General features: G+C 73.5%; 47 protein-coding genes (1 of these 47 only partly in view). 25 read left to right on the top strand and 22 right to left on the bottom strand.

Annotated elements, in window-relative coordinates:
- Window positions 1-662 carry the 5' portion of a 23S rRNA (guanosine(2251)-2'-O)-methyltransferase RlmB gene (gene rlmB, locus ACE3UN_RS17045; RefSeq protein WP_374676180.1) on the bottom strand. The gene continues 94 nt to the left of window position 1, outside the view, so the window shows 662 of its 756 coding nt (coding positions 1-662); it begins with the start codon at window positions 660-662; its stop codon lies off the left edge, out of view.
- 120 nt (window positions 663-782) lie between these two features.
- Between rlmB and ACE3UN_RS17040 the strand changes: the two genes are divergently transcribed.
- Window positions 783-1637 carry an HD-GYP domain-containing protein gene (locus ACE3UN_RS17040; protein ID WP_374676179.1) on the top strand — a complete coding sequence of 285 codons (855 nt, stop codon included), beginning with the start codon at window positions 783-785 and terminating at the stop codon, window positions 1635-1637.
- A gap of 36 nt (window positions 1638-1673) precedes the next feature.
- On the opposite strand, the gene ACE3UN_RS17035 is transcribed toward ACE3UN_RS17040, so the two are convergent.
- Window positions 1674-2441 (bottom strand): heparan-alpha-glucosaminide N-acetyltransferase, encoded by a 768-nt coding sequence (locus tag ACE3UN_RS17035; protein WP_374676178.1) that lies wholly within the window; start codon window positions 2439-2441, stop codon window positions 1674-1676.
- Between the two features lie 36 nt (window positions 2442-2477).
- Here ACE3UN_RS17035 and ACE3UN_RS17030 point away from each other — a divergent pair, with 36 nt between their 5' ends.
- Entirely contained in the window at window positions 2478-3245 is a 768-nt protein-coding gene (locus ACE3UN_RS17030) for a site-2 protease family protein (protein WP_374676177.1), read from the top strand.
- Here ACE3UN_RS17030 and ACE3UN_RS17025 read toward each other — a convergent pair.
- From ACE3UN_RS17025 to ACE3UN_RS17010, 4 genes are read right to left on the bottom strand one after another with little or no spacing between them, the layout of a single operon-like run.
- The gene (locus tag ACE3UN_RS17025) at window positions 3229-4440 is read right to left on the bottom strand and encodes an acetyl-CoA C-acetyltransferase (protein WP_374676176.1); all 1212 of its coding nucleotides are present in this window, start codon (window positions 4438-4440) and stop codon (window positions 3229-3231) included. The two genes, ACE3UN_RS17030 and ACE3UN_RS17025, sit on opposite strands and share 17 nt — an antisense overlap.
- A gap of 24 nt (window positions 4441-4464) precedes the next feature.
- The gene (locus tag ACE3UN_RS17020) at window positions 4465-5904 is read right to left on the bottom strand and encodes a coniferyl aldehyde dehydrogenase (RefSeq protein ID WP_374676175.1); all 1440 of its coding nucleotides are present in this window, start codon (window positions 5902-5904) and stop codon (window positions 4465-4467) included.
- A gap of 19 nt (window positions 5905-5923) precedes the next feature.
- A complete protein-coding gene (locus ACE3UN_RS17015; RefSeq protein ID WP_374676174.1) occupies window positions 5924-6355 on the bottom strand; it encodes a MerR family DNA-binding transcriptional regulator in 432 nt (143 codons plus the stop codon).
- On the bottom strand, window positions 6352-6648 hold the full coding sequence (locus tag ACE3UN_RS17010) for an SCP2 sterol-binding domain-containing protein (RefSeq protein WP_374676173.1): 297 nt from the start codon (window positions 6646-6648) through the stop codon (window positions 6352-6354). The genes ACE3UN_RS17015 and ACE3UN_RS17010 overlap by 4 nt, the downstream gene beginning before the upstream one ends.
- A 165-nt stretch (window positions 6649-6813) precedes the next feature.
- Between ACE3UN_RS17010 and ACE3UN_RS17005 the strand changes: the two genes are divergently transcribed.
- The 8 genes from ACE3UN_RS17005 to ACE3UN_RS16970 all read left to right on the top strand — a co-directional run bounded on the left by ACE3UN_RS17005 (window position 6814) and on the right by ACE3UN_RS16970 (window position 16089).
- Window positions 6814-7737, top strand: a complete 924-nt coding sequence (locus ACE3UN_RS17005) for an SDR family oxidoreductase (RefSeq protein ID WP_374676172.1) — start codon at window positions 6814-6816, stop codon at window positions 7735-7737.
- A complete protein-coding gene (locus ACE3UN_RS17000; RefSeq protein WP_374676171.1) occupies window positions 7725-9335 on the top strand; it encodes an acyl-CoA carboxylase subunit beta in 1611 nt (536 codons plus the stop codon). The genes ACE3UN_RS17005 and ACE3UN_RS17000 overlap by 13 nt, the downstream gene beginning before the upstream one ends.
- A 22-nt stretch (window positions 9336-9357) precedes the next feature.
- Window positions 9358-10515: an acyl-CoA dehydrogenase family protein gene (locus ACE3UN_RS16995; protein WP_374676170.1), complete on the top strand. Its 1158-nt coding sequence runs from the start codon at window positions 9358-9360 to the stop codon at window positions 10513-10515.
- 472 nt (window positions 10516-10987) lie between these two features.
- Window positions 10988-11800: an enoyl-CoA hydratase/isomerase family protein gene (locus ACE3UN_RS16990; RefSeq protein WP_374676169.1), complete on the top strand. Its 813-nt coding sequence runs from the start codon at window positions 10988-10990 to the stop codon at window positions 11798-11800.
- Between the two features lie 10 nt (window positions 11801-11810).
- Window positions 11811-13841: a biotin carboxylase N-terminal domain-containing protein gene (locus ACE3UN_RS16985; RefSeq protein WP_374676168.1), complete on the top strand. Its 2031-nt coding sequence runs from the start codon at window positions 11811-11813 to the stop codon at window positions 13839-13841.
- Window positions 13838-14740: a 3-keto-5-aminohexanoate cleavage protein gene (locus tag ACE3UN_RS16980; RefSeq protein ID WP_374676167.1), complete on the top strand. Its 903-nt coding sequence runs from the start codon at window positions 13838-13840 to the stop codon at window positions 14738-14740. The genes ACE3UN_RS16985 and ACE3UN_RS16980 overlap by 4 nt, the downstream gene beginning before the upstream one ends.
- Window positions 14741-14751: 11 nt before the next feature.
- Window positions 14752-15591, top strand: a complete 840-nt coding sequence (locus tag ACE3UN_RS16975; protein WP_374676166.1) for an SDR family oxidoreductase — start codon at window positions 14752-14754, stop codon at window positions 15589-15591.
- A gap of 9 nt (window positions 15592-15600) precedes the next feature.
- Window positions 15601-16089, top strand: coding sequence for a thioesterase family protein (locus ACE3UN_RS16970; RefSeq protein WP_374676165.1), 489 nt, complete (start codon window positions 15601-15603; stop codon window positions 16087-16089).
- Here the strand turns inward: ACE3UN_RS16970 and ACE3UN_RS16965 are convergent.
- Window positions 16082-16519 carry a hypothetical protein gene (locus ACE3UN_RS16965; protein WP_374676164.1) on the bottom strand — a complete coding sequence of 146 codons (438 nt, stop codon included), beginning with the start codon at window positions 16517-16519 and terminating at the stop codon, window positions 16082-16084. The two genes, ACE3UN_RS16970 and ACE3UN_RS16965, sit on opposite strands and share 8 nt — an antisense overlap.
- Window positions 16520-16656: 137 nt before the next feature.
- On the opposite strand from ACE3UN_RS16965, the gene ACE3UN_RS16960 reads away from it, so the two are divergent.
- The 5 genes from ACE3UN_RS16960 (at window position 16657) to ACE3UN_RS16940 (ending at window position 25704) form a co-directional block, all read left to right on the top strand.
- Window positions 16657-17526 (top strand): helix-turn-helix domain-containing protein, encoded by an 870-nt coding sequence (locus ACE3UN_RS16960; RefSeq protein WP_374676163.1) that lies wholly within the window; start codon window positions 16657-16659, stop codon window positions 17524-17526.
- A gap of 84 nt (window positions 17527-17610) precedes the next feature.
- The gene (locus ACE3UN_RS16955) at window positions 17611-19893 is read left to right on the top strand and encodes a molybdopterin-dependent oxidoreductase (protein WP_374676162.1); all 2283 of its coding nucleotides are present in this window, start codon (window positions 17611-17613) and stop codon (window positions 19891-19893) included.
- Window positions 19894-19999: 106 nt separating this feature from the next.
- Window positions 20000-20587 (top strand): NAD(P)H-dependent oxidoreductase, encoded by a 588-nt coding sequence (locus tag ACE3UN_RS16950; RefSeq protein WP_374676161.1) that lies wholly within the window; start codon window positions 20000-20002, stop codon window positions 20585-20587.
- A gap of 72 nt (window positions 20588-20659) precedes the next feature.
- Window positions 20660-23755: an ATP-binding protein gene (locus ACE3UN_RS16945; RefSeq protein ID WP_374676160.1), complete on the top strand. Its 3096-nt coding sequence runs from the start codon at window positions 20660-20662 to the stop codon at window positions 23753-23755.
- A 104-nt stretch (window positions 23756-23859) separates the two neighbouring features.
- Window positions 23860-25704, top strand: coding sequence for a putative bifunctional diguanylate cyclase/phosphodiesterase (locus ACE3UN_RS16940; protein ID WP_374676159.1), 1845 nt, complete (start codon window positions 23860-23862; stop codon window positions 25702-25704).
- A gap of 32 nt (window positions 25705-25736) precedes the next feature.
- Here ACE3UN_RS16940 and purL read toward each other — a convergent pair whose 3' ends face one another.
- Window positions 25737-29768: a phosphoribosylformylglycinamidine synthase gene (gene purL / locus ACE3UN_RS16935; RefSeq protein ID WP_374676158.1), complete on the bottom strand. Its 4032-nt coding sequence runs from the start codon at window positions 29766-29768 to the stop codon at window positions 25737-25739.
- A 103-nt stretch (window positions 29769-29871) separates the two neighbouring features.
- Between purL and map the strand changes: the two genes are divergently transcribed.
- Genes map through ACE3UN_RS16905 form a run of 6 tightly spaced genes read left to right on the top strand, consistent with a single transcriptional unit; the run spans window position 29872 to window position 36181 of the window.
- Window positions 29872-30675: a type I methionyl aminopeptidase gene (map, locus tag ACE3UN_RS16930; protein ID WP_374676157.1), complete on the top strand. Its 804-nt coding sequence runs from the start codon at window positions 29872-29874 to the stop codon at window positions 30673-30675.
- 8 nt (window positions 30676-30683) lie between these two features.
- A complete protein-coding gene (locus tag ACE3UN_RS16925) occupies window positions 30684-33407 on the top strand; it encodes a [protein-PII] uridylyltransferase (protein ID WP_374676156.1) in 2724 nt (907 codons plus the stop codon).
- A 4-nt stretch (window positions 33408-33411) separates the two neighbouring features.
- Window positions 33412-34473, top strand: a complete 1062-nt coding sequence (gene mnmH / locus ACE3UN_RS16920) for a tRNA 2-selenouridine(34) synthase MnmH (protein ID WP_374676155.1) — start codon at window positions 33412-33414, stop codon at window positions 34471-34473.
- A 24-nt stretch (window positions 34474-34497) separates the two neighbouring features.
- Window positions 34498-35346, top strand: coding sequence for a DUF2189 domain-containing protein (locus ACE3UN_RS16915; RefSeq protein WP_374676154.1), 849 nt, complete (start codon window positions 34498-34500; stop codon window positions 35344-35346).
- On the top strand, window positions 35346-35564 hold the full coding sequence (locus ACE3UN_RS16910) for a DUF2788 domain-containing protein (protein WP_374676153.1): 219 nt from the start codon (window positions 35346-35348) through the stop codon (window positions 35562-35564). Before ACE3UN_RS16915 ends, ACE3UN_RS16910 begins: the two co-directional genes overlap by 1 nt.
- Window positions 35561-36181 carry a YitT family protein gene (locus tag ACE3UN_RS16905; protein WP_374676152.1) on the top strand — a complete coding sequence of 207 codons (621 nt, stop codon included), beginning with the start codon at window positions 35561-35563 and terminating at the stop codon, window positions 36179-36181. Before ACE3UN_RS16910 ends, ACE3UN_RS16905 begins: the two co-directional genes overlap by 4 nt.
- A 26-nt stretch (window positions 36182-36207) precedes the next feature.
- Here the strand turns inward: ACE3UN_RS16905 and ACE3UN_RS16900 are convergent, their stop codons facing one another.
- The 4 genes from ACE3UN_RS16900 to ACE3UN_RS16885 form a co-directional block, all read right to left on the bottom strand.
- Window positions 36208-37560: a S8 family serine peptidase gene (locus ACE3UN_RS16900; protein WP_374676151.1), complete on the bottom strand. Its 1353-nt coding sequence runs from the start codon at window positions 37558-37560 to the stop codon at window positions 36208-36210.
- Window positions 37545-40508, bottom strand: a complete 2964-nt coding sequence (locus tag ACE3UN_RS16895) for a CHAT domain-containing protein (protein WP_374676150.1) — start codon at window positions 40506-40508, stop codon at window positions 37545-37547. The genes ACE3UN_RS16900 and ACE3UN_RS16895 overlap by 16 nt, the downstream gene beginning before the upstream one ends.
- Entirely contained in the window at window positions 40490-41050 is a 561-nt protein-coding gene (locus ACE3UN_RS16890; protein WP_374676149.1) for a hypothetical protein, read from the bottom strand. The genes ACE3UN_RS16895 and ACE3UN_RS16890 overlap by 19 nt, the downstream gene beginning before the upstream one ends.
- An 82-nt stretch (window positions 41051-41132) precedes the next feature.
- Window positions 41133-41747: an RNA polymerase sigma factor gene (locus tag ACE3UN_RS16885; protein WP_374676148.1), complete on the bottom strand. Its 615-nt coding sequence runs from the start codon at window positions 41745-41747 to the stop codon at window positions 41133-41135.
- Window positions 41748-41921: 174 nt separating this feature from the next.
- Here ACE3UN_RS16885 and ACE3UN_RS16880 point away from each other — a divergent pair, with 174 nt between their 5' ends.
- Window positions 41922-42473, top strand: a complete 552-nt coding sequence (locus ACE3UN_RS16880; RefSeq protein WP_374676147.1) for a hypothetical protein — start codon at window positions 41922-41924, stop codon at window positions 42471-42473.
- A 35-nt stretch (window positions 42474-42508) separates the two neighbouring features.
- Here ACE3UN_RS16880 and ACE3UN_RS16875 read toward each other — a convergent pair whose 3' ends face one another.
- The 6 genes from ACE3UN_RS16875 to phaC form a co-directional block, all read right to left on the bottom strand.
- Complete coding sequence (locus ACE3UN_RS16875; RefSeq protein WP_374676146.1) at window positions 42509-43636, bottom strand: response regulator; 1128 nt, start codon at window positions 43634-43636, stop codon at window positions 42509-42511.
- Window positions 43633-44064, bottom strand: a complete 432-nt coding sequence (locus ACE3UN_RS16870; RefSeq protein WP_374676145.1) for a response regulator — start codon at window positions 44062-44064, stop codon at window positions 43633-43635. The genes ACE3UN_RS16875 and ACE3UN_RS16870 overlap by 4 nt, the downstream gene beginning before the upstream one ends.
- On the bottom strand, window positions 44061-45872 hold the full coding sequence (locus ACE3UN_RS16865) for a CHASE domain-containing protein (RefSeq protein ID WP_374676144.1): 1812 nt from the start codon (window positions 45870-45872) through the stop codon (window positions 44061-44063). The genes ACE3UN_RS16870 and ACE3UN_RS16865 overlap by 4 nt, the downstream gene beginning before the upstream one ends.
- Window positions 45873-45963: 91 nt before the next feature.
- Window positions 45964-46701, bottom strand: coding sequence for an acetoacetyl-CoA reductase (gene phbB / locus ACE3UN_RS16860; RefSeq protein WP_374676143.1), 738 nt, complete (start codon window positions 46699-46701; stop codon window positions 45964-45966).
- 135 nt (window positions 46702-46836) lie between these two features.
- Entirely contained in the window at window positions 46837-48018 is a 1182-nt protein-coding gene (locus ACE3UN_RS16855) for an acetyl-CoA C-acetyltransferase (RefSeq protein WP_374676142.1), read from the bottom strand.
- Window positions 48019-48129: 111 nt separating this feature from the next.
- Window positions 48130-49866: a class I poly(R)-hydroxyalkanoic acid synthase gene (phaC, locus tag ACE3UN_RS16850; RefSeq protein ID WP_374676141.1), complete on the bottom strand. Its 1737-nt coding sequence runs from the start codon at window positions 49864-49866 to the stop codon at window positions 48130-48132.
- A gap of 124 nt (window positions 49867-49990) precedes the next feature.
- Here phaC and ACE3UN_RS16845 point away from each other — a divergent pair, with 124 nt between their 5' ends.
- Window positions 49991-50272, top strand: a complete 282-nt coding sequence (locus ACE3UN_RS16845; RefSeq protein ID WP_374676140.1) for a hypothetical protein — start codon at window positions 49991-49993, stop codon at window positions 50270-50272.
- A gap of 24 nt (window positions 50273-50296) precedes the next feature.
- Here ACE3UN_RS16845 and pgeF read toward each other — a convergent pair whose 3' ends face one another.
- From pgeF to ACE3UN_RS16830, 3 genes are read right to left on the bottom strand one after another with little or no spacing between them, the layout of a single operon-like run.
- Window positions 50297-51088 carry a peptidoglycan editing factor PgeF gene (gene pgeF / locus ACE3UN_RS16840; protein ID WP_374676201.1) on the bottom strand — a complete coding sequence of 264 codons (792 nt, stop codon included), beginning with the start codon at window positions 51086-51088 and terminating at the stop codon, window positions 50297-50299.
- A gap of 10 nt (window positions 51089-51098) precedes the next feature.
- Window positions 51099-51728 (bottom strand): maleylacetoacetate isomerase, encoded by a 630-nt coding sequence (maiA, locus tag ACE3UN_RS16835; protein WP_374676139.1) that lies wholly within the window; start codon window positions 51726-51728, stop codon window positions 51099-51101.
- A 9-nt stretch (window positions 51729-51737) separates the two neighbouring features.
- Window positions 51738-52442 carry a fumarylacetoacetate hydrolase family protein gene (locus ACE3UN_RS16830; RefSeq protein WP_374676138.1) on the bottom strand — a complete coding sequence of 235 codons (705 nt, stop codon included), beginning with the start codon at window positions 52440-52442 and terminating at the stop codon, window positions 51738-51740.
- A gap of 118 nt (window positions 52443-52560) precedes the next feature.
- Between ACE3UN_RS16830 and ACE3UN_RS16825 the strand changes: the two genes are divergently transcribed.
- Window positions 52561-53106 carry an NUDIX hydrolase gene (locus tag ACE3UN_RS16825; protein ID WP_374676137.1) on the top strand — a complete coding sequence of 182 codons (546 nt, stop codon included), beginning with the start codon at window positions 52561-52563 and terminating at the stop codon, window positions 53104-53106.
- 25 nt (window positions 53107-53131) lie between these two features.
- Here ACE3UN_RS16825 and ACE3UN_RS16820 read toward each other — a convergent pair whose 3' ends face one another.
- Window positions 53132-55039, bottom strand: a complete 1908-nt coding sequence (locus tag ACE3UN_RS16820) for an EAL domain-containing protein (protein ID WP_374676136.1) — start codon at window positions 55037-55039, stop codon at window positions 53132-53134.
- 192 nt (window positions 55040-55231) lie between these two features.
- Here ACE3UN_RS16820 and ACE3UN_RS16815 point away from each other — a divergent pair.
- A partial coding sequence (locus tag ACE3UN_RS16815) for a tetratricopeptide repeat protein (RefSeq protein ID WP_374676135.1) occupies window positions 55232-55983 on the top strand: 752 nt, incomplete at its 3' end.

Genomic DNA, 55983 nt, shown 5'->3' with positions numbered 1-55983 from the left:
GGGATGCTCACCAGCTGGTCACAGGTGGTGCGCGTGAGCTGGCGCATGCCCTTGCCTTCGGCGCCCAGCACCAGGGCCACGGGGCCGCTCAGGTCCACGTCGTAGAGCGTGGCCTCGGCGTCGTCGCTGGTGCCGATGATGCGGAGGCCGCGCTCCTTCATCTCGTTCAGGCTGCGCGCGAGATTGGTCACCATCAGGTAGGGCACCGTCTCGGCCGCCCCCGAGGCCACCTTGGCCACCGTGGCGTTCAGGCCCACCGCGTGGTCCTTCGGCGCGATCACGGCATGCGCGCCGGCGCCGTCGGCCACGCGCAGGCACGCGCCCAGGTTGTGCGGGTCGGTCACGCCGTCCAGCGCCAGCACCAGCGGCGGGTCTTCCCGGGCGGCTTCCACGCCTTCCAGCACCTCGTCCAGCGAGTGGGTGGCGGGCAGCGGGTCCACGCGGGCCACGACGCCCTGGTGGCGCGGGTTGCCGGCGAGCTTGGACAGGCGCGTGTCGTCGCTGTCGATCAGCCGCAGGCCGGCCTCCTTCACGCGCTCGACGAAGCCGCGCATGCGGGCGTCGCGGCGGGTGGTGTCGACATGGACCTCGTGGATGGAGGTGGGGGCCGTCTTCAGGCGGACGGTGACGGCATGGAAGCCGAACAGGATGCGGTGGGCCATGGGCCGAGCGTACCAGCCACCGTGCGCGACGCCGCGGACCCGTCCGCCCGAGGTTTCAGTCTTGCCGATTTAAATGATACTATTGGCCCAAGTATCATTTTGAGGTGGCCAGTGTCTCCCGTGCCCCAGTCCCCCCGCCCCGGCGACGCGACCTCCGCCGCGGCCCCCGTCCGCCCGGACGCGCCGCCGCCGCCCTGCGGGGCGTGGCCCGACCCGTTCCTGCGCACGGTGGAGCTCCTAGTCGCCCTGCTGGAATCACGTGAGTGGGCAGTGGCCGGCCACGCGCGCCGGGTGGGCCGGCTCGCCCGCCGCATGGCCGCCCAGCTGGGCCTGGGCGCCGAGGCGCAGCGGGACATCCACCTCGGGGCCCTGCTGCACGACATCGGGGCCGTGGCGCACCCAGAGCGCCCGGGGCAGCCCGGCCGCCAGGGCCACGCCCTCGCCGGAGAAACCACCCTGATGCCGCTGATGGACCTGCCACCCGTGGCGTGCATGGTGCGGCAGCACCACGAGCACTGGGACGGACAAGGCCTTCCCGACGGCCTCGCGGGCGATGCGATCTGCCTCGGCGCGCGCTTGATCGCCGTGGCCAGCGACTGGGACCGCCTGCTGCAGGGCAGCGGCGCCGAGCGCCCCATGCCGCCCGAGCTGGCGCGACGCCACCTGCGGGTGGGCTCGGGCAGCCGCTACGACCCCGCGGCGGTGCAGGCGCTGATGCGGGTGCTGGATGAGGATTCCGGGCGCCAAGTCGATGACCACCGGCTGGGTTTGCGCCAGCTGCAACCCGGCATGGTGCTGGCGCAGGACCTGCTGTCCAGCCGCGGCGTCATGCTGCTGCCGGCGGGCTACACCTTCGAGGCCGGAGTGATCCGCCAGCTCACCGAGTTCGCCCGCCGCGAGCAGCTGTCGTTGAGCCTGCATGTCCGGGCGCACCCACCGGGCGCTCCGCCGCTGTCCCTGCCCCCCGTGACTTGACCGCGCGGCAGGCGCCGGTCTGCCCGCGCCCCCCGCTCAACCGGCGGTCGCCGCCTTCCAGGCCCACAGGGCGCCGATGAGCACCGGCTGGTGCAGCATGTAGAAGCTCAGCGACCAGCGGCCCAGCGTGGCCAGTGGCTGCAACCCGGCCGGCAGGGGCCCGGCCAGCACCGCCGGTGCGCGGCGGCCGCACAGGTCCGCCAGCCACACACCCACCAGCACCACCCCGAGCCAGGGCAGCACGGGCACGAAGTCCTCGGTCACCGGCAGCCGCGTGACCAGGCCGGTCCAGTTCATCCAGCGGCTGTCCGCCCAGGGCGCCTGCACCACCTGGGGCAGCACCAGCGCCAGCCCCGCCAGCGCCAGCAGGGCTGCCCGGCCCGCCGTGCCGCGCGCCAGCAGGGGCGGCGCCACCAGGCGCACCACCACCAACATCACGGCGATGCCATGCAGCACGCCGAAGCTGATCCAGCTGCGCGGGAACATCAGCGCCGAGCCGAGCGATACCAGCACGGCACACCCCGCCACCTGCGCCCAGCGGCGCCAGAAGCGGGCCCAGCCCTGTCCCGCCTGCAGCGCCACGGCCTGGCCCATGCCCGCGCACAGCAGGAACAGCGTGACGATGGCGGTGCGCTGCGTCGTCCAGAAGGGGTCGAGCTGGAACCGTTGCCGCGGCTCGAAATAGCCGAAGTAGTTGAGGTCGTAGCAGAAGTGGAAGACCGCCATCCACACGATCGCCGCGCCGCGCAGGGCGTCGAGCCGGTCGAATCGGGCGAAGCGGTCGTGGGCAGGGGCGGCGGTCATGCGGGCGCGACAATACCGCACTGGGGGGATACAACGATGATCAAGCTGCTGATGCTGGCGCTGTCGGGCGCCAAGCTGGGCAAGGTGCTGCTGTCCGGCGGCAGCATGCTGCTGTCGCTGGGCCTGTACGCCTGGGTGTTCGGCTGGCGCTACGCGGTGGGCCTGGTGGCCTTGCTGCTGCTCCATGAGATGGGCCACTTCGTCGCCGCCCGGCACCGCGGGCTGGCCGTGGGCTGGCCCACCTTCCTGCCGTTCGTGGGCGCCTGGGTGGCCCTGAAGGACCGGCCGATGGACGCCGGCACCGACGCCTTCGTGGCCTTCGGCGGGCCGCTGCTGGGCTCGGCCGCGGCGCTGGTGGCCTACGTGGCGGCACGCGACACCGGGGCGCCCTGGCTGTTGGCCGTGGCCTACGCGGGCTTTCTCATCAACCTCATCAACCTGGCGCCCGTGCCGTGGCTGGACGGCGGGCGCATCACCGGCGTGCTCTCGCCGCGCCTGTGGGTGCTGGGCGTGCCGCTGATGCTGGCGCTGTTCGCCTGGACGCACAGCCCGCTGCTGCTGCTGCTGGCGCTGCTGGCCCTGCCCCAGGCCTGGCGCGGCTGGCGCGGCCGGGCGGCCGAGGACCAGCCGGCCGGCTTCTACGACGTCAGCCCGGCCACGCGCTGGGGCTACGCGCTGCTGTACCTGCTGCTGTGTGCCTGGCTGGGCCTGATGTCGCACGAGGTGCACGGCCTGGTCGAGGCCACGCGGGCGGCGACCCCGTCCACCGAGCTGGCACCGGCAGGGCTCACACCCGCTCGATGACCGTGGCGATGCCCATGCCGGCGCCCACGCACAGGGTGATGCCGCCGGTGGCCAGGTCGCGCCGCTCCAGCTCGTCGAGCAGGGTGCCCAGCAGGATGGCGCCGGTGGCGCCCAGCGGGTGGCCCATGGCGATGGCGCCGCCGTTCACGTTCACGCGGTCCAGGTCCAGGCCGAGGTCGCGCGCGCACTTCAGCGGCACCGAGGCGAAGGCCTCGTTGATCTCCCACAGGTCGACGTCGGCCGCCGTCATGCGCGCCTTGGCCAGCGCCTTGCGGCAGGCCGGCGCCGGGCCGGTGAGCATGATGGTGGGCTCGGAGCCGATCACCGCCATGGCCCGGATGCGCGCCCGCGGCTTCAGGCCCATGCGCTGCCCCGCGGCGGCGCTGCCCACCAGCACCAGCGCGGCCCCATCGACGATGCCCGACGAGTTGCCGGCGTGGTGCAGGTGCTCGATGCGCCGCGCCTGGGGGTAGCGCCGCAGCGCCACCGCGTCGAAGCCGGCGTCACCCATTGCCGCGAAACTGGGCTTGAGCGCGGCCAGCGTTTCCACCGTGGTGCCGGGCCGGATGGTCTCGTCCTCGGCCAGCAGCAGGCTGCCGTCCAGGTCGTGCACCGGCACCAGCGCCGGCCGGAACCGCCCGGCCTCGCGGGCCGCGGCGGCGCGCTGGTGCGAGCGCGCGGCGAAGGCATCCAGCTCCGCCCGGCCCCAGCCTTCGAGCGTGGCGATGAGGTCGGCGCCGATGCCCTGCGGCACGATGCCGAGCGACTCGGTGATGCGGGGGTCCTGGATCCAGGCGCCGCCGTCGCTGCCCATGGGCACGCGGCTCATGCTCTCCACGCCGCCGGCCACCACCAGGTCTTCCATGCCGCTCATCACCTTGGCGGCGGCCAGGTTCACGGCCTCCAGGCCGGACGCGCAGAAGCGGCTGAGCGTGACGCCCGCCACCGACTGCGCCCAGCCCGCATCCAGCACGGCGGTGCGGGCGATGTCGCCGCCCTGCTCCCCCACCGGGGTGACGCAGCCGAGCACCACGTCGTCCACCAGGGCGGTGTCCAGGCCGTGCCGCTGCGCCAGCGCCTGCAGCAGGGTGCGCAGCAGCCACACCGGCGTGGCGGGGTGCAGGCGGCCGTCCTTCTTGCCGCGCCCCCGGGGCGTGCGCAGGTGGTCGAAGACGTAGGCGGACGAGTCGGTCATGGGGCGAGCAGCACGGTGGGGGCGTCAGCGCCCGATCAGGAAGGCCAGCAGCCGGTCGGCGAAGCCGCCGTAGGGCGGGCCGATGAACTTCATGGCCGAGACGGGCGCCTGGTGGAACACCGGGCGCAGCTTGGAGAAGGTGTCGAAGCCCTCGCGGCCGTGGTAGTGGCCCATGCCCGACGGCCCCACACCGCCGAACGGCAGGTCGTGCTGGGCCACATGGAACAGCGCGTCGTTGACCGACACGCCGCCGGACATGATGCGGTCCAGCACCTGCTGCAGGAACCCGCCGTCGCGGCTGAAGGGGTAGACCGCGAGCGGGCGGTCGCCGGCGTTCACCCGCGCGATCACCTCGTCCAGCGTGCGGTAGGGGATGACGGGCAGGATGGGGCCGAAGATCTCGCGCCGCATGAGCGCCGTGTCCTCGGGCGCGTTCAGCACGAGGTGCGGCGCGATCTTGCGGGTGGCGGAGTCCCAGGCCGGGCCGTCGGGCAGCAGGTTGACGAGCGTGGCGCCGCGTTCGCGCGCCTCCTCCAGCGCGGCCACCAGGCGGTCGAACGATCGCTGGTCGATGATGGAGGTGTAGTCCGGCGAGGCCAGCCGCCCGAAGCGCGGCGGCACGATGGCCTGCGACAGCCGCACGAACTCGGCCACCTGCGCCTCGGGCACGAAGACGTGGTCCACGGTGGTGCAGATCTGGCCCGCGTTCAGGCACTTGACGAACAGGATGCGCTCGGCCGCCGTGCGCAGCGGAAAGCCCGGGCCCACGATGGCCGGCGCCTTGCCGCCCAGCTCCAGCGTGACGGGGCACAGGTTGGCCGCCGCCGCGGCCATCACGGCCCGGCCGGTCTGCCCCGAGCCGGTGAACAGCAGGTGGTCGAAGGGCAGCTTGGAGAACTCGATGCCCACGCCGCCGGTCTCGTCGAAGAACTGCAGCTTCTCGGGCGGGAAGTAGGCCGGGATCTTCTCGATCAGCAGCGCGGCCAGGTGGCGCGAGTTCTCGCTCATCTTCACCATGGCCCGGTTGCCCGCGGCGAAGATGTAGGTGAGCGGCACGAAGCTCAGGTTGACGGGGAAGTTCCAGGGCACGATCACGCCCACCACGCCCAGCGGCTGGGGAATGACGCGGTTGCGCGCCAGCGGGAAGGTGAGCCAGTCCACCCCGCGGCGCTGCGGTCGCATCCAGCGGCGCAGGTGCTTTTGCACATGGTCTATGCCGTCGATGGCAGGCACCAGCTCGGCCAGGCGGGTCTCGTGCGTGGAGCGGTGGCCGTAGTCGGCGCTGATGGCCTCGGCCAGCGCATGCTGGTGGTCGCGCAGGAAGGCCTGCAGGCGGTTCAGGTCGGCCCGGCGCTCGCCGAGCGTGGGCACCGGGTGCGCGTGGTAGGCCGCGCGCTGGGCAGCCAGGGTGGCCTGCAGGCGCTCGGGAATGGTCACGCCCGCGGGCAGGTCGGTGGGGTGCATCGGGGCTCCTTGGGGCAGCTCAGCGCCGGTCGGCCAGGCCGCGCCGCACAGTCTCGTTGATCACGCGCAGCTCGGCCAGCGTGGCGTCGATGTGCGCTCGCTTGGCCTCCAGCTCGGCGATGGCCGCATCGGTGCGCTGCAGCGCGTAGCGCATCTGTTGCACCCGGCCCTCGCCGTGCGTGCCGTACAGGTCGAGGTAGTGCTTGATCTCGGCCAGCGGCGTGCCAATGGCCTTGGCGCGCAGGATGAGCGCCAGGCGGGCACGGTCGCGCCGGGTGTAGACGCGCGTGCCGTTCACCCGCCGCGGGTGCAGCAGGCCCTTGTCCTCGTAGAAGCGGATGGCGCGCAGCGAGATGCCGAACTCGCGGCACAGCTCGGTGATGCCGAACAGCTCGCCGGCACCGCCATCGTCGCGGTGGGCAGCCACCGCGTCGTGGGCCGACCAGTTCAAAGCAGCCGCTGCAGCTTGAGGGCCACGCCCATGTCGCCACTGACCTTGAGCTTGCCCATCATGAAGGCGGTGGTGGGCTCCAGCTCGTTGAGCAGCAGGCGGCTGAGCGAATCGAGGCTGAGCGCGATGGTGCACGCGGCCTCCTTGTCCTCGTTGCTCACGGTGTTGGGGGTGGCGGCGCCGTCGACGTACACCACGCCCTCGCTGCCGCAGTCGAACTTGAGCGTGGTGCCCAGGCCGCAGTCGCTGCCGACCTTCTCGCGCATCACCTTGGTGGCGGCTTGCAGATCCATCGGTCGTCTCCCCAATTCAGACGGTTGAACACTGCGCGGCACTGTAGGGTCGCACCGCACCCCCTCTCACTAGCGTAATTCCCTATTAGCCAGCTGGGTGACGTTAACGTTACCCTGCCCCGGTCTCCACTCGTCCCGCGGTCCCCCGGCCCGGCGGGCCGTGCCATGACCGCCCTGTCCCCCTCGGCCCGCTACGCCAGCGTGTTCCGCCCCGGCCTGTTCGCCGGGCAACGCCTGTGGGTCACCGGTGCCGGTTCCGGCATCGGGCGCTGCGTGGCCCATGAGCTCGCCTCGCTGGGCGCCGAGGTGGTGCTCAGCGGCCGCACCGCCGCCAAGCTCGAGCAGGTGGCCCGGGAGATCGTGGACGACGGCGGGCGCTGCGTCTGGCGTGCCTTCGATATCCGGGACGAGGACGCGGTCAAGGCGCAGGTGGCGGACGTGCTGGCCAGCGGCCCGGTGCACGGCCTGGTGAACAACGCCGGCGGCCAGTTCCCGTCGCCCATGGCCCTGATCAGCAAGCGGGGCTTCGAGGCGGTGGTGGCGAACAACCTCACCGGCGGCTTCCTGATGATGCGCGAGCTCTTCCAGCAGAGCCTGCAGCACCACGGCGGCGCCATCGTGAACATGACGGCCGACTTCCGCAACGGCATGCCCGGCATGGCGCACTCGGGCGCGGCGCGGGCCGGCATGGCCAACCTCACCCAGACCGCGGCCGTGGAATGGGCCTGGGCGCATGTGCGGGTCAACGCGGTGGCGCCCGGCTGGGTGGCCAGCAGCGGCATGGACACCTATGGCGGCGCGGTGCGCGCCATGATCCCGCAGCTGCGCGCGCACGTGCCGTTGCGCCGCCTGGCCACCGAGGCCGAGGTCTCGGCGGCCATCGTGTTCCTGCTCTCCACGGCGGCGGCCTTCATCACCGGCGTCACGCTGCAGATCGACGGCGGGGCCTCGCTGGGCAGCGCCATCTGGCCGAGCGTGGACCACGCCGGCTCCGCCCCCTTCCAGGGCTTCCACCGCGCCGTGGTGCCGCAGGTGCTGGGCGGCCCGGCCGCGGCGGACGACGCCGAGGAGCCGCCGTGCCGGCCCTGAGCACCGCACTGGACCCCCGCTCGCCGCGCTTCGCGGCCAACGCGGCCCGCATGGCAGAGCGGCTGGCCGAGGTGCAGGCGCTGCAGGCCCAGGTGGCCGAGGCCTCCGCGGCGAAGGCGGCCCGCGTCGCCGAGCGCGGCCAGCTGCTGCCGCGCGACCGCGTGGCCACGCTGCTCGACCGCGGCTCGCCCTTCCTGGAGCTGTCTGCCCTGGCCGGCTGGGGCATGCACGACGACGATGGCCGGCGCACGGTGCTGGGCGGCGGCGCCATCGTGGGCCTCGGCCAGGTGGCGGGCCGGCGCGTCGTGGTGTCGGCCAGCGACGCGTCGCTCAAGGGCGGCACCGTGTCGCCCATGGGCCTGAAGAAGATGCTGCGCGCGCAGGAGATCGCGCGCGAGAACCGGCTGCCGGTGGTCTACCTGGTGGAGTCCGGGGGCGCCAACCTGATGTACCAGAGCGAGATGTTCGTGGAAGGCGGGCGCAGCTTCGCCAACCAGGCGCGGCTGTCGGCAGCGGGCATCCCGCAGATCGCCGTGGTGCACGGGCCGTCCACCGCCGGCGGCGCCTACCTGCCCGGGCTGTCGGACTACGTGGTGCTGGTGCGCGGCCGCTCCAGCATCTACCTGGCCGGCCCGCCGCTGGTGAAGGCCGCCATCGGCGAGGACGCCACCGACGAGGACCTGGGCGGTGCGCTCACCCACGCCCGCCTCACCGGCCTGGGCGAGTACCTGGCCGAGAACGACGCCCACGCCCTCGCCCTGGCGCGCGAGCTGCTGGGCGCCCTGCCGTGGGACGAGGTGCCGCCCCCGGCGGCGCACCCCGAGCCGCTGTACCCGGCCGGCGAACTGATGGGCGTGGTGCCGGCCGACGAGCGCGAGCCCTACGACGTGCGGGAGGTCATCGCCCGGCTGGTGGACGGCTCGGCCTTCCTGGAGTGCAAGGCCGAGTTCGCCGCCGACACCGTGTGCGGCCATGCGCGGCTGGCCGGCCACCGCATTGGGCTCATCGGCAACAACGGCCCGATCCAGCCGCAAGGCTCGTCCAAGGCGGCGCAGTTCATCCAGCTGTGCGACCAGTCGGGCACGCCGCTGGTCTTCCTGCAGAACACCACCGGCTACATGGTGGGGCGCGCCGCTGAGCACGCCGGCGCCATCGCCCACGGCAGCCGCATGATCCAGGCGGTGGCGAACGCGCGCTGCCCCAAGCTCACGGTGGTGCTGGGCGGCTCCTTCGGCGCCGGCAACTACGGCATGTGCGGCCGGGGCTTCGACCCGCGTTTCATCTTCAGCTGGCCCAGCGCCCGCACCGCGGTGATGGGCGGTGCGCAGGCGGCCAAGGTCATGGAGATCGTGGGCGCCGCCAAGCTGCAGCGCGAGGGCCACGTGCCCGACCCTGCCGCGCTGCAGGCCATGAGCGAGCAGCTGCGCCAGCGCATCGACCGCGAGTCGCACGTGCTGTTCGGCACCGCGCGCCTGTGGGACGACGGCGTGATCGACCCGCGCGACACGCGCCGCGTGCTGGCGCTGTGCCTGGACACCATTGCCGAGGCCGGGCGCCGCCAGCTGCACCCCAACACCTTCGGCATCGCCCGCGTCTAGCGGACACGGACAGGAGACACCCGTGCAGTTCACCCCCGAGCACCGCGCCCTGCAGGACACCGTGCTGCGCTTCGTGCGCGAGCGCATCAACCCCTTCGCGGCCGAGTGGGAGCGCGCCGAGCAGTTCCCCAGCCACGCCCTGTTCAAGCAGCTGGGCGACCTGGGGCTGCTCGGGCTGAAGTACCCCGAGGAGTTCGGCGGCGCCGGGCTGGACTTCAGCTACTCCATGGTGATGGCCGAGGCGCTGGGCGAGTGCAGCGTCGGCGGCGTGCCCATGGCCATCGGCGTGCAGACCGACATGTGCACGCCGGCGCTGGCACGCTTCGGCTCCGACGAGCTTCGGCGCGAGTTCCTGGCGCCCAGCATCGCGGGCGATTACGTGGGCTGCGTGGGCGTCAGTGAAGCGGGCGGCGGCTCGGACGTGGCCGCGCTGAAGACCCGCGCCCGCATCGAGGGCGGCGACTACGTCATCGACGGCAGCAAGATGTGGATCACCAACGGCCTGCAGGCCGACTGGTGCTGCCTGCTGGCCAACACCAGCGACGAGGGCGGGCCGCACAAGAACAAGAGCCTCCTCATCGTGCCGATGGATGCGCCGGGCGTCACGCGGCAGAAGATCACCAAGATCGGCATGGATTCGTCCGACACGGCGCAGCTGTTCTTCGACGGCGTGCGCGTGCCGCGGCGCCACCTGGTGGGCCAGGAGGGCATGGGCTTCGTCTACCAGATGATGCAGTTCCAGGAGGAGCGGCTCTGGGGCGCGGCGAACAGCCTGCGCGCGCTGGACCGCCTGATCGACCAGACCATCGCCTACACCCGCGAGCGCCAGGCCTTCGGCAGGTCCATCCTCGACAACCAGGTGGTCCACTTCCGGCTCGCCGAGCTGCGCACCGAGGTGGAGGCGCTGCGCGCGCTGACCTACTCCGCGGTGGCGCAGTACGTGTCGGGCAAGGACGTGACGCGCCTGGCCTCCATGGCCAAGCTGAAGTGTGGCCGCCTGTGCCGCGAGGTGGCGGATTCCTGCCTGCAGTACTGGGGCGGCATGGGCTTCACGCTGGACAACCCCATCTCCCAGGCCTGGCGCGACATGCGCCTGGTGTCCATCGGCGGCGGGGCGGACGAGGTGATGCTGGGCATCATCTGCAAGCTGGAAGGGACCTTGCCGAAGGGGGCGCGGTGAGGGCCGGTGGTCCCCCGGTTCTGTTCGGGCTGAGCGTGTCGACGCCCAGTGATCCTGCGGCGCCCTCTCGTCGCGCCAGGGCCCACCCACCCGGGACTCAGGGTTCCGCGGTCGGCGCTGCGCGCCGACTGCCCTGCGGTGCTCGGGCAGGTGGGCCTTGGCGCGAGGGCCATCCGGGGTGGACTGCGACCGCGCCGTGTGCATCGCGGCTGCCTGAGCGGGGCGTGGGGGCAGGCGGTGGGGCGAATGGGAGCGCCGAGAAGCGCAGGCGGCGGGTCGGCGCGCGCAGCGCGCATCGTGAACTGACTCGCGGCGACTGTCCGAGCGCAGCGAACGCCAGTGAGCGCAGCGAGTTGAGCCGCGCGACCCGCTGCCGAGCATCGCAGGGCACCCTCGGCCCCCGGGCCGAGGGCGCGGACGCTTGAGCCCCGCCGCCTGCCCCCACGCCCCGCGACCGCGCCCACCGCACACCATGCACCTCCTCGCCCAGCTCATCGCCGCGCCCCACGGCGCGACCGGCCGCATCCTCCACCTCACCCTGAACCGCCCCGAGCTGCGCAACGCCATGTCGCAAGCCATGGTGGCGGAGCTCCACGACGCACTGCGCAAAGCCGAACAGGCCGGCGACGTGCGCGCCATCGTGCTGCGCGGCGCCGGTGGCCATTTCTGCGCCGGCGCCGACCTGAAGGACATGGCATCCGCACGCGCCACGGCCGCCAGTGACCCCGAACGCGCCATCGCCGAGCACAACGCCCGCTTCGGCGAACTGTGCGCGGCCTTCGGCCGCACCGGCATCGCCGTGATCGCGGTGGTCGAGGGCGCGGTGATGGGCGGCGGCTTCGGCCTGGCCTGCGTGGCCGATGTGGTGATCGCGGCCGACAGCGCGCGCTTCCGCCTGCCCGAGACCTCGCTGGGCATGCTGCCGGCGCAGATCGCGCCCTTCCTGGTGGAGCGCCTGGGCTACTCGGAGGCCCGGCGCCTTGCGGTCACCGGGGGCACGCTGGACGCGGCCGGCGCGCTGGCGCAGCGCCTGGTGCACGCCGTGCATGCGCCGGATGCGCTCGACGCCGCGGTGCAGGAGGTGCTGACGCAGGTGCTGCGCTGCGCGCCGCAGGCCGTGGCGGCCACCAAGGCCCTGGTGGCCCGCGCCCGCTGGCAGCCAGCCGAACACCTGGTGCCCGAGGCGGCCGCCGCCTTCGCCCGCGCCGCCACCGGCCCCGAAGGCACCGAGGGCATCGCGGCCTTCCTGCAAGGACGGGCCCCTTCCTGGGCGCCGCGACCCTGAGCACACGGCCATGGGCTTCCACAAGATCCTCATCGCCAACCGCGGCGAAATCGCCTGCCGGGTCGTCCGCACGGCGCGCGCCCTGGGCTACCGCACGGTGGCCGTGTACAGCGACGCCGATGCCGTCGCGCCGCACGTGGCCCTGGCCGACGAGGCGGTGCCCATCGGCCCGGCGCCGGCCGCCGAGAGCTACCTGCACATCCCCGCCCTGCTGGACGCCGCCCGCCGCACCGGCGCCGACGCGGTGCACCCGGGCTACGGCTTCCTCTCCGAGCGGCCCGAGTTCGCCGCCGCCTGTGTGCAGGCCGGCCTGGTGTTCATCGGCCCGCCGGCCGAGGCCATGGCCGCCATGGGGGACAAGGCGGCGGCCAAGCGCCGCATGCAGCAGGCCGGTGTGCCGTGCGCCCCGGGCTACCTGCCCAGCGGCACCGACGACCAGGACGATGCCCGTCTCGTGCAGGAGGCGCAGCGGCTGGGCATGCCGCTGCTGGTCAAGGCGGTGGCCGGCGGCGGCGGGCGCGGCATGCGGCTGGTGCAGGCGCTGGACGAGCTGCCCGCGGCGCTCGCGGCGGCGCGGCGCGAGGCGGCCGCGGCCTTCGGCGACGACCGGCTCATGCTCGAGCGCCTGGTGAGCGACGCCCGCCACGTGGAGGTGCAGGTGTTCGCCGACGCCCACGGCGATGCGGTGCACCTGGGCGAGCGCGACTGCACCGCCCAGCGGCGCCGCCAGAAGGTGATCGAGGAAGCGCCCTCGCCCATCGTCGACGGCACCCTGCGCGCACGGCTGGGGCGCGACGCCGTCGCGGCGGCGCTCGCCGTGGGCTACGTGGGCGCCGGCACCGTGGAGTTCGTGGTCGACACCGCCGGACAGCACTTCTTCCTGGAGATGAACACCCGGCTGCAGGTGGAGCACCCGGTGACCGAGATGCTCACCGGCGTCGACCTGGTGGCGTGGCAGCTGCGCGTGGCGGCCGGCGAGCCGCTGCGCGCCTGGCTGCCCGGTGGCCAGGCGGATGTGCGCTGGCGCGGCCACGCGATCGAGGCGCGCCTGTACGCCGAGGATCCGTTCGACGGCTTCACGCCCCAGACCGGCGCGGTGGCCCACTGGCGGCCCGGCGCGGCGCTGGCCGCCGCCGGTGGCTCGCTGCGCATCGACGCCGGCATTGCCGAGGGCAGCACGGTGAGCCCCTGGTACGACCCGATGCTGGCCAAGCTCATCGTGCACGGGCACGACCGCGCCGACGCCATCCGGCGCCTGGTGGCCGCGCTGGACGACAGCCCGGTGTTCGGCCCGGCGACCAATGCCCGGTTCCTGCGCGGCGTGCTGCAGCACGACGACTTCACCCACGCCCGCATGACCACCACACGCCTGGACGAGTGGGCCACACGCGGCGAGCCGCTGCTGCGGCGGCCCGAGCCGCCGGAGGCCCTGTGGCTGGCCGGGGCGGCCCTGGCGACGCGCGATGGCCTGCCGGCCGGGACGCCCGAGCCGCTGCGGCCGGCCGCGCTGGCCGCCGTGCCGCTGCGCCTGCGCTGCCAGGGGGCCGAACGTGCCTGGCGGGCCCGCTGGCTCGGTGACGTGGTGCAGCTGGTGCCTGCCGACGCGACGCCCGGCGTGGCCCCCGCCACGGTGCGCGTGCTGGCCCATGACGCTGAGGCTGCCCGGTGGCGCCTGGAGATCGACGGCGTGGCGGCGTGCCACGTGGCGCGGCCGGCCGGTGATGGCGGCTGGTGGCTCGCCCACGAGGCGGCCGTGTACCGTTTCGACGAGCCCTCGCCCTGGCCGGACGCCCGGCGTGCGGCCGACCCACGACGCGCCTGCGCCACCGTGGCCGGGCGGGTGGCGCAGGTGGCCGTGCGCCCCGGCCAGCGCGTGGCGGCGGGCGACCCGCTGGCCAGCGTGGAGGCCATGAAGATGGAGATGTGGCAGCACGCGGCCGCCGCCGGCACCGTGCGCGCGGTCCACGTCGCCGCGGGTGACGCCGTGGCGGCCGGCACGCTGCTGGTCGAGCTGGCCCTGGAGGAGGACACCCCCGCATGAGTTCCCCGCCGAACCCACCCGCCATCCTGACCTGCGCCCTCACCGGCGTGCTCACCGACCCCCGCCAGCACCCGGTACCCGTGACCCCTGCGCAGATGGCCGCCGAGGCGCGCGAGGCCTTCGATGCCGGCGCCAGCGTGATGCACGTGCACCTGCGCGCCCAGGCCCCCGGCCGCGGCCACCTCCCCAGCTGGGACCCGGACGTGGCCGAGGACGTGGTCGGCGCGATCCGCCACGCCTGCCCGGGCGTCATCATCAACCTCACCACCGGCGTCATCGGGCCGGACATCAGCGGGCCGGCCGCCTGCCTGCGGCGCGTGCGCCCCGAGATCGCCGCCTGCAACGCCGGCAGCCTCAATTACCTGAAGCTCAAGGCCGACGGGCAATGGGCCTGGCCGCCCATGGTGTTCGACAACCCGGTGGCCAAAGTGCAGCAGTTCCTGGACGTGATGGCCGAGTGCGGCACCCACCCCGAGTTCGAGTGCTTCGACGTGGGCATCGTGCGCTCGGTGGCCATGTACGTGCAGGCCGGCATGCTGCGCCCCGGCATGGGCCGGCCGGAGCTGAACTTCGTCATGGGCGTCGCCTCCGGGATGCCCTGCGACGCCGAGCTGCTGGCCCTGTTGCCGCGCTGGCTGCCGCCCCAGGCCGTGTGGCAGGCCACGCTGATCGGCCGCGCCGAGATCTGGCCCGTGCACCAGCGCGTGGCCGAGCTGGGCGGCATGCTGCGCACCGGGCTGGAAGACACCTTCTACCTGCCCGGCGGCGAGCGCGCGCCCGGCAACGGCGCGCTCATCGAGGCGCTGGCCGACTGCGCCCGCCGCGCGGGCCGGGCCGTGGCCACCCCCGACCAGGCGCGTGGCATGCTCGGCCTGCCGCCCGCCGGGCCATCCACTTGACGAGGACCCCCATGAGCACCCGCAGCCTACAGGGCAAGACCCTGTTCATCACCGGCGCCTCGCGCGGCATCGGCCTGGCCATCGCCACCCGCGCCGCGGCCGACGGCGCCAACGTGGCGCTGGTCGCCAAGACCATGGAGCCCAACCCCAAGCTACCGGGCACGCTGCCGGCGGCGGCCGAGGCGGTGCGCGCCGCGGGTGGCCAGGCGCTGGTGCTGCCCTGCGACATCCGCGACGAGGCGCAGGTGGCCGACGCGGTGGCGAAGACCGTGGCGCACTTCGGCGGCATCGACATCCTGGTGAACAACGCCAGCGCGATCAGCCTGACGCCGACCCCCGCCACGCCGATGAAACGCTTCGACCTGATGTTCGGCGTGAACGTGCGTGGCACCTACTGCTGCACCCAGGCCTGCCTGGAGGCACTGACGGCGAGCGCCCGCGCCGGCCGTGCGCCGCAGGTGCTCACGCTGTCGCCGCCGCTGAACATGCAGCCGCACTGGTTCGGCCCCCACGTGGCCTACACCATGGCCAAGTACGGCATGAGCATGTGCACGCTGGGCCACGCGCAGGAGTTCCGCAAGCTGGGCATCGCGGTCAACAGCCTGTGGCCGCGCACCGCCATCGCCACCGCCGCCCTGCAGATGATCCCGGGCGTCGACCCGAAGCTCTGCCGCACGCCGCAGATCATGGCGGACGCCGCCTGGCACCTCCTCACCACGCCAGCACCCGCACCGAGCGGCCAGTTCTACGTGGACGACGAGGTGCTCGCCGCGCACGGCATCACCGACCTCGGCGGCTATGCCGTGGTGCCGGGCACCACGAACTTCCTCCCTGACTTCTTCCTGGACTGACGCCACCGCATGACCGCCACGCCCGCTGCCCGCCGCAGCCCCGCCGAACAGGACAAGCTGAACCAGTTCCTCACCGAGCTGTTCGAGCAGCGCATCACCTTCAACCAGGTGCTGGGCCTGAAGGTGGTGACGACCGAGCCGGCCCGCCCCACCCTGCGCTTCGAGATGCGGCCGGAACTGGTGGGCCACTACCTCTACGGCCGCCTGCACGGCGGGGTGATCTCCGCCACGCTGGACGCCATGGGCGGCTTCGCGCTCATGGTGGCCATCGCCGAGAAGCATGCGGACGAGTCGGCCGACCAGGTCATGCACCGCTTCGCCCGCATGGGCACCATCGACCTGCGCGTGGACTACCTGCGCCAGGGCATCGGCCAGCACTTCCTGGCCACGGCCGAGGTGACGCGCCTGGGCGGCCGCGTCGGCTCCACCCAGATGCGCCTGTGCAACGACCAAGGCACGCTGATCGCCACCGCCGCGGCGGCGTACATGATCAGCTGACCGGCCGGGCGCGCCCGGGGGCCGCGGCCACGCCACCGACACGCGGCGCGCGCTTCAGGCCCCACCATTCCAGCTCGGCCAGCACCAGCGTGCCCACTGCCTGCACGGCGGCGATGGCCACGCCGGCGGTCTGCGCCGCGCCCAGCACGCCGAAGGCCACGAGCGCGGTGTCCAGCACCCACACGAAGTTCAGGGCGATGACGGTGCCCAGCGCGGCCACGGGCAGGCTCTCGCGCCCGCCCATCCAGGCCAGCGCCGCCGTCCAGGGCACCAGCGCCAGGCCGGTGGCCTGCAGCAGCCCGGCCGGCAGGCCGGTCCAGGCCGCCAGCGGCTCGGCGTCGGCCACGAGCGCCAGGGCGGTCAGGCCGCTGAGCACGGCATCCACGCGCAGCACGCGGCGCAGGAAGGGGGTGACGGTGAAGCGGGACATGGCGATCTCCTGCAAAAGGGGTGAGATGGACGAGGACGACAGGAACGTCGTGCCGCCATCGTCGGCCGCCACCGTGCACGGGGTCCATGACCTCGCAGGTCATGCCCCTGCCACCCGCGTGCCGCTATCGTGGCCGCATGCCCACGTCGCCTGCCCCTCCCACCGTGCCCGCCCCGCCACCCGATGCGCCGGTGGGCACCCTGCTGCGCCATTGGCGCCAGCACCGCCGCTGGAGCCAGCAGGACCTGGCCGCGGAAGCCGAGGTCTCGACCCGGCACCTGAGCTGCCTGGAGACCGGTCGCGCGCTGCCCAGCCGCGAGATGCTGCTGCGCCTGTCGGAGCGGCTGGCCGTGCCGCTGCGCGAGCGCAACCGGCTGCTCACCGCCGCGGGCTATGCGCCCATGTACCGCGAGCGCGCCTGGGGCGACCCGGCCCTGCAGCCCGCGCATGCGGTGGTGCAGCAGGTGCTCTCGGCCCACGAGCCCTTCCCTGCCCTGGCCGTGGACCGGCACTGGCACCTGGTGGCGCTGAACCGGGCCGCGAGCGCCTTGCTGGCTGGCCTGGATGCGCACTGGCTGCAGCCCCCCGTGAACGTGCTGCGCCTGTCGTTGCACCCGCAGGCCCTGGCGCCGCGCATCGCCAACCTGCCGGCCTGGCGCACGCACCTGTTCGAGCGCCTGGCCCACCAGGTGCAGGCCAGCGGCGACCCGGGGCTGGCCGCCCTGCTGCACGAGCTGCAGGCCCTGCCCCGGTTGCCCGACGAGCCCGCGGCCGCCACCCCGCCCGCCCAGGGCCTGCCCGCGCTGGCCGTGCCGCTGCAACTGCACTCGCCCGCCGGGCTGCTGAGCTTCATCAGCACCGTCACCGTCTTCGGCACGCCCGTGGAGGTGACGCTCAGCGAGCTGGCCATCGAGGCCTTCTTCCCGGCCGACGAGGCCACGGCCGCGGCGCTGCGCGCCCTGGCCGACACGCCGCCGCCCGCACCGCCCGGCCCGCCCCCGGGTTGACCCCGAGCCACCCCGTCGCCCCGGTGACGGACAGTGGACCGCCCGCCGTGCGACAAGCAGCGCCTTGCCCGAACAGGACATGCCATGGACACCGCCGCCCCCGACACGACCGACCGCACCCGCCACCTGCGCATCTGCCCACTGTGCGAAGCCTGCTGCGGCCTGGAGGTGGAGATCGACCACGGCACCGCTTCGCCGCGCGTGGTGGGCATCCGTGGCCACGCCGACGACGTATTCTCGCGCGGGTACCTCTGCCCCAAGGGCTACGCGCTGAAGGACCTGCACGAGGACCCCGACCGCCTGCGCCAGCCGCTGGTGCGCCGCGGCGGCGAACTGCAGCCCGCCACCTGGGAGGAGGCCTTCGCCGAGATCGAGCGCCGGCTGGTGCCGCTGATCGAGCAGCACGGGCGTGACGCGGTGGCGCTGGCCATCGGCAACCCCGCGGCGCACAAGATGTCGCTCGGGCTGTACTTCCCCCGGCTGGCGCGGGCGCTGGGCAGCCGCAACGTGTTTTCCGCCTCCACGCTCGACCAGATGCCCAAGCAGCTGGCCTCGGGCTGGATGTTCGGCCATTGGCTGAGCATCGCCGTGCCGGACATCGACCGCTGCGACTTCCTGCTCATGCTGGGCGCCAATCCCATGGCCAGCAACGGCAGCCTCTGGACCGTGACCGACTTCCGCGGCCGCGCCAAGGCCCTGCGCCAGCGGGGCGGGCGGCTGGTGGTCATCGACCCGCGGCGCACGGAAACGGCGGCCATCGCCGACGCCCACCACGCCATCCGCCCGGGCACCGACGTCTTCCTGCTGGCCGCCATGGTGCACACGCTGTTCGACGAAGGCCTCGTGCGGCCCGGCCGCCTGGCCGAGTGGACCGTGGGCATCGAGGCGGTGCGCGAGGCTGTCGCGCCCTTCCCGCCCGAGGCAGTGGCCGAGCGCTGCGGCGTGCTGGCGGCCACCCTGCGCAGCCTGGCCCGCGAGCTGGCTGCCACCGAGCGGGCCTGCGTCTACGGCCGCATCGGCACCTGCACCCAGGCCTTCGGCACCCTGGCGTCCTGGCTCATCGACGTGCTCAACGTGCTCACCGGGCACCTCGATGCGCCCGGTGGCGCCATGTTCCCCAAGGCCGCGGCGTTCGCGGCGAACACCGCGGGCACGCCGGGCATCGGGCGCGGCATCGTCACCGGGCGCCACGCGAGCCGGGTCAGCGGCGCGCCGGAGGTCTTCGGCGAGCTGCCCATGACCGTGCTGGCCGAGGAGATCGAGACGCCCGGCGCCGGCCAGGTGCGGGCGCTCATCACCGTGGCCACCAACCCGGTGCTCTCGGCCCCCGGCGGCCCGCGCCTGTCGCGCGCGCTCGACGGGCTCGACTTCATGGTGAGCCTGGACATCTACCTCAACGAGACCAGCCGCCATGCCGACGTGGTCCTGCCCGGGCTGTCGCCGCTGGAGGAATCGCACTACGACGTGGCGTTCCCGCAGCTGTCGCACCGCAACCATGCGCGCTACACGCCTGCCGTGCTGCCACCCGACGCATCCCGGCCGGCGGAATGGGAGAACCTGCTGCGCCTGGCGGCCATCGTGCAGGGCCGCGGCGCCGGCGTGGACCTGCAGGCACTGGACGACGAGCTGCTCGCGCAGGACGTGGGACGCCTCGCCGGCGCGCAGGCCGGCGCGGTGCTGGCCGCCCTGGCCGCGGGCGGCCGTCGGGGCCCCGAGCGCCTGCTGGACCTGGCGCTGCGCGCCGGCCCCTGGGGCGACGGCTTCGGCCGCCAGCCCAACGGGCTGACGCTGGACCGAGTGGCCGCCGCCCCCGGCGGGCTGGACCTGGGCCCGCTGCAGCCGCGCATTCCCGAACTGCTGCGCACACCCAGCGGCCGCATCGAGCTGGCCCCGCCGGCCTGCCTGGCGGACCTGTCCCGCGCCCGGGCGGCGCTGGACGAGCCGCCGCCCGCGCTGGTGGTCATCGGCCGGCGCGACGTGCGCAGCAACAACAGCTGGATGCACAACCTGCCCACCCTGGCCAAGGGGCCCGAACGCTGCACCCTGCTCGTGCACCCGGTGGATGCCGCACGCCTCGGCCTGGTGGCCGGCGCGCCCGCGCGGCTGCGCCCGGCGGGACCGCTGGGCGACCAGCCCGGCCGCCAGCTGGTGGCGCCCGTGGCACTGAGCGACGAGCTCATGCCCGGCGTGGTGTGCCTGCCGCACGGCTGGGGCCACGACCACCCCGGCGCCCGCCTGGCGCTGGCCGCGGAGCGCCCGGGTGCCAACCTCAATGCCGTGCTCGACGAATCCCGGCGCGACCCGCTGTCCGGCAATGCCGTGCTGTCGGGCGTGGCGGTGGAGCTGTCGGCCATGCCGGGGCCCTGACCGGCCGGCGGCCCGGCCGCGGGCCACCCGCTTGCGCGGCATCAAGGCCACGGCGTCCGTCCCGGACGAGCATGGCGCATCCCACCGACGGTCCCCCGCCAAGCCCATGCCGCGCCGCATCCTCGTCCTGCAAGGCCACCCCGACGCCAGTGCCCCCCACCTCGGCCATGCGCTGGCCGACGCCTACGCCGAAGGCGCCGAGACCGCCGGCCACATGGTGCGCCGGCTGGACGTGGCCCGGCTGGATTTCCCGCTGCTGCGCAGCCAGCACGCCTGGGAACACGAACCCGTGCCCGAAGGCCTGCGCTCGGCCCAGCAGGACATCGAGTGGGCCGAGCACCTGGTGCTGCTGTTCCCGCTCTGGCTGGGCGACATGCCGGCCCTGCTCAAGGGCTTCCTGGAGCAGGTGGCCCGGCCCGGCTTCGCGTTCCGGGGCGAGCGCACCAACCCGTTCATGCACAAGGGCCTGACGGGCCGCTCAGCGAGGGTGGTGGTGACCATGGGCATGCCGGCGGCGGTGTACCGCTGGGTCTTCCGCGCCCACAGCGTGAGGTCGCTGGAGCGCAACATCCTCGGCTTCGTCGGCATCGCGCCCATCCACCACACGCTCATCGGCGGCGCCGGCCAGCTGAGCGAAGCCGCCAGCCGCCGCTGGCTCACGCAGATGCGCCAGCTCGGCGAAGCGGCGGAATGACCGTGGCCGCGCGCCTCGACAGGGGCACGCGGGCCGCGGCGACCCTATGATCCGTCGGCGCGCCGGCCGCTGATGGAATCCCGCCTCTTCCCCTCCCTGCCCCCTGCGTGGCGCCTGCTGGCGCTGACGCTGCTGCTCGCCGTGCTGTACCACGGGGGCGCCCTGCTGGGGCTGGCGCTGGCGCACGGCCCGCTGCGCATCGCGCCCGTGTGGCCGCCCGCCGGCCTGGCGCTGGCCGCCTTCATGCTGGCCGGCTGGCGCGCCCTGCCCGGCCTCGCGTTGGGCGCCGTGCTCACCCACTGGCTGGACTACTTCGGCCCGCAGCACGGCTGGACCGCGGCAGCGCTGGGCGGGGCCGTGCTGCTGGCCGGCGGATCGCTCGCCCAGGCGGGGCTGGCGGCCTGGTGGACGCGGGAGGTGGTGGGGCGGGCCGAAGAGCAGCCGGTGCGCCAGCCGGCCACCTTCGCCGCCATCGTGGCACTCACGTGCGTGCTCGGCGCCACCGTGGGCACCGCCACCCTGCACGCCTTCGGCGGCACACCCCTGGGCGAGTGGCTGGCCAACGCCCTGACCTGGTGGGTGGGCGACGCCACCGGCACGCTGGTGCTCACCCCGCTGCTGCTGCTGCTGCTGCACCCGGCGCTGCGGCATCGCCGCGTGGCCAGCCAGGCCTTCCCCATCATCTGCCTGGGGCTGGGCGGCACCCTGTTCGCCACCTTCACCGCCAGCGTGATGGAGCGCGACCTGCAGGCCGAGCGCTTCCGCTCGGACGCCACGCGCCTGGCGCTGGTGCTGCAGCACCAGCTGGACATCGCGGTGCGCGACCTGGAGGTCCTGCAACGCCTGGCCGAACGCGTGGACACCTCGGGCGACGAGTTCCGCGCGGTGTCGCGTCCCATGCTGCGCCGCAGCCCTTGGCAGCAGCATGTGGCCTGGCTGCCGCGCGTCCCCGCCGCCGGCCGGGCCGCGCATGAGGCGGCGCAGGGGGGCCTGCCCCTGCGCGAGCTGAGCCCGCGCGACACGGTGGTGACCGCCGGGCCCCGGCCCGAGTACTTCCCCGTCGCCTGGACCGACCCGGAGTCCGGCTTCGAGTCGCTGGTCGGCCTGGACCAGCTGGCCGACCCGCTGCGCGCGCCGGCCATCGAGACGGTGCGCCGCACGGGCCGCATCGCCGCCTCCCTGCCCATGCATGCGGTGTCGCAATCGGTGTCCGGGCGCTATGTGCAGGTGCTGTACGCGCCGGTGCCGGCGGACGCCGGCGGGCCGATGCAGGGCCTGGTGGCCAGCACGCTCGACGTGGAGGTGCTGCTGCAGACCGCGATGGACCAGCTCGGCTTCCAGGGCCATGACCTGCTGCTGCGCGACGCCGATGCGCCCGCCGCGCACGCACTGCACTGGGGCGATGGCCTCGCCATGCGCGTGCTGGCGCCGGCCGAGCAGGAGGTGGCCGCCGCCACCCTGTCCAGTGGCGTGCACCACGACGCCACGGTCCGGGTGGCCGACCGGCAATGGGCCCTGCGCCTGCAGCCGGCCTGGGCCCGGGCCGGACCGCGCCCCGGCTGGCTGCAGGCCGTGATGCTGGGGGCCGGCCTGAGCCTCACCGCCCTGCTCGCGGGCTTCATGATCGCCCGCCGCCGCCACGACCTGCTGGTCGCCGGCCAGCAGCAGCAGCTCGAGGCCCAGGTGGCGGCACGCACGCAGGACCTGGCGCGCTCGAACGCGTCGCTGCGCGAGGCCCAGGCGCATGCCGAGGCCGCCAGCCGGGCCAAGTCGCTGTTCCTGGCCAACATGAGCCACGAGATCCGCACGCCGCTGAATGCCGTGCTGGGCTTCACCCAGGTGCTCATCGGCGACGCCAGCGTGCCCGCACCGGCCCGCCAGCGGCTGCAGGTGATCCTCTCTGCCGGCCAGCGGCTGCTCGGCCTGATCAACGACGTGCTGGACCTGGCCAAGATCGAATCCGGCCGCCTCGCCCTGCGGCCCTCCCCCTTCGACCTGCACGGGGAGCTCGCCGAGATCGGCGCCCTGTTCGCCGACCGCGCAGCAGCCAAGGGCCTGGCCCTGCAGGTGGACCTGCAGGGCCTGCCGCAGCCCTGCGTGGTGGAGGCGGACCGGCAGAAGCTGGGGCAGGTGGTCATCAACCTGCTCGGCAACGCGGTGAAATTCACCGAACACGGCAGCGTGGCGCTGGTGGCCCGACGCGAGGGCGACGACGTCCGGATCGAGGTGGCGGACTCGGGCCCCGGGCTCGACGACGCCGAGCGCGAGCGCCTGTTCGCGCCCTTCAGCCAGGGCGAGGCCGGGCGCGACAAGGGCGGCACGGGCCTGGGGCTGGCGCTGTCGCGCGAGATCGTGCGCAGCATGGGAGGCGAGCTGGGACTGGCCGGTCGCCCGGGCCAGGGCACACGCGCCTGGCTGCACCTGCCACTGCCCCTGCGGGACCCGTCGGCGCTGCCGCCCGCCGAGCCGGCCACCCTCGGCCGCCTGGCGGCCGGCAGCCGCTGCCGCGCGCTGGTGGTGGAGGACGACACCGCCAGCCGCGAGCTGCTGGCGGGGGTGCTGGCCGACATCGGCTGCCAGGTGGTCACTGCGGACGACGGCCAGGCCGGTCTGGCGGCCTGCCGCGCGGCCACCTCGTTGAACGAGGGGTTCGACATCGTCTTCACCGACATCCGCATGCCGCGCATGTCCGGCCTGGACATGCTGCGGGCCCTGCGCGCCGACCCCGGCACCGCGGCCTGGCCGGTGGTGGCGGTCACCGCGTCCAGCCTGGAGCATGAACGCCGCTTCTACCTGGAGGCGGGCTTCAGCGACTACGTGGCCAAGCCTTACGTGCTGCCCGAGATCGCCCGCCTGCTGCAGCGGCACGGCGGCGCCCGGCTGGACGACGCCGACGTCCCGGCGGCAGGCGCCCCGTCCGCGCCCGCGGCCACCGAGGCGCCTGCGCTGCCGCTGGACGCGGCCGGGCGCGCCCTGCTGCAGGCGCTGCGCGCCGCCGCGGCCGACGGGGACGCGCCCGCTGCGCGTGCCGCCCTGGCGGGCCTGCCCGCCGGCCTGCCCCCGGCCGCGCAGCGCACCGCATGGGAGGCCCTGCTGCGCCGCTACGACCTGCAGGCGCTGGAACGGGCGGTGCAGGCCTGGCTGGACGAGGCCCCGGCGGGCGCCTGAACGCGCGCATTACCGCACGCGCGCCAGGGCGACGCCCCGTGCCGGTGCGCGCCGGCGGTGGCATACACTGGCCTCGTTACGCCCCTGCCCAAAGGCTTTCTGCCGTGGATGGCCGACCGCTCACCGTCCTGATCGTCGACGACACGCCCGAGAACATCGATGTCCTGAGCGCCATCCTGGACGGCCTCGGCTGCGAGATCATGGTGGCCAACCAGGGGCAACGCGCCCTGGAACTGGCGGCCCGCCGCCGCCCCGACCTGATCCTGCTGGACGTGATGATGCCCGGCATGGACGGCTTCGAGGTCTGCCGCCGCCTGAAGGCCGACATGTCGCTCGCGGAGATCCCCGTGGTCTTCGTCACCGCCCGCACCGACGACCTCGCCGCGGGGTTCGCCATGGGCGGCAGCGACTACATCACCAAGCCGCTGCACGCCGAGGAAGTGCGCGCCCGGGTGCGCCACCAGGTCGAGCGGCTGGTGCTGCTGCGCGAGCTGCGCGAGCTCAACCGCAGCCTGGAGGAGCGCGTGCGCGACCGCACGGCCGAGCTCACGCTGGCCAACCGCCAGCTGCGCATCGAGATCAACGAGCGCCGGTACATGCAGGACCGGCTCAACTACCTCGCCACGCACGATTTCGTCACCCGCCAGTTCAACCGCGGCGCGCTGGACGCCCATGTGAGCGAGCTGCTGGCCCAGCTGCAGCGCGACGGCCAGCCCGCCGCCTTCCTGCTGCTGGACATCGACCAGTTCCGACTCGTCAACGAGAGCTGCGGCTGCATCGCCGGCGACGAGCTGCTGCGCCAGTTCGCCGAGCTGGTGGCCGGCTGCCTGGGCCGCCAGGACTTCCTGGCCCGCCTGGGCGGCGACCAGTTCGGCGTCGTGGCGGCGGGGCTGTCCACCGCCCAGGCCGTGGCGCTGGCCGAGCGCATCCAGGCCCAGGTGGCGGCCTACGAGTTCCCCTGGGAGGAGCGGCGCTTCCCGCTGTCGGTGTCCATCGCGCTGGTGCCGCTCACGCGCTACATCGTCAGCTTCGAGCAGCTGATGCTCACCGCGGACGAATGCGCCTACCACGCCAAGCGCGCCGGCCGCGGCACGCTGCGCGTGCATTCGCCCGCCCCCGCCGCGCCCCCCCCGGGCGACGAGCCTGCGGACGCCGGCCGCGGGTCCACCAACTGGGCCCTGACCCTGTTCGACGCCCTGCAGCAGCAGCACTTCCGCATCCACGCGCAGCGCATCGTGCCCCTGCGCCCACCGGCCGACGGCGAGCCCGCGCCGCTGCGACTGGAAACGCTCGTCCGGCTGTGGGACCCCGAGCGCCAGCGCCTGCTGCTGCCCGGCCAGTTCATCGGCCCGGCCGTGCGCTTCCACCTGGTGACCGACATCGACCGCTGGATGGTGCGCCAGGTGATCCAGCTGCTGGGCCAGGTGCCCGACCGGCACGCCGCCATCGGCCAGGTGGCGGTGAACCTGTCCGCGGTGTCCGTGCGTGACACCACCCTGCCCGCCCAGGTGGCCGCCTGGCTGGACGAGCACCGGGTGCCGGGGCGGCTGCTGTGCTTCGAGATCACCGAGACCGAGGCCATCGTCAATCTCGACGCCGCGAGCCAGTTCATGCAGCAGCTGCGGGACCTGGGCTGCCGCTTCGCGCTGGACGATTTCGGCAGCGGCTTCGCGTCCTTCAGCACCCTGCGCCGGCTGCCCTTCGACGCCATCAAGATCGACGGCGTCTTCGTGCGCGACATGGACACCGACGAGGTGCATGCCGGCATGGTGCGCTCCATGACCGAGATGGCGCGCCTGCTGGACAAGCCGGTGGTGGCCGAGTGGGTGGAAAGCGAACAGGTGGCCGGCCAGCTGCGTGACCTGGGCGTCACCTGGGGCCAGGGCCACGCCTTCCACCGCCCCGAAGAGCTCACCGCCGAGCGCTTGCGCGACTGGACGGCGACCTGACCTGACGGCGCACGCGGCGCCGCCGCGTCACGTCAGGCGATCCACTGCCGGGCGTTGCGGAACATGCGCATCCAGGGGCTGTGGGCGGCGATATCGCCGTCCGTCCAGCTCATCTGCGCATGGCGGAACACCCGCTCCGGGTGCGGCATCAGCACGGTGAAGCGGCCGTCGGCCGTGGTCACCGAGGTGAGGCCACCGGGGCTGCCGTTGGGGTTGAGCGGGTAGGTCTCGGTGGGCGCGCCGTGGCCGTCCACGAAACGCAGGGCGCGGTGCACCGCGTCGGCCTGCCCGCGCTGCGAAAAGTCGGCGAAGCCCTCGCCGTGGGCCACCGCCACGGGCAGGCGGCTGCCGGCCATGCCGCGGAAGAACAGCGACGGGCTGTCCAGCACCTCCACCATCGCCAGGCGCGCCTCGTACTGCTCGCTCTTGTTGCGGGTGAAGCGCGGCCATGCCTCGGCGCCAGGGATGATGGGCGCCAGCGCGGCCATCATCTGGCAGCCGTTGCACACGCCCAGCGCGAAGCTGTCCGGCCGCGCGAAGAAGGCCGCGAACTGCTCGGCCAGCGCCGGGTTGAACATGATCGAGCGCGCCCAGCCCTCGCCGGCGCCCAGCGTGTCGCCGTAGGAGAAGCCGCCACAGGCCACGAAGCCCTGGAACTGGTCCAGGCGCGCCCGGCCGGCGTGGAGGTCGCTCATGTGCACGTCGAAGGTGTCGAAGCCGGCCTGGTGCATGGCGTAGCTCATCTCGACGTGGCTGTTGACGCCCTGCTCGCGCAGGATGGCCAGCGCGGGGCGCTTGCCCGTGGCGATGAAGGGCGCCGCCACGTCCTCGGCCGGGTCGAAGCCGAGCGCGACGTGCAGGCCGGGGTCCTCGCCGCCGGCCAGGGCGTGCTCGCTGTCGGCACACGCCGGGTTGTCGCGCAGGCGGGCGATGCGCCAGCTCACCTCGTCCCAGGCCTGCTGCAAATCGCGCAGCGGGGCGCCGAACTGCACCTTGGCGTCGCGCCAGACCTCGACAGCGTGCTTGTCGTTGGTCTTGCCCACCACATGGCTGCAGGCCGACAGGCCGTGCGCGCGCAGCGTGGCCAGCACGGCGTCGCGGTCGCTGGTCTTCACCTGCACCAGCGCGCCCAGCTCCTCGTTGAACAGCGCCTTGAGCGTGAGTTCGTCGCGCCGGCCGCTCACCTGGGCCGCCCAGTTCTTGGAGTCGCCGAAGTCGGCGCGGCTGTCGGCGATGCCGTCGCCCTCGGTGACCAGCATGTCCACGTTCAGGCTCACGCCGCGCTGGCCGGCGAAGGCCATCTCGCAGGCCGCCGCCCACAGGCCGCCGTCGGAGCGGTCGTGGTAGGCGAGCAGCTTGCCGTCGGCACGCAGGGCGTTCACGGCGGCCACCAGCGCCTTCAGGCGTGCGGGGTCGTCCAGGTCAGGCACCGTGTCGCCGAACTGCTGCAGCGTCTGCGCCAGGATGGAGCCGCCCATGCGGGCGCGGCCGGCGCCGAGATCCACCAGGATCAGCGTGGTGTCGCCGCCTTGCAGCTGCGGCGTGAGCGTGCCGCGCACGTCGTCCAGCGTGACGAAGGCCGAGACGATGAGCGACACCGGTGCCACCACCTGCTTCTGCACCCCGGCATCGCTCCAGCGCGTGCGCATGGACAGCGAATCCTTGCCCACCGGCACGCCGATGCCCAGCGCCGGGCACAGCTCCATGCCCACGGCCTTCACGGTGTCGTACAGCGCCGCGTCCTCGCCCGGCTCGCCGCACGCGGCCATCCAGTTGCAGCTGAGCTTCACGTGCTCCAGCGTGATGGGCGCGGCCAGCAGGTTGGTGATGGCCTCGGCCACGGCCATGCGGCCGGAGGCCGGCGCGTCCAGCGCGGCCAGCGGCGTGCGCTCGCCCATGGCCATGGCCTCGCCGCGCAGGCCGGCGTAGTCGGCCAGGGTCACCGCGCAGTCGGCCACCGGCACCTGCCACGGGCCCACCATCTGGTCGCGGTGGTTCAGGCCGCCCACGGTGCGGTCGCCGATGGTCACCAGGAAGCGCTTGCTGGCCACCGTGGGGTGGCGCAGCACGTCGAAGGCCACCGTCTTGAGCGCCACGCCGGTCAGGTCCAGCGGGGCCGAGCGGCGGGCCACGCGCTGCACGTCACGCTGCATCTTGGGCGGCTTGCCCAGCAGCACGTCCATGGGCATGTCGATCACGCGTTCGCCGCCGGGGCCGTCCTCCAGCACCAGCTCGCGGTCGCTCGTGGCCACGCCCACCACGGCGAACGGGCAGCGCTCGCGCTCGCACATCTGCTCGAACAGCGGCAGCAGCTCAGGATTCAGTGCCAGGACGTACCGCTCCTGGCTCTCGTTGCACCAGATCTCCTTGGGCGCCAGGCCGGTTTCCTCCAGCGGCACCTTGCGCATATCGAAGCGCGCGCCCTGACCCGCGCCATCCACCAGCTCGGGGAAGGCGTTGCTGATCCCGCCCGCGCCCACGTCGTGGATGGCCAGGATGGGGTTGTTCGCGCCGAGCGCCCAGCAGTGGTTGATGACCTCCTGGGCACGGCGCTGGATCTCGGGGTTGCCGCGCTGCACGGAATCGAAATCGAGCGCGGCGGTGTTGGTGCCTGCCGCCATGGAGCTGGCCGCGCCACCGCCCATGCCGATGCGCATGCCCGGGCCGCCCAGCTGCACCAGCAGCGTGCCGGCACCGAAGGGCAGCTTGTGGGTCTGGCCGTCGCTGATGGCGCCCAGGCCGCCGGCGATCATGATGGGCTTGTGGTAGCCGCGGCGAACCGCGTCGGTGCCCGTGCCCACGGTCTGCTCGAACACGCGGAAGTAGCCGCCCAGGTTGGGCCGGCCGAATTCGTTGTTGAAGGCCGCGCCGCCCAGCGGCCCCTCGGTCATGATCTGCAGCGCGCTGGCGATGTGCGCGGGCTTGCCGTAGGGCGCGCGCTCCCACGGCTCGGGGTGGTCGGGGCCGGACAAGCCAGGCAGGCCCGGCAGGTGCAGGTTGCTCACCGAGAAGCCGGTGAGGCCGGCCTTGGGCCGCGCGCCACGGCCGGTGGCGCCCTCGTCGCGGATCTCGCCGCCCGCGCCGGTGGACGCGCCCGGGAAGGGCGAGATGGCCGTCGGGTGGTTGTGCGTTTCCACCTTCATCAGCACGTGGGCCGTCTCGGCGCGCGCGCCGTACTTCGGCGCGTTGGTGAAGCCCTCCGGCAGCCAGCGCTCGACCGGCCCGCCCTGCATCACGGCGGCGTTGTCGCTGTAGGCGACGATGCTGCGCTGGGGGTTGGTCTTCTCGGTGTGGCGGATCATGCCGAACATCGACAGCGGCTGCTTCTGGCCGTCGATGGTGAACTCGGCGTTGAAGATCTTGTGGCGGCAGTGCTCGCTGTTCGCCTGGGCGAACATCATCAGTTCCACGTCGCTCGGGTTGCGCTTCAGGCCGGTGAAGGCCTCCACCAGGTAGTCGATCTCGTCGTCCGACAGCGCCAGGCCGAACTCGGTGTTCGCGCGCTCCAGCGCCGCGCGGCCCTGCCCCAGCACGTCCACATGGGCCAGCGGATCGGCCGGCTGCTCGTCGAAGAGGTGGCGGGCCGCCTCGCGCTCGAAGGCCACGCTCTCGGTCATGCGGTCGTGCAGCACGGCCGCGCAGGCCGCGCGTTCGTCGGCCGACAGCGGCTTGGCCCCGCCCACCAGGCCAGCCACCAGCCCCGTTCTGAGCGCCAGGCGGAACTCGGTCACCCGCTCCACCCGGTGGATGGGCAGGCCGCAGTTGTGGGCGATGTCGGTGGCCTTGCTGGCCCACGGCGACACCGTGCCCAGGCGCGGCATCACCACCACCAGCTCGCCTTCGGCCACCGCGGCCGGCTCGCCGTACTGCAGCAGCGCCGCCAGCTTGTCGCCGGCCGCGGCGTCCAGCGGCCGGTCCAGCCCCACCCAGTGCACGAAGCGGGCCGTCACGCCCGTGACGCGCGGGCAGGCGGCCTGCAGCCGGGCGAGCAGCGCCTGCGCGCGGAAGGCGGACAGGGCGTTGCCGCCCTCGAAATGCAGAAGGTGCGGATGGGCGGTGGACATGGCGGCCAAGGGTGGGGCTCTGGGGCGGGCGGCACCCCGTCGGTCAGGGGCAAGCCACAGGGAAAGCCCGCGATTTTACGGTGCGATGAGAGAATGCCGGCCCATGACGATCACCCTGAAGTCCGCCGGCGACATCGAGGCCATGCGCGTGGCCGGCCGTCTCGCCTCCGAGGTGCTGGACATGCTCACGCCGCATGTGAAGCCCGGCATCACCACCGAGCAGCTCGACAAGCTGGCGCATGACCACATCGTGAACGTCCAGCAGGCGGTGCCTGCGCCGCTGAACTACCAGCCGCCGGGCTACACGCCCTACCCCAAGTCGATCTGCACCTCGATCAACCACCAGGTCTGCCACGGCATCCCCAACGACCGGCCCCTGAAGAACGGCGACATCGTCAACATCGACGTCACCGTCATCAAGGACGGCTGGCACGGCGACACCAGCCGCATGTTCATCGTCGGCGAGGGCTCCATCGCCTCGAAGCGCCTGTGCGCCATCACCTACGAGGCCATGTGGCGCGGCATCGTCAAGGTGCGCCCGGGCGCGCGCCTGGGCGACATCGGCCACGCCATCCAGACCTTCGCGGAGAACCAGGGCTTCTCCATCGTGCGCGAGTTCTGCGGCCACGGCATCGGCCAGAAGTTCCACGAGGAGCCGCAGGTGCTGCACTACGGCCGCCCGGGCACCCTGGAAGAGCTGCAGCCGGGCATGGTGTTCACCATCGAGCCCATGATCAACGCCGGCCGGCGCGAGATCAGGGAAACCGGCGACGGCTGGACCATCGTCACCAAGGACCGGTCGCTGTCGGCGCAGTGGGAGCACACCATCGTGGTCACCGACACCGGCTACGAGGTGCTCACGGTGTCCGCCGGCAGCCCGCCGCCGCCCGAGTTCGTCGGCGCCTGAGGCGTCCCATGGCACCGCTGGATGAGGCCCTGCCTGCGTCGGCCGGCACACCGGCCGTCCCGCTGGCCGAGCTGCGCGAGCAGTTCCGGGCCGGCAAGGCGGGCCTGATCGGCCGTTTCGCGGCGGGCCGGCCCAGCATCACCGGCGCCGCGCGCCTGCTGCGCGGCCTGGCCCGGCATGTGGACACCACGCTGGTGGCCCTGTGGCAGCACAGCGGCATGCCCGCCGGCGCGGCCCTGCTGGCCGTGGGCGGTTATGGGCGCGGCGAGCTGTTCCCGCATTCCGACGTGGACGTGCTGCTGCTGCTGCCGCCCACGCTGTCCCACGCGGCGGACGACCCCGCCACGCGCGCCACCCTGTCCGCCTTCATCACGGCCTGCTGGGACGTGGGCCTGGAGATCGGCTCCTCGGTGCGCACGGTGGACGAGTGCATCGCCGAGGCGCAGAAGGACGTCACGGTGCAGACGGCGCTGCTGGAGAGCCGCTTCCTCTGCGGCTCGCGCCGGCTGTTCAACACCTTCCGCCACGCCAACACCGCCGCCATGGAGCCGCGCACCTTCCTGCGCGCCAAGACGCTGGAGATGCGCCAGCGCCATGTGAAGTACGAGGACACGCCCTACGCCCTGGAGCCCAACTGCAAGGAAAGCCCCGGCGGCCTGCGCGACCTGCAGGTGGTGATGTGGGTGGCGCGCGCGGCCGGGCTCGGCCGCACCTGGACGGAGCTGGCCGCGCGCGGCCTGATCACGCCGTTCGAGGTCAAGCAGCTGCAGCGCCAGGAGGGCACGCTCAAGCTCATCCGCGCGCGGCTGCACCTCGTGGCCGGCCGGCGCGAGGACCGGCTGGTGTTCGACCTGCAGACGGCCGTGGCGCAGAGCTTCGGCATCAAGTACGCCCCCGAACCTGCGGCCCAGCCGCAGGCCCCCCGAGGGGGTCAAGGGAGCTCGGGAGCGGCCCGTCGCTCCCTTGAGGGCGACCGCGGCACCCGCCCCTCCGAGGTGCTGATGCACCGCTACTACTGGGCGGCCAAGGCGGTGACGCAGCTGAACCAGATCCTCATGCTCAACATCGAGGAGCGGGTCAACGGCACCGAGGACGTGCCCATGCGGCCCATCAACGCCCGGTTCCTGGACCGCGCGGGCATGCTGGAGGTGGCGCGCGACGACCTCTACACCGACAACCCGCATGCCATCCTGGAGACCTTCCTCGTCTTCCAGCAGACGCCCGGCATCAAGGGCCTCTCGGCGCGCACGCTGCGGGCGCTGTACAACGCCCGCAACCTCATGGATGGCGGCTTCCGGCGCGACCCCGTCAACCGGGAGCTGTTCATGGACATCCTGCGCCAGCCGCAGGGCCAGACGCACGCCTTCCGGCTGATGAACCAGACCTCGGTGCTGGGCCGCTACCTGTGGGTGTTCCGCCGCATCGTCGGCCGCATGCAGCACGACCTGTTCCACGTGTACACCGTGGACCAGCACATCCTCATGGTGCTGCGCAACGTGCGCCGCTTCTTCGTGCCCGAGCACGCGCACGAGTACCCCTTCTGCAGCCAGCTCGCCGCCGGCTGGGACAAGCCCTGGATCCTCTACATCGCCGCGCTGTTCCACGACGTGGCCAAGGGCCGCGGCGGCGACCACTCCGACCTCGGCGCGGTGGAGGTGCGGCGCTTCTGCCGTGAGCACGGCGTGGAGCCGGCCGACGCCAGCCTGGCCGAGTTCCTGGTGCGCCACCACCTCACCATGAGCCGCGTGGCGCAGAAGGAGGACCTGTCGGACCCCGAGGTCATCGGCCACTTCGCGCGCCTCATGGGCGACGCGCGCCACCTCACCGCGCTGTACCTGCTCACCGTGGCCGACATCCGCGGCACCGGCCCCAAGGTGTGGAACGCCTGGAAGGGCAAGCTGCTGGAAGACCTGTACCGCCTCACGCTGCGCGTGCTCGGCGGCGCCTCGCCCAGCGCCGACGCCGAGGTGGAGGCGCGCAAGCAGGAGGCGCAGCACATCCTCGCCCTGCACTCGGCGCTGCCGGGCACCGAGCAGCCGCTGTGGAAGACGCTGGACGTGAGCTACTTCGCCCGCCACGACGCGGCCGAGATCGCCTGGCATGCCCGTTCGCTCTGGCGCCACCTCGAGGCCCGGCAGCCCATCGTGCGGGCGCGCCCCTCGCCCATCGGCGAGGGCCTGCAGGTGCTGGTGTTCGCGCCCGACCGGCCCGACCTGTTCGCCCGCATCTGCGGCTATTTCGATTCCGCCGGCTTCTCCATCCAGGACGCCAAGATCCACACCACCCGCGCCGGCTACGCGCTGGACACCTTCCAGGTCGTCAGCCCGTCTGTCGACCCCCATGCAGCCAGTGCCTACCGCGACATGATCTCGCTGGTGGAGACGCAGGCGGCGCTCGCGCTCGCGTCCGACGGCCCGCTGCCGGCGCCCAGCCGCGGCCGGGTGTCGCGCCGCGTCAAGTCCTTCCCCATCCAGCCGCGCGTGTCGCTGCGGCCGGACGAGAAGGCGCAGCGCTGGGTGGTCACCGTCAGCGCCAGCGACCGCTCCGGCCTGCTGTACGCCATCGCGCGGGTGCTCGGCAAGCACCAGGTCAACCTGCAGCTGGCCAAGGTGTCCACGCTGGGTGAGCGGGTGGAGGACACCTTCCTGGTCAGCGGCCCCGCCCTGCAGAACCCCCGCCTGCAGCTGCAGATGGAAAGCGAGCTGCTGGACGCCTTGGCGCTGACCCCCTGACCCGATGAGCCTGGCCACGTGCACCGCCGCCGACGCGTTCGGCGGCCGCGACCCCCTCCACGACACCGTGATCGACGTGCGCTCGCCCGCCGAGTTCGCCGAGGACCACCTGCCCGGCGCCGTCAACTGGCCGGTGCTCGACGACGCCGAGCGTGCCGAGGTGGGCACCCTCTACACCCAGGTCTCCACCTTCGACGCGCGCAAGCGCGGCGCCGCCCTGGTGTCGCGCAACATCGCGCGCCTGCTGGAGGAGCACGTCGCCGACCGCCCGCGCGACTGGCGCCCCCTGGTGTACTGCTGGCGCGGTGGCCAGCGCTCGGGCAGCCTGAGCATCGTGCTGGCCCAGATCGGCTTCCGCACGCACCAGCTCCAGGGCGGCTACAAGGCCTTCCGCGGGCTGGTGCGCGATGCGCTGGCCGACCTGCCTGCGCAGATGCAGTGGCAGGTGCTGGGCGGGCGCACCGGCACCGGCAAGACCCTGCTGCTGCAGGCCCTGGCCGCCCAGGGCGCCCAGGTGCTGGACCTGGAAGACCTGGCCGCCCACCGCGGCTCCGTGCTCGGCGGCCTGCCCGACCGTCCGCAGCCCAGCCAGAAGCACTTCGAGACGCAGCTCTGGCAGGCCCTGCGCCACCTGGACCCCGCCCGCCCGGTGTTCGTGGAGCGCGAAAGCCGTCGCATCGGCCGGCTGCAGCTGCCCGAGTCCCTGCTGCCGGCCCTGCACGGCAGCCCGCACCAGTGGCGGGTGGACATGCCGCTGCCGGCCCGCGTGGCGCTGCTGCAGCGCGAGTACGCCTTCCTCATGACCGACCTGCCCGCCCTGGACCAGCGCCTGGCCGCGCTCACGGCCCTGCGCGGCCGCGCCACCATCGAGCGCTGGCAGGCGCTGGCCCGGGCCGGCGACTGGGCCACGCTGCTCGGCGAGCTGATGGTGCAGCACTACGACCCGCTCTACGACCGCGCGGCGCACGACGGCGAGGCCCCGGCGCGGCCGCTGCCGCTGGCCGACGGCTCCCCCGACGCGCTGCAGGCAGCCGCCCGCGCGCTCATCGCGGCCACGGCCACCTGAGCCCCGCCCGGCCGGCCCGGGCGCTTGTCCGACATCAAGACCGGCGGGCCGGCCCGCTGGCACCATGCCGCAGCCATGCCCAACCGCCTCACCGAACACGCCCTGCAGCAATCGCGCAGCTTCGGCGTGCGCCGCATCCCGGCCCTGCGACCGCTGGGCTGGCTGGCCCGCGGCTGGCGCGACCTGATGGCCTGCCCCCTGCCGGGGCTGCTGCACGGCGCGGTGATGGCCGCCTTCGGCGCCGCCCTGTTCTGGCAGGCGCGGCACCAGTTCTGGTGGCTGGCGGGCGCCTTCTCGGGCTACCTGCTGGTGGCGCCGGTGCTGGCCACCGGGCTCTACGCGGTCAGCCGCGCCATCGAGCGCGGCGAGCCCGCGGGCCTGCGCACCGCCCTGGCCGCCTGGCGCCCGCGCGACCATCGCCTGGTCGTCTTCGGCGGGCTGCTGGCGCTGGCGGGCGCCGGCTGGGTGCTCACCTCGGCCTCGCTCATCGTCAGCGCCCTGCCGGGCCAGGTCAACCGGCCGGTGGACTTCCTGCGCCTCGTGGTGCTGGCCGAGCACGGCCTGCTGTTCGAGACCTGGCTCGTGCTGGGCGCGCTGCTGGCGGCGCCGGTGTTCGCGTCCAGCGTCGTCGCCCTGCCCATGCTGCTGGACCGCTCCATCGGCGTGCTGGGCGCCGTGTTCACCAGCTGGCGCGCGGTGATGGAGCACCCCATCCCGATGGCCCTGTGGGCGGTGCTGCTGCTGGTGCTGACGGGCCTGGGCATGGCCACCTTGCTGCTGGGCCTGGTGGTGGTGCTGCCCTGGCTCGCCCACGCGAGCTGGCACGCCTACCGCGACCTGGTGCTGGCCCACGACGACCGGGAGCGAGGCTGATGTTCGGCCTCACCGAGGAGCAGGTCGCCAACTTCGGCCTCACGGTCGGGGTGACGGCGTTCATGCTCTACATGGTGTTCATCATCTTCCAGCTCGCGCGGGAATCGAAAGCCGGCCGCTTCGGCACCTTCGTGCTGTTCCTCGGCCTGGGTGTGGGGCTGGTCGGCTTCGCCGCCAAGGGCCTCATCAAGTACTTCATGGCGGGCATCGTCGAATGAACACCGCCGCCGAGACACCGGAGCCGCTGCGCCACAGCGCCTTCGACGATGCCCAGGCCCTGCTCACGGGCACGCTGTTCGTGGGCCTGGGGCTGGCGCTGTTCCGCGAGGCTGGCCTGATGACCGGCGGCACCGTGGGCCTGGCCTTCCTGGCCCACTACGCCACGGGGCTGCCCTTCGGCGTCCTGTTCTTCGTCATCAACCTGCCCTTCTACGCCCTGGCGTGGCAGCGCATGGGGCCGCGCTTCACGGTCAAGACGCTGGCGGCCGTCACGCTGCTGGCCGGGCTGTCCGAGGCGCTGCCCGGCTGGCTGGAACTGCAGCGCGTGTCGCCCTGGTTCGCCGCCGTGGGCGGCGGGCTGCTCGTGGGCGCGGGGTTCATCATCCTGTTCCGCCACCGCGCCAGCCTGGGCGGTCTGAACGTGCTGGTGCTGTGGCTGCAGGAGCGATTCGGCTGGCGCGCCGGCCACGTGCAGCTCGCCATCGACGCGCTGATCCTGCTGGCCTCCTGGCCCTGGATCGACGCGCCGCGTCTGGCGCTGTCGCTGCTCGCGGCCGCGGCCATGAACTTCGCCCTGGCCGTGAACCACCGGCCTGGCCGCTACATGGCGTTCTGACCGGGCTGCTGGGCCGCGGCCGCGGCTCAGCGGCACACCGGTGGCGGCGGCTGTTCGTCCCACACGGCGCCCGCGGCGTCGATCTGCCGCAGTGCCACGGTGCCGCACAGGGCCGCGCTGCGGTCGATGAGCCGCTTCGTGACGTCCACGGCCTTCCAGTCGGGGACGGTCTGGCGCACCAGCGCCGCCACGCCGGCGGCCAGCGGCGCGGCCATGGACGTGCCGCTCCACACGCCCCAGGCATCGCCGGGCACGGTGCTCATGATGCGGTCGCCCGGCGCCGCGACCTCCACCCACGCCCCCCGGTTGGAGAAGCTGGCCAGCCGGCGCTTGCGCGTGCTGGCCGCCACCGCCAGCTTGCCCTCGGCCGCCTCGGCGGCGGGGTACACGCGCGGCTTCGTGGCGCCGTCGTTGCCCGCCGACGCCAGCACCACGGCGCCCCCCTGGGCATCGCAGCGCTGGGCGTCCGCCTCGAAGCCCGGGCCGTCGTAGCCGTCGTCCGGCTCGTCGTCATCGTCGTCGCTGCAGGTGGCCAGCTCGACGGCCTGGTCCAGCAGCCGGGTCGGCCGGGTGGTGCCCAGGCTGAGATTCACCACGCCGGCGCCGTCGGCCGTGCGCGGATCGCCGTCGGGGTCCACCGCCCACAGCAGCGCCTCGGCCAGCACCCAGGCGTTGCCCTGGCCGCTCGGCTCCAGCACCCGCACGGGCATCAGGCGGGCGGCGGGCGCCGCCAGCGCGATGAGGCCGGCCACATGCGTGCCATGCCCGTAGCCCGGGTCCGCGCGCGAGCCGGCCTCGCGCGGATCCGCGTCGTCGTCGACGAAATCCCGCCCGAGCAGGCTGCCGTCGGCCCGCCGCGCCCAGCGGCCGGCCAGCGCCGTGTGGTCGAGGTCGGCGCCGGTGTCGAGGAAGGCCACCGTCACGCCGGCGCCAGTGGCCCGGCGGTGCGCCCGCTCCAGCCGCATGGCCGGGCCGGCCCACTGCGCGGCCCATTCCGCCTGGCTGCCGCCGATGGCCCACACCACGTTGTGGCGGCTCTCGGGCGCCTGGTGCTCCACATGCGGCTCGGCATAGACCACCCGGGCATCGGCCGTCAGCGCCTGGACGACGGCCTCCACGCTGCCACCGTCGGCCACGCGGGCGCGCCAGATCGGCCGGCTGCCGAACTGGTCCACCAGCGTCAGGCCGTAGGCCGCAGCGAGGCCGTCGATGGACACCCCCGGCCGGGACTGCAGGATCACCTCCTGCGCCACGGTGCCGTCGGGCCGCGGCTGCGCTGCGGCAGGCAGCGACGCGCCGGCAGCGGCCAGGCCGAGGGCGGCAGCGGCGGATGCCCGCACGAGGAACGTCGCGCGGGGCGGGGTCAGGGGTCGGGGCATGGACAGGCTCCTGCAGGCGGGGCGGTGGTCGGTGAACCCCCGCCGTACACGACGAAGGGGGCCCAGTGGAAGGGATGCGGATGCGTGCGGGCCAGCGCCCGCTGCGCCGCGGCCAGGGCCGCCGGCGGCGAGGCGCCTGCCCGGCAGGCGGCATGGAAGGCGGCCATGAGCGCGGCGGTCGTGTCGTCGCGCACGCTCCACAGCGAGGCGACGACGCTGCGTGCGCCCGCCAGCAGGAAGCCGCGTGCCACCCCCAGCACCTCGTCGCCGGGCGCCACGCGGCTCACGGCGGTGTCGCAAGCGGAGAGCACCACCAGCGCCGCGTGCAGCCGGCAGGTGGCCACGTCGGCCATCGTCACCACGCCGTCGTGCAGGTGCAGCGCCGAGAACGCCGGGTTGTCCGGGCGTGCCACCGCATGGCAGGCCAGGTGCAGTACCGCAGCCTGCGGCGCGAGTGCCTGGAAGGCCGCCACCGTGGCCCGCTCCTCCCGGTGCACCGGCCCATGCCGCGCCCAGGCCTCGGCCACCGCCGACGTCTCGGCGGCGATGGCCGGCAGCCAGGCCGAGCCCGCGCCGAACACGCCCACGGGCCCGTCCAGTGCCGCCGGGCGCGCCTGGGCGACCTGCCAGGCCTGCACGCTGGGCGCCATCACCACGTCCACCCGGTCCACCAGGAACGCCTGCCCGTCATGCAGCGCCGCGAACGGCAGCCCGTGCAGCGCCCGGTGCGGCACGATGACCAGCTCACGCAGCCGCCCCAGGGGTGCCCGCAGCGGCGCGAACAGGTCGTCGTGCAGGCCGCGCAGCAGCGCCTGCACGCGCTGCAGGCGCTGCACGGCGTGGCGGTCACCACGGGACGGCACGCCGCGCATGCCGTCCAGTTGCAGGCGCAGGCTGGCCAGGCGCGCCGCCAGCCCCGGCACCTGGCCGTGGTGGCGGTGACAGCGGCCGTCCACCACCACGGCGGCGCGCCAGGTGTCGCCGTCCAGGTGGTACGCCACCAGCCCCCTGCCCTCCCCCAGGCGGGCCGGCAGGGCGTCGGCCCAGGCCGCCGCCGAGCGGCCCAAGTCGGGCCCCGCCATCGCCGGCCGCGCACCCGCCGTCAGTCGCAATGCCTGGCGCTGCCGCTCGCGGCGGGCCCAGTCCTGCTCGGCCTGCCGGGCGAGCGCCTGCCACTGCGAGGCCCGCTCGACGTCCCCCGCGCCCACCGCCTGCTGCCACTGGTGCAGCCACCAGTTCACGCGCTGCCGGCCGTCGTCGTCGTCGGACTCGGCAGCGACGTCCGTCGCCCTTGCCGCCGTCAGCGCGCCCGCGCGCTGCGCCAGCTCGTCGTGCAGCGACCGCGCCCGTCCGTGCTCGATGGCGGCCAGCAGGGCCCAGCCGGACGGGCCGGCCTCGGTGCCACGCTCGGGCGCGTCCGCCAGGCGCACCCAGAGGTCGTGCGCGGCCTCCGCCTGCTGGGCGCAGGCCACCCGCATGTCGCCCGCCGGCACCTGACGGCGCCATGTCTCCAGACGCCCGAGAGCGGCAGCGGCCTGTCGCTGCGCCACCACCGTCCGCCCGCGTGCCGCGGCCAGCTCGGCCCGGGCCAGGTGCCACCCGGCGCGCAGCGGCCCGTCACCCACGGCGCGCCGCAGCCGCCGCAGGGCCGGCAGCGCAGCCGCCAGCCGGCCGCGACGCACCTGCAGCCGCGCCCATGCCAGTTCGGCCTCTTCCCGCCAGCGCGCCACGCCGTGCGCCCCCAGCGCCTGCATGGCATCGGCGAGGCCCTCGGCGGCCTCGTCGAGCCGACCGTCCTGCGCGGCCAGTCCGGCCAGCCCCATCGCCGCCCGACCGGCCCCTGCGCCGTTGCCCGCGGCCATGAACGCCTGCCGCGCGGCGGCCAGATCCGCCTGCGCCGCACGGCGCTCGCCGGCCAGGGCCAGCGCCTGACCGCGCAGCAGCCGGGACCACGCCGCCTCCACGGGCGCGTGCAGCGACTCGGCCAGGTCCACCAGCCGGTCGCAGGCCGCGAGCGCCTCCGGCCACAGGCTGGCCGCCAGGTGCGTGTCGGCCCGGGCGCGCTCGGCCTCCAGGCGGCGCTGTGGCGGCGCCCTGCCCTCCAGCAGCCCGGCGCAGGCCTCGACCTCCACCAGGGCCTCGCCCACGCGGCCGGCGTGCAGCCGCAACTGGCCCAGCTCGCCATGGGCCAGCGCCTGCAGCACCGTGAGCCCGTGCTCCCGGGCGCGCTGGCAGGCGCGCTGGGCCATCGCCTCGGCCTCGCTGAACTGCTGCTGCCACGTGAGCGCCCCGGCCAGGCCGATGTCCGCCATCACCGAATGCGCCATGTCCCCGAGCCGGGCAAAGCCGACGGCCGCGCGCCGGTAGCCCTGGGCCGCCTCGGCGTAGCGGTCCTGCCGCATGAGCAACGATCCCCGGTTCAGCGCCACCTTGGCGGCCGCCAGGCCGTCGCCGGCCGCGCGCAGCGCCGACTCCAGGCGGTCGGCGCAGGCAATCGCCTCGTCATGGCGGCCCAGCAGCGACAGGGCCACGAGCGTCGGCACCTCGGCCTGCGCCGCCGGGCCGGCCGCACCGAGCCCCGCCAGCCCGGCGCTGGCGCGGCGCAGGGCCGCCAGCGCGGCGGCCATGTCGCCGTCCACCAGGGCCCGGAGGCCGGCCGTCCAGGCCGCCAGCGCCTGCAACTCGGCGTCGCCACCGAGCTCGCCCGTGCACAGGGCCTCCAGGCCGTCGGCCGCCCGGCGGGCGCGCAGCGGGTCGCTGTGCCAGGCCTGCTGCGCCCCGTCCTTCAGCCGCCAGCCGGCCGCGCGCGCCCGGGTGGGTGCCCAGCCAGTGGGCACGGGCGGGGGCGCATCGGCCGCCAGCCAGGCGTCCGCCCATGCCATGGCGTCCACGGCCGGCTCCAGGGACGCCGCCCCGAGGGTCCCCGGGATCAGGGGGACATCGGCCATGCCAACTCCGGCAGCTCGATCGTCCAGTCGTCGAAATCGATGGCCACGGTCCAGCGGCCGTCGGGCAGCGCGGGCAGGCGGAAGTCGCCCAGTTCGCCCACCGTGGCCGTGTACTCGGCACTGTGCCCGTCCTCGGCCCGGCGCAGCCGCACCGTGCGCGGCGCCTGCGGACCAAGCACCTGGCCGGCCAGCTCCCACGGCGCGTCGCCGCCCGCCCCGGGCCGGGTCAGGCGCAGGTCGACGTCGTGGTCGCCGGCGGCGAACAGCCACTGGCGCTGCTCGCGGGCCGCGCCCCGCAGGCCGAGCGCCAGCCCGGCGCCTCCGCCGCTGTCCACCCGCAACTCCGCCAGCACCCGGCGCCACCAGGGCGCTGCGCCCGTCGCCGGCCGCGTCGAGCGCCCCTGCGCCAGGTCGAGGACGCGGTCGACCGCCCACGCGGGCGGGTCTTCCAGCTGGCGACTGGCGCGCAGCAGGCGCTCCAGTGCGTCATCGTCGTCGGCGGAGCCGGCAGGATCGGCGTCAGGGCGAGGGGGACGGGTCATCGGGGGCTCCTCGGAGCGGGCAAGCGAAACGGCCCTGTCCGCACAGTGCGGCGGGGTGCCGCGAAAATACATGGGCGATGGCTCATGCCAGCGCCTGCAGCGCCTGGCGCAGCTTGTCCAGGCAGCGCGCCCGCGTGGGCCCCACGCTGCCGAGCGCCATGCCCATGCGCCCGGCCACCTCCTCGTAGCTCAGCGGCGGGTCGCTCAGGTACAGGTAACTCAGCAGTTCGCGGCTGCGGGCGTCGAGGCGCGCCATCGCGCGCTGCACCTGCTGCTGCGCCTGCAGCGCCTGCAGTTGCTCCGCAGGCAGAAGGGCGTCGTGGTCGACGGGCTCGGCGTCGGCCGGGTTGCCCGTCTCGTCCTCGGTGGGGCCACCGACGGCGGCCGCCAGCGGTGCTTCACGCTGCCGCTGGCGCAGCCGACGCAGGGTCTCCCGCCGGGCCGTCGTCACGAGCCAGGCCTGCACCCGTTCGGGCTGCTGCAGGCGCGGCAGCTGCTGCCACAAGGCGGTGAACGCGACCTGGAAGACATCCGCCGCTTCGTGTTCATCCAGCCCGGCGCGCCGGGGCACGGTGTAGATCAGCCGCTGGTAGCGCTGCACCAGGGTGCGCCAGGCGGCGGGGCTGCCCCGCTGGCAGGCACGCACCAGATCGGCGTCATTCGGCTCGGGGCCGGGCGGCAGGGGAGCGTCGTCCATGCATACGCCGGCCGCGCGCCCCGCGCTGGGCGCACGACCAAGCCCTCCAGTCGTGTAGGGTGATGTACGTGAAGCGGCCCGTCCGGCTCTGTGGGGCATCGACGCCCACGTCCACACGCCAGCCAGGGTACGCGTCGACCCTGCGATCCGCTGGCGCATCCGGAGGTTCCCTTCATGTTCACCCGTTCGATCGCCCTGTCGCTCGTCGCCTTCGCCGGCCTGCATGCCAGCCCCGCCCTGGCGGAGGAAATCTCCTGTGCCGGCACGCTCGGTGCCGTCTCCGTCGACAACGTGTTCGTGCCCGACGGCAGCACCTGCGTCATGGACCTCACCCGCGTGAAGGGCAGCGTCGTCGTCGGCACCGGCAGCACGCTCTACGCCCGCAGCGTGCGGGTGGTGGGCAACGTCCAGGCCGAAGGCTCGGCCCTGGTGGACATCAGCGGCACCAGCAGCGTGGGCGGTGCCGTCCAGGTGGTGCAAGGCGGCGGCGCCCTCATTCGTCAGGCGCGCATCACGGGTGACCTGCAGCTGGAGAGCAACCGCGCCCGCGTGACGGCCACCGGCAATGTGGTCGGCGGCAACCTGCAGGCCTTCCAGAACCAAGGTGGCGTGGTGCTGCGCAACAACCGCATCCATGGCAACCTGCAGTGCAAGGCCAACGTGCCCGCGCCCACGGGCAGCGGCAACCTGGCGGCCAGCAAGGAAGACCAGTGCGCGCGGCTGTGATGCAGCGCGCCTGAGTCGACACGCGGCGCCCCGGCTCAGCGTGGCTGCCGGGGCAGCCACACGCTGAAGGTGGTGCCGTCGTCCACGGTGCTGTGCACCCCCACGCGGCCGCCGTGGGCCACGGCGATCTGCTCGACGATGAACAGGCCCAGGCCGATGCCGCCTTCCGCGCCGGGACGGGCGGCCGGCTCGCCGCGTCGCAGGGGACGGAACAGCTCGCCCTGCAGCGCCGGCGGGATCGGCTCGCCCTGGTTGTGCACCTGCAGGCACACCTCGTCGTCGATGCTGCCGGCGAGGGTGAGCGTCACGGGCCGGTCGGGAGCGCCGTGGCGCAGCGCATTGCCCACCAGGTTGGCGACGACCTGCGCCAGGCGGTCCGGGTCCCAGACGCCGGTGCCCGGCCCGTGCAGGCGCAGCTCGATCTGCCGGCCCGGGTGGGTGGACCGCAGCTCGTCCACCGCATCGGCCAGCACGGCGTGGAGGTCGGCCTCGACGCGGTGCAGGGGCAGGCCCGTGCCCAGGCGGGCCTGGGTGAAATCCAGCAGGTCGCGGATCAGGCGCAGCGCCCGCTGCCCGTTGGTGTGGATGCGTGCCACGCAGCTGGCCAGTTCGGGCGGCAGGCCGCCGTGCCGCTCCAGCAGCGTGGCGTTGAGCAGGATCACCCCCAGCGGGTTGCGCAGGTCGTGCGAGGCGATGCCCACGAACATCTCGGCGAACTGCACCTGCTGCTGCAGCAGGCGCTGTGCGTCGCGGGCTGCGCGCTGGGCCTGGGCCTGGCTCAGCGCGCCACGCAGCGCCGCGCCCAGGCGCGACGCGTCCAGGCTGGACTTGCTGAGGTAGTCCGAGGCACCCGCCTTCATCAGGTCCACCGCCAGGGCCTCGTCGCCCTGCCCGGTGAGCATGACGACGGGGCAGTCCACCCCCATGCCACGCAGGTGCCGCAGCAGGGCCAGCCCGTCGATGGCGGGCATGTGGACGTCCATCAGCACGCAATCGAAGGGGTGCGCCAGCAGGAGGTCCGCGGCCTTCAGGCCGTCGGTCGCCTCGGTCAGCTCGGCCGGGGTGCCCAGCTGCCGCAGCAGCCGGCGCACGGCCATGCGGTCGAGCTCGTCGTCGTCGATCAGCAGCAGCCGCAGCGGCGCGTCCGGACCATCGGGGTTCACGGCATCTCCATCAGCGTCCAGTACTTCTGCAGCACGGACATCAGTTCGACGAAGGTCGTGAAGGTCACGGGTTTGACGAGGTAGCCCGCCACGTGGAGCTGGTAGGCCTCGACCTTGTCCTGCTCCTCGCTGGAGGTGGTGAGCGCGACGACGCTGATGTGGCGCAGCGCAGGGTCGGCGCGCAGCTCGCGCAGGAACTCGATGCCGTTCATGCGCGGCATGTTCAGGTCGAGCAGCACCAGCAGCCGGCTGGCGGGCACCGTGCCGTCACGCAGCATGGCCAGCGCCTGCACGCCGTCGCGCGCCAGGTGCAGCGGGTTGGTCAGGTTGGCCCGCCGGAAGGCCCGCTGCACGTTCATGACGTCGACGTCGTCGTCGTCGACCAGCAGGATGTTCAGGCTGCGGTGGGGTACGGCGTCCATGCTCATGGGTTGCCCTGACGTGGCCAGGTGAAGTGGAAGGTGGCGCCCTCGCCCTCGGCCGACTCCACCCAGGCCCGGCCGCCACGCGATTGGACCAGCTTGCGCACCACCGACAGGCCGATGCCCGTGCCTTCGACACGGTCGCGCGACTGCAGCGTCTGGAACATGGCCCAGATGCGTTCATGGTACTGGGGGGCAATGCCCGGACCATCGTCGCGCACCCAGAAGTGCCAGGTGGCGCCCTCCGGCCGCACGCCCACCTGCACCGGGCCGGCCCCATGCTTGAGTGCATTGCCCACCAGGTTGAGGAACACCTGCTGCAGTGTCGACCGGTCGGTCTGCAGCACCGGCATGCCGGGCGCCACCTCCACCGGACGGCCCGCGGGCGGGGCCAGCAGCTCGACCACCTCGCGCAGCAGCTCCGCCACGTCCACCGGCTCGGGGTGGCCGGCTGCCCGCCCGGCGCGGCTGTACGCCAGGATGCCGTCGATCAGGGCCTCCATGCGGTGGATGCGGCCCTTCATGAGCTGGGTGTACTCCAGGATCTCCGGCGACGCGCGCTCGCCGAGGTCCTCCACCAGCCACTGCGCCAGGTTGGCGATGCCACGCAGCGGCGCCTTGAGGTCGTGGCTGGCCACGTAGGCGAACTGGTCGAGTTCACGGTTGGAGTGCTCCAGCGCCGCGCGCGCCTCGCGCTCGCCCGCCAGCGCCGCCTGGGCGGCCTGCACGGCCATGCCCAGCCGCCTGCCCGCCCGCGCGTGGGCCAGGGTCAGCGCCCACAGCAGCAGGCTGATCAGCACGCCCGCCGCCGCCGTGGCCTGCGGCAGCCAGGCCTGCGGCACGGCGGCACGCGAGCGCGGCACGAAGCTCAGCGTCCACACCTGACCGCCGAACTCCAGGCGCCGCAGCAGCCAGTCGGATGGGTCGGTCTGCTCGGCGCCGTCGAAGGCATGCAGCACGTTGTCGGCACGCGGCTCGCCGCCTGCGTGCACACGCACCGGCCGCACGGCCGGGTTGCCGCCCAGCGCCGAGCCGAAAAAATCCGGGGCCCGGAACGGCGCGTACACGAAGCCGGCCAGCTGGCGGCGACGCGCTTCCAGCCCCACCGGCACCATCGCGCCGCGGTACATGGGCGCGTACACCAGGAAGCCCGCGCTCTTGTGGCGGTCGATCTCCTGCATCAGCACCACGCGGTCGGACAGGGCGAAGGTGCCGGTGTCGCGGGCCCGGGCCATGGCGTCGGCACGTGTCGGTTCGGAGAACATGTCGAAGCCCACCGCGGCAAGGTTGCGCTCGTCGGGCGGTTCCAGGTAGAGGATGCTGAACATCCATTCGCGCCGCCCCGGCGGGAAGACACGGAAGCCGGTCATGCCCTGGGCGCGGGCGGCGGCCTCGAACGCCGGCACCTGTTCACCGTCCAGCCGGGGGGTGTAGCCGATGCCGCGGATGCCGGGGTAGTCGGTGAAGACGTTCAAGCGCTCGTAGAAGCCGTGGAAGCCCTCGCGGTCGAGCTGGGCGCCTTCCAGCTCCACGAACGCCCGCGTCGCCCTCAACAGCGCCACGTAGGCGTCCAGGCGCGAGCGCAGATGGCCCATCTGCTGCTCGACGGCCGCACCGACCTCGGCCTGCGCGGCGGCCGCCACCGAGCGCTGCGCCATGCCGGTGGCCACGGCCGTGAGCGACAGCGCCGCCAGCAGCACCAGCCACGGCAGCCCGAGAGCACGCTGCCATCCGCGCAGCAGCCAGGGAGCCGGCGCAGCGGTGGAGGCGCGTGCCTCGCCGCCGGGCGCCGCAGGAGCTTCGTCAGACGCCATGCATTCGCGGCGTCGTGCGCCGCCCTGTCAGGAGGCGGCGGATGTTAGGACAGGCCACGGTGCCCCTGCCGGCCGGCAGGGGCTTGCGGGCTCAGCCCATGTGCAGGCCGCCGTTGCAGGAGAAGTCGGCGCCGGTGGTGAAACCGGAGTCGTCACCCGCCAACCAGCCGACGATGGAGGCGATCTCCTCGGGCGCGCCCAGGCGCTTGACCGGGATGGTGGCGACGATCTTCTCGAGCACCTCCGGCTTGATGGCACGCACCATGTCCGTGCCGATGTAGCCCGGGCTCACCGTGTTCACGGTCACGCCCTTGGCCGCCAGCTCCTGCGCCAGGGCCATGGTGAAGCCGTGCATGCCGGCCTTGGCGGCGGAGTAGTTGGTCTGGCCGGCCTGGCCCTTCTCGCCGTTGACGGAGGAGATCTGGATGATGCGCCCCCAGCCCTTCTCCACCATGCCCGGGACCACCTGCTTGGTCACGTTGAACATGGAGTTCAGGTTGGTGTCGATGACGGCATGCCAGTCGTCCGGCGTCATCTTCAGGAACATGCGGTCGCGGGTGATGCCCGCGTTGTTCACCAGCACGTCGATCGAGCCGTGCTCGGCCACCGCCTTGGAGAACGCCTCCACGGTCGAGTCCCAGTCCGCCACGTTGCCCACGGAGGCGTGGAAGTCGAACCCCAGCGCCTTCTGTTCGTCGAGCCACTTCGTGAAATCGCGGCTGGGGCCACAGCCCGCGATGACCGTGAAGCCGCTCTTGTGCAGCCGCTGGCAGATCGCGGTGCCGATGCCACCCATGCCACCGGTCACGTAGGCCACTTTCTTCGCCATGTCTTGCTCTCCTTGTGATGCGTTCGATGCCGGCCCCGCCGCTGGGGCCTTGCGTCCACTATTGCGCGCGCGGGCGCCGCTGGGCAGCGGATAAGCCCTTAGCCGCGCCCGCGTCCCGCCGCGGGCGCCGGCCGGTCAGCGCTCGACCGTGAGGGCCACGCCCATGCCGCCGCCGATGCACAGCGACGCGATGCCCTTCCTCGCGTCGCGCCGCTGCATCTCGTGCAGCAGGGTCACGAGGATGCGGCAGCCGGAGGCGCCGATGGGGTGGCCGAGGGCGATGGCCCCGCCGTTGACGTTGACCTTGCTGGTGTCCCAACCCATTTCCTGGTGCACGGCGCAGGCCTGGGCGGCGAAGGCCTCGTTGATCTCCAGCAGGTCCAGGTCGGCTGCCTGCCAGCCGGCGCGCTCCAGCGCCTTGCGGGCCGCCGGCACCGGCCCCATGCCCATGGTGGCGGGGTCGAGGCCCGCCGAGGCATAGCTGGCGATGCGGGCGAGCGGCCGCAGGCCCAGCGCCGCGGCGCGCGCCGCGGACATGACCATCACCGCGGCGGCACCGTCGTTGAGGCCGGACGCGTTGCCGGCCGTCACCGAGCCCGTCTTGTCGAAGGCGGGCCGCAGGCCGGCCAGCGCCTCGGCACTGGTCTTGCGATTGATGTACTCGTCGCTGTCGAAGACGAGCGGGTTGCCCTTCTTCTGGGGAATCGACACGCCGACGATCTCGTCCTTGAACCGGCCGGCTTCCTGGGCCGCCGCTGCCTTTTGCTGAGACGCCAGCGCCAGCGCATCCTGCATCTCCCGGGTGATGCCGTACTGCCGCGCCACGTTCTCCGCGGTGATGCCCATGTGGTACTGGTTGTACACGTCCCACAGCCCGTCGTGCACCATGGTGTCGACGAGTTTCCAGTCGCCCATGCGCTGGCCGTCGCGGGAATTGGGCAGCACGTGCGGCGCCGCGCTCATGTTCTCCTGGCCACCGGCGATGACGATGTCGCTGTCGCCGTCGCGGATGGCCTGCACGGCCAGCATCACCGCCTTCAGGCCGGAGCCGCAGACCTTGTTGATCGTCATGGCCGGCACGCCATGCGGCAGACCGGCACGGATGAGCGCCTGGCGGGCGGGGTTCTGGCCCGCGCCGGCCGTGAGGACCTGGCCCAGGATCACCTCGCCCACCTGCTCGGGCGCCAGTCCGCTGCGCTGCAGCAGCGCACGGATGACGGTGGCACCCAGTTCAGGCGCCGGGGTGCGGGCGAGGCTGCCGCCGAACTTGCCCACCGCGGTGCGGGCGGCGGCGACGATGACGATGTCGTTACCCATGCAGGTCTCCGTTTGAATTCAGGAAATCGACCCGGTGGCGCGCGCGGATCCGGCTGGGCCGGTCCACTGCGCGAGCCCTCGGGGGCAGCGACCGGCAAAAAGCGTGGGGGCTCACGCTTTCGCCTTGACGTAGCGGCCGGGGGCCGGCTCGATCGGCTTGTGACGGCGGTCGCCCGGCGCCTTGGGCGCGGCCACCATTGGGCCGGCGTGGCGCTTGAGCCAGGCGGCCCAGCCGTCCCACCAGCTGCCCGGGTGCTCGGTGGCGCCGGCGAGCCAGTCCTCCGCGCGGGCGGGCAGCGTGTCGTTCGTCCAGTGGCTGCGCTTGCGCGCGGCGGGCGGGTTGATGACGCCGGCGATGTGGCCGGACGCTCCCAGCACGAAGCGCTTGGGCCCGCTGAACACCCGGGTCGACGCGTAGGCGCCCTTCCAGGGCACGATGTGGTCCTCGCGCGACCCGTAGATGAACACCGGCGCCTCGATCCTGCCCAGGTCGAGCTTCTCACCGCAGACGGTGAGCTTGCCCGGCTGCTTCAGCTCGTCCTGCAGGTAGGTGTGGCGCAGGTACCAGCAGTACATGGGCCCCGGCATGTTCGTGGAGTCGCTGTTCCAGTACAGCAGGTCGAACGGCGGCGGGGACTCGCCCTTGAGGTAGTTGCCCACCACGTAGTTCCACACCAGGTCGTTGGGGCGCAGGAAGCTGAAGGTGGTGGCCAGTTCCTGGCCCTTGAGCAGGGCCGGGCCGTTGGGGGCATCGGCGCCCAGCGTCATCTCCCGCAACTGCACGGAGGCCTCGTCCACGAACAGGTCGAGCACGCCGGTGTCGGAGAAATCGATGAAGGTGGTCAGCAGCGTCACCGACGCCGCGGGCTGCTCGCCCCGCGCAGCCAGCACGCCCAGCGCCGTGGCCAGGATGGTGCCGCCCACGCAGAAGCCCAGCGTGTCGATCGTCTCCTGGCCGGAGATCTGCTGCACCACGCGGATGGCCTGGATCGCGGCGTGCTCGATGTAGTCGTCCCAGGTCTTGGCGGCCATGGAGTCGTCGGGATTGCGCCAGCTGACGACGAACACCCGGTGGCCCTGCTGCACCGTGTAGCGGATGAACGAGTTCTCCGGCTGCAGGTCCAGGATGTAGTACTTGTTGATGCACGGCGGCACGAACAGCATCGGGCGCTGGTGCACCTTGGCCGTGAGCGGCGTGTACTCGATGAGCTGGAAGTACTCGTTCTCGTACACCACCGTGCCCTCGGTGGTGGCCACGTTGCGGCCCACCTCGAACACGCTCTCGTCGGTCTGGGAGACATGGCCTTGCTGCAGGTCGTGCACCAGGTGCTGGATGCCCGCCGCGATGCTCTGGCCCTGCGTTTCCAGCGCCTTGCGCTGCGCCTCGGGGTTCAGCGCGAGGAAGTTGCTGGGGCTCATCGCGTCCACCCACTGCTGCACGGCGAAGCGCACCCGCGCCTTCGTCTTCTCGTCGCCCTGCAGCGCCTCGGCCATCTGCATCAGCGTGCGTGCATTCAGCAAGTACATCTGGGCGGTGTACGCGGCCGCCGGGTTGGTTGCCCAGTCCTTGGCCGCGAAGCGGCGGTCGGCCAGCGGCGCGGCCGGTCTTGCATCGGAGGCCGGCCGGGCCTCGGGCGCGGCGGCTTCGACGGTCTGGTTCCAGAGGGAAGCGGCCTGCTTGAGGTAGTCGCCCTGCAACTGCGCCAGCGTGGACGGCGGCAGGCTGAGGCCGGAGAATGACCGCCACACGTCGCCCACGGCGTGGCCGAAGGCCTGTGCCTGCTCCTGTGCCTGGGCGCCCAATGCCGTGAGGGGCTCGAACGACGGGGTGGTGGACTTGCCTGTCACTGCGTCTGTCTCCTTGGCGGGAATGTGCGAAAAGTCGCGGCCCGGCGGCACGATTGGATGGGCGCAAGCTTACCTCACGATGACCTTCGATTTCGTTACGTGAGATTCCCTACCGAATAATGAAATGCACATCGTCGCGATCGCCTGGCTCTTCGTGGCCATTCTGATGGCCGCCGCGGAAGCGACCTCGGCCCAGGGCACCGTGCTCGGGGCGCTGTTCACGCTGCTGCTGTACGGGCTGCTTCCCGTGGCGATCATCGTGTACATCCTGGGCACCCCGGCACGCCGGCGGGCGCGGCGCGCGGCGGAAGCCGCCGCGGAACCGGCCGCGCCGCACGGGGCCGCCGCCGAGCCGCAGCCGGCGCCATCGGCCGGCACGCCCCCGCCCGCGCCGCCCGCTGGCTGACGCCATCCCGGCGCGGGCGCGCGCTCAGCGCAGCCAGATGGCGGCCGCGTGCCGCCCCGTCAGCCCGTCGCGGCGAAAGGAGAAGAAGGCCGCCGGGTCGCTGAAGGTGCACCACACGCCGCCGGCCTGGCGGTGCACGCCCAGCGCCGCCAGGCGCTGACGGGCCAGCGCCGGCAGATCCGCCCACCACTTGCCCGCCCGCGCGCCGGGCCGGAAGCAGGCGGAAGAGGCGGGGCCGAACGCCTCGCGCACGTCCTCACCCACCTCGAAGGCCGCCGGGCCGATGCACGCGCCGAGCCAGGCGCTCAGCTCCGCCGCCTCGCAGCCTGCCGCCTCGCACAAGGCCTGCACCGTGACCTCGAGCACACCGCCCGCCAGGCCGCGCCAGCCGGCATGCGCGGCCGCGACGCCCCGCCCGCCGGGCGCCGCGAACAGCACCGGAAGGCAGTCGGCCACCAGCACCGTGCAGGCGATGCCCGTCTCGGTGGTGACGCTGGCGTCGGCGCGGGGATGGCCACGGCCGGGCGCCAGGTCCGCGCGCGTCAGGCGCACCACCTGCGCACCGTGGACCTGGTCCAGGAACACCGGCTGCGCCCCCTCCAGCCAGGCGGTGAAGCGGCGCTGGTTCTCCTGGATCGCGGCGGGCTCGTCCATGGCGTCACCGCGCAGGCCGGCGGGCCGCAGGTTCATGCTGTCGAACGGGGCACGGCTGACGCCGCCCCGGCGCGTGGCCATCAGCCCCCCCACCTCGGGCGGCAGGCCCTCGGCCGGCAGGTAGGCCGGCACGCCGGCCCCCGGCGCGGCCGCGGGCGCCATGGCGCGCGGATCACGCATCCGGACAGCGCTCCGGCCGCGTGGCCTCGAAGGCATCGAGTTGCATGCAGGACTCGAACACGCGCATGACGTTCGGCACGTGGTCCAGACGGCACTGGAAGCGCTGGGCGTTGAACACCTGCGGCACCAGCACGCAATCCGCCAGGCCCGGGCGGTCGCCGCCGCAGAACCGCATGGGCTGCGCGGCCAGCTGGCGCTCCACCACCTCCAGCCCGGTCTCGACCCAGTGGCGGTACCAGCGGTCCTTGGCCGCCTCGTCCACGCCGAGCGACTGCACCAGGTAACGCAGCACACGCAGGTTGTTCAGCGGGTGGATCTCGCAGGCGATGTCCAGCGCCAGCGCCCGCACCCGGGCGCGTGCCACCGGATCGGACGGCAGCAGGGGCGGCTCGGGGTGCGTCTCCTCCAGGTACTCGATGATGGCCAGCGACTGGTGGATGTGCTGGTCGCCGTCCTGCAGCAGCGGCACCAGGCGCGAGGCGGACACCGCGGCATACGACTCGGCCGCCTGCTCGTTCTTCTGCAGGTGCACCGGACGGTAGGCGTACGGCAGGCCCTTCAGGGCCAGCGCGATGCGCACCCGGTAAGACGCGGAGGAGCGGAAGTAGTTGAAGAGTTCCATGTCAGCCCCTCAGGACAGCGGCGGATCGATGCGCAGGCGCAGGCTGCCCAGGCCCTCGATCGAGGCGGTCAGCTGGTCGCCTGCGGCCACGGCGCCCACGCCCGCCGGCGTGCCGGTGTAGATCAGGTCGCCCGGCGCCAGCGTCCAGGCACGGCTGAGTGCCGCGATGGTCTCGGCCACGTTCCAGATGAGGTCGGCGATGTCGCCCGTCTGGCGGCGCTGGCCGTTGACGTCCAGCGTGATCGCACCGCGCGTGATCTCGCCGGTGCGCGCCCGGGGATGGAGAGGGCCGATCGGCGCGCTCTGTTCGAAGCCCTTGCCGATGCACCACGGCCGGCCCTGCTTCTTCATGTCGTTCTGCAGGTCGCGGCGCGTCATGTCCAGGCCGATCGCGTAGCCCCAGATCAGGTCGAGCGCGCGCTCGGGCGGCACGTCGCGCCCGCCGGCGCCCAACGCCACCACGAGCTCTACCTCGTGGTGCAGGTTCTGCGTCAGCGTGGGATACGCCATGGCGCCCTGCTCGCCCTCGGCCACCGGCAACACCGTGTCGGCCGGCTTGAGGAAGAAGAACGGCGGCTCCCGGCCGGTGTGACCCATCTCCACGGCGTGCTCCGCGTAGTTGCGGCCCACGCAGTAGATGCGGTGAACGGGAAACTGGCCGCCGCCGGCCACGGGAACGGCCACCGGCGCGGGTGGCGGGAAGACGAAGGACATCGTGCGGGTGTCGGGTGGGCAGACGTGGAAGCCGTGCGCCCGGCGGGCGCATCCGGCCGACCGCCCGGATCATGCCACGGCAGGCACCGTGGGCCGGGTGCGCCCTACACTGGCCCGCATGCAGCTCGGACGATCCATCGCCCACTGCCGCGCCTGCGGCAGCCCCGTCGACTACCGCGTGCCCGCCGACGACAACCGGCCGCGTGCCGTGTGCCCCGCCTGCCAGACCATCCACTACGAGAACCCGCTGAACGTGGTGGGCACGGTGCCGGTGTGGCAGGACCAGGTGCTGCTGTGCCGCCGCGCCATCGAGCCGCGCCACGGCTTCTGGACCTTGCCGGCCGGCTTCATGGAACTGGGCGAGACGACCGAACAGGGCGCCCTGCGCGAGACGGACGAGGAGGCCGGCGCCCAGGTGGTGCTGGAGGGCCTGTTCGCGGTGCTCAACGTGGTGCGGGTCGGCCAGGTGCACCTGTTCTACCGGGCACGCATGCTGGACACGCGGCTGGCGCCCGGGCCGGAGACGCTCGAGGCGCGGCTGTTCCGCGAAGACGAGATCCCATGGGACGAGCTCGCCTTCCGCACCGTGCGCGACACCCTGCAGCGCTACTTCGCCGACCGCCGCCGCGGGCAGTTCGGCGTGCACTGCGCGGACATCGCCTGAACGGCGGCGCCCGCGCCCACCGGCATCAGCCCGGTGGCACGACGGGCCCGGTCAGGCCGTCCAGCCCGCAGCCGGCCAGCGCCTCGGCGTCCTCCGGGCGCGTCACGCCCTCGGCATACACCTTCAGGCCGATGCCGTGCAGCATGCGCACCACGCCGGCCACGTGGTCGCGCCGGGCGGTGTCGGCAGCGATGCCTTCCACGAAGCTCGCGTCGAGCTTGACGAAATCGAGCCCGGATTCGAGCAGGGCCACCGCCTCGGTGAGCCGCTCGCCCGCGTGCTCCAGGCCCACGTGCGCGCCGCTGCGGTGCACCTGGTTGACCATCTCGCGCACCAGGTCCATGTGGCGCAGGGCGCCGTCCTCGGCCAGCTCCAGCGACAGACCCGGGGCCTCGCGGGGATAGCCCTCGAGCAGCCCGCGCAGGTTGGGCAGGAAGCTGCTGTCCTGCAGCGAGCCGGGGCTCACGTTGACCGACCGCGCCATGCCGTCACCGGCGATGGCCGACAGCGCCAGCCGGGCGGCCACGAGGTCGATGCGGGCGGTCAGCTGCGTGCGGCGTGCCATGGGCAGCCACTGGGAGGCCGGCACCAGCGGGCCCTGCTCGTCGAGCTGCAGGCGCAGCGGGCATTCGCGGTGCAGCACGGCGCCGTGCATGTCCACCAGGGGGAACTCCACCAGCTGCGCGCGCTGGTGGGTGACGGCCGACTGCAGCTTCTCCCGCCACGCGTCCTCGCCCAGCACCAGGCCGTCGCCGGTGTCGTCCAGCTCCACTGCGTAGGCGCCACGCCCCTCGGCGCGCGCCAGCGCCTGGTCGGCCGCCGCCAGCAGCGACGACATCGGCGCCCCATGCCACCAGCGCACCGCGCCCACCACCGCGTTGGCGCCCGCGTCATGCGAACGCAGCAGGTTGCGCAGGCGCGCGGCCACGTCGACCGCCGGCTCGCGCAGGGAGCCACCCGCGTCGGGCAGCACCAGGGCGAAGTCCGAGCCGTTCAGCCGGCCCACTTCCATGGAACCCGCCCGACGGGCCGATTCGACGATGGCCGCGGCCGCCTGCTGCAGCAGCCGGTCGGTCGCGGCGTGTCCCAGGCGCCGGTTCAGGCCCTGGAGGTCCACCAGCCGCACCAGCACGATGGCGCCGCCGGAGCTGCCGTCCTCGCTGTTGAGCGCCACCTTGAGCCGGCCCATGAAGTGCGCGCGGTTGGACAGCCCGGTGAGCGCATCGCAGTTGGCCTGCCGGCGCAGCTGCTCCACCTGCGAGGCCTGCTCGTCGAACATGCTCTTGAGGCGGCCCACCATGGTGTTCATGGCGCGCGTCACCTCGCGCAGCTCGGGCACGCTGGGCTCGGCAATGGTGATGAAACGCCGCTCCGTGATGGCGGCGGCCTGCTGCACCGTGGCCTCCAGCGGCAGGCGGATGCGCCGCACGCCCACGACGGCCAGCGCCCCCAGCGCCACCGCCGCGGCCAGCAGCCACCCGGCCGTGGCGAGCGCGTCGTGCCACAGCTGGTCGTGCGCAAACGCCACCTGGCTGCGCACCTCCAGGCGCCCCGCCGGCTGGCCGGCAAGGCTGACCGGTGCCACGCCGGGTGCGGGGTCGATGCCCAGCAGCGCCACGAACCAGCCGGGGGCCACCGCCGGCTGCGCCGGCGCCTGCCGCTGCACGCGCACGGCCCCGTCGCTGCCCAGCCAGGCCAGGCGTTCGTAGTGGCCGGTCTCGAACTGGCTGCCCAGGACCAGCTCCACGGCGGTGGCGTCGCCACTCTGCCGCGATACCGCCAGGGCGAGGAATTGCGCGGTGTCCGCGTTCTTCAATGCCACCTGCGTCTGCAGCGCCTGGTGCGCTGAGGTCAGGGCGATGCCAAAGGCGGCGCTGAACGCCAGCACCAGCGTCAACGCGAGCAAGAGCCAAACCTGGCGGATCAAAGACATGGGTCCTCCTGGGCGACCTTATACCTCGTCCGCCGGCCCGCCCATTGGGGGAAAAGGCGGCTCGCCGGAAGTGCCGCTGCCGTGACCGGCGCACGCCCGGCGCGCGGCAGCGGGCGGGAAACCACGGGATTTTCGATAGACTGACGCGGCCCGTGGCCACGGGCGGATTGTTCCTGCGCCCGGTTCCTGCACATGCCCCGTCGTTCCCTGCCCGCCCGCTTCTCCCGCCTGCCATGGCAGCACTGGGCCTCGGCCAGCCTGCTGGCCTGCGCGATCGGCGCCCATGCCCAGGCCCCCGCCGGCCGCGAGGCGCCCGAGATCCAGCGCCTGCTCAAGGACGGCCAGCCCGGCTCGGCCCTGAAGCTGATCGACGAGGCGCTGGCCAGGCAGCCGCAGGATCCACAGATGCGGTTTCGTCGTGGCGTGGCCCTGTCGATGCTGGACCGCAAGGCCGAGGCCCTGGCGGTGTTCCAGAAGCTCACGGAAGACCACCCCGAGATGCCGGCGCCGTACAACAACATGGCGGTGATCCTCGGCTCGCAGGGCGACTACGACAAGGCGCGCCAGGCGCTCGAACGCGCCATCCGCACCCACCCCGCCTACGCCACGGCGTACCAGAACCTCGGCGACGTCTACGCGCAGCTGGCCAGCCAGGCCTACACCAAGGCGCTGTCGCTGGACAAGGCCGATGCCAGCGTGCCGCCCAAGCTGGCCCTGCTGCGCGAGCTGACGTCCGGCAGCCAAGCGCCCGCGGCCGCGGCGCCCACGGTGGTGGCCAAGGCCCCTGCCCCCACCCCCACCCCCACCCCCGCACCGGTCCCGGCCCCGGCCCCGGCGACCGCCGCGCCCCCGGTGGCGGCCGCCCCGGCCAGCCGCCCGCCGCCCGCCCCGGCGGCACCGGTGGCACCGGTGGCCACGGCCGCCGCGCCCAAGCCCGGCCCCGC

It is taken from the genome of Ideonella sp. (assembly GCF_041918995.1).
Lineage (GTDB): Bacteria > Pseudomonadota > Gammaproteobacteria > Burkholderiales > Burkholderiaceae_C > Ideonella.
This window is presented reverse-complemented; position numbering and strand designations above follow the sequence as displayed.

What these genes read in the sequence shown, in the direction of transcription:
- ACE3UN_RS17035 (WP_374676178.1), bottom strand. Translation starts at nt 2,441, where the DNA reads ATGACCGCCGCCCCTGCCCACGACCGCTTCGCCCGATTCGACCGGCTC.
- ACE3UN_RS17030 (WP_374676177.1), top strand. Translation starts at nt 2,478, where the DNA reads ATGATCAAGCTGCTGATGCTGGCGCTGTCGGGCGCCAAGCTGGGCAAG.
- ACE3UN_RS17025 (WP_374676176.1), bottom strand. Translation starts at nt 4,440, where the DNA reads ATGACCGACTCGTCCGCCTACGTCTTCGACCACCTGCGCACGCCCCGG.
- ACE3UN_RS17020 (WP_374676175.1), bottom strand. Translation starts at nt 5,904, where the DNA reads ATGCACCCCACCGACCTGCCCGCGGGCGTGACCATTCCCGAGCGCCTG.
- ACE3UN_RS17010 (WP_374676173.1), bottom strand. Translation starts at nt 6,648, where the DNA reads ATGGATCTGCAAGCCGCCACCAAGGTGATGCGCGAGAAGGTCGGCAGC.
- ACE3UN_RS17005 (WP_374676172.1), top strand. Translation starts at nt 6,814, where the DNA reads ATGACCGCCCTGTCCCCCTCGGCCCGCTACGCCAGCGTGTTCCGCCCC.
- ACE3UN_RS16990 (WP_374676169.1), top strand. Translation starts at nt 10,988, where the DNA reads ATGCACCTCCTCGCCCAGCTCATCGCCGCGCCCCACGGCGCGACCGGC.
- ACE3UN_RS16985 (WP_374676168.1), top strand. Translation starts at nt 11,811, where the DNA reads ATGGGCTTCCACAAGATCCTCATCGCCAACCGCGGCGAAATCGCCTGC.
- ACE3UN_RS16980 (WP_374676167.1), top strand. Translation starts at nt 13,838, where the DNA reads ATGAGTTCCCCGCCGAACCCACCCGCCATCCTGACCTGCGCCCTCACC.
- ACE3UN_RS16975 (WP_374676166.1), top strand. Translation starts at nt 14,752, where the DNA reads ATGAGCACCCGCAGCCTACAGGGCAAGACCCTGTTCATCACCGGCGCC.
- ACE3UN_RS16970 (WP_374676165.1), top strand. Translation starts at nt 15,601, where the DNA reads ATGACCGCCACGCCCGCTGCCCGCCGCAGCCCCGCCGAACAGGACAAG.
- ACE3UN_RS16965 (WP_374676164.1), bottom strand. Translation starts at nt 16,519, where the DNA reads ATGTCCCGCTTCACCGTCACCCCCTTCCTGCGCCGCGTGCTGCGCGTG.
- ACE3UN_RS16960 (WP_374676163.1), top strand. Translation starts at nt 16,657, where the DNA reads ATGCCCACGTCGCCTGCCCCTCCCACCGTGCCCGCCCCGCCACCCGAT.
- ACE3UN_RS16955 (WP_374676162.1), top strand. Translation starts at nt 17,611, where the DNA reads ATGGACACCGCCGCCCCCGACACGACCGACCGCACCCGCCACCTGCGC.
- ACE3UN_RS16950 (WP_374676161.1), top strand. Translation starts at nt 20,000, where the DNA reads ATGCCGCGCCGCATCCTCGTCCTGCAAGGCCACCCCGACGCCAGTGCC.
- ACE3UN_RS16945 (WP_374676160.1), top strand. Translation starts at nt 20,660, where the DNA reads ATGGAATCCCGCCTCTTCCCCTCCCTGCCCCCTGCGTGGCGCCTGCTG.
- purL (WP_374676158.1), bottom strand. Translation starts at nt 29,768, where the DNA reads ATGTCCACCGCCCATCCGCACCTTCTGCATTTCGAGGGCGGCAACGCC.
- map (WP_374676157.1), top strand. Translation starts at nt 29,872, where the DNA reads ATGACGATCACCCTGAAGTCCGCCGGCGACATCGAGGCCATGCGCGTG.
- ACE3UN_RS16925 (WP_374676156.1), top strand. Translation starts at nt 30,684, where the DNA reads ATGGCACCGCTGGATGAGGCCCTGCCTGCGTCGGCCGGCACACCGGCC.
- mnmH (WP_374676155.1), top strand. Translation starts at nt 33,412, where the DNA reads ATGAGCCTGGCCACGTGCACCGCCGCCGACGCGTTCGGCGGCCGCGAC.
- ACE3UN_RS16910 (WP_374676153.1), top strand. Translation starts at nt 35,346, where the DNA reads ATGTTCGGCCTCACCGAGGAGCAGGTCGCCAACTTCGGCCTCACGGTC.
- ACE3UN_RS16905 (WP_374676152.1), top strand. Translation starts at nt 35,561, where the DNA reads ATGAACACCGCCGCCGAGACACCGGAGCCGCTGCGCCACAGCGCCTTC.
- ACE3UN_RS16900 (WP_374676151.1), bottom strand. Translation starts at nt 37,560, where the DNA reads ATGCCCCGACCCCTGACCCCGCCCCGCGCGACGTTCCTCGTGCGGGCA.
- ACE3UN_RS16895 (WP_374676150.1), bottom strand. Translation starts at nt 40,508, where the DNA reads ATGGCCGATGTCCCCCTGATCCCGGGGACCCTCGGGGCGGCGTCCCTG.
- ACE3UN_RS16890 (WP_374676149.1), bottom strand. Translation starts at nt 41,050, where the DNA reads ATGACCCGTCCCCCTCGCCCTGACGCCGATCCTGCCGGCTCCGCCGAC.
- ACE3UN_RS16885 (WP_374676148.1), bottom strand. Translation starts at nt 41,747, where the DNA reads ATGGACGACGCTCCCCTGCCGCCCGGCCCCGAGCCGAATGACGCCGAT.
- ACE3UN_RS16880 (WP_374676147.1), top strand. Translation starts at nt 41,922, where the DNA reads ATGTTCACCCGTTCGATCGCCCTGTCGCTCGTCGCCTTCGCCGGCCTG.
- ACE3UN_RS16870 (WP_374676145.1), bottom strand. Translation starts at nt 44,064, where the DNA reads ATGAGCATGGACGCCGTACCCCACCGCAGCCTGAACATCCTGCTGGTC.
- ACE3UN_RS16865 (WP_374676144.1), bottom strand. Translation starts at nt 45,872, where the DNA reads ATGGCGTCTGACGAAGCTCCTGCGGCGCCCGGCGGCGAGGCACGCGCC.
- phbB (WP_374676143.1), bottom strand. Translation starts at nt 46,701, where the DNA reads ATGGCGAAGAAAGTGGCCTACGTGACCGGTGGCATGGGTGGCATCGGC.
- ACE3UN_RS16855 (WP_374676142.1), bottom strand. Translation starts at nt 48,018, where the DNA reads ATGGGTAACGACATCGTCATCGTCGCCGCCGCCCGCACCGCGGTGGGC.
- ACE3UN_RS16845 (WP_374676140.1), top strand. Translation starts at nt 49,991, where the DNA reads ATGCACATCGTCGCGATCGCCTGGCTCTTCGTGGCCATTCTGATGGCC.
- pgeF (WP_374676201.1), bottom strand. Translation starts at nt 51,088, where the DNA reads ATGGCGCCCGCGGCCGCGCCGGGGGCCGGCGTGCCGGCCTACCTGCCG.
- maiA (WP_374676139.1), bottom strand. Translation starts at nt 51,728, where the DNA reads ATGGAACTCTTCAACTACTTCCGCTCCTCCGCGTCTTACCGGGTGCGC.
- ACE3UN_RS16830 (WP_374676138.1), bottom strand. Translation starts at nt 52,442, where the DNA reads ATGTCCTTCGTCTTCCCGCCACCCGCGCCGGTGGCCGTTCCCGTGGCC.
- ACE3UN_RS16825 (WP_374676137.1), top strand. Translation starts at nt 52,561, where the DNA reads ATGCAGCTCGGACGATCCATCGCCCACTGCCGCGCCTGCGGCAGCCCC.
- ACE3UN_RS16820 (WP_374676136.1), bottom strand. Translation starts at nt 55,039, where the DNA reads ATGTCTTTGATCCGCCAGGTTTGGCTCTTGCTCGCGTTGACGCTGGTG.